We start from the raw sequence: 57,026 nt of genomic DNA, 5'->3' as shown, positions 1-57,026 counted from the left end.
AACAGCGCACTCAAGGTATCATCGCCAAGTTGCAGGATGCGGTACAGGCCGGAGAACTCCCCGCCAACACCGATGCAGAGAGCCTTGGCGATTATTTTGCGGCGTTCCTGCATGGTTTGTCCGTTCAGGCTCGGGATGGCGTGAGCCGTGCCCGGCTGGAAAAGGCGGTGAAACTCGCCCTTACTATGCTCGATCGTTCCCCGGAGTAATTACCTTACCCACACTTTTAATGTGACAAGGTTAAAAAATATTCAACAACCTGGTTGAGTATTGACGCTGACGTTCTATATTTAACCATATGGTTAAATTATCTTCCTCACCGCTGGACGCCATTTTCCACGCGCTGGCCGACCCGACAAGGCGCGCCATCCTGCGTACATTGGCAGAAGGCGAACACAGCATCGGTGAACTGGCTGCGCCGTTCGAGATGTCGTTTGCCGGAGCTTCCAAGCATATCAAAGCGCTGGAGCAAGCCGGGCTGGTGCAACGCACCGTGCAGGGAAGAAACCATATCTGCCGGCTCGCTCCCGAGCCAATGGTGCAGGCCATGCAGTGGCTGCAAACCTACGAACATTTCTGGAATGAGCGGCTGGACGCGCTAGAACAAGCGCTGTTGCAAGCCGACTCGCATCCTCCGACGGAGTGAACCCATGAACGACTACGGTATGATTATTGAAACCGGTACGCTGCGGATCCAGCGGCTGCTGCCCGGCCCGCTCAAACGCGTCTGGGCCTACCTGATCGAATCGGATAAACGCGCCAGCTGGCTGGCCGCCGGTGAGATGCCCATGCAGGTCGGGGCCAAGATCGAACTATTGTTTTGCAACGCCGATTTGGCCGGGGAGGATGAAAAACCACCGGCAAAATACAAATCCTGTGCTGGTAAAATCGCTCAGATGGGTCATATCACCTGCATTCTGCCACCGCGCCTGGTGAGCTTTACCTGGGCAGAAACAGGGGAAGCCCGCCCTTCTGAAGTCACTATTGAACTGACCGAGCAAGAGGATAAGGTGCTGTTGACCCTTACCCATCGCCGCCTGGCCAACCGCGATACCCTGCTCAGCGTCGCCAGCGGCTGGCATACCCATCTGGATCTGCTGGCCGATCGCCTGCTGGAGCGGACACCAAGCCCGTTCTGGGCCTCAATGAGCCGGTTGGAAGACGAGTACCGGGCCAAACTGTAAGCCAGCGGGATGAGGATTGCGGTTCTCATCCCCTTTACCGCTCAAAGCTGGAAGATGAGAATTTAAAACTCCCACTTGGTGACTGGAGTATAATGCGTTGCACCAATCTGATGCCCTTGAAACATGGAGTTACGATGCGTCAACGTATTATTGTTTGCCCGTTAATTGAAAACGATAACGCCTATCTGCTATGCAAAATGGCGGCCCATAAAGGGGTGTTCCCCGGTCAATGGGCGTTATCCGGCGGCGGTACCGAGCCAGGAGAAACCATCGAGCAGGCGTTGCGTCGCGAAGTAAGTGAAGAACTGGGTAGCGATCTGGTGCTGGACCGCATTCAACCCTGGACGTTTCGCGATGACGTGCGGGTGAAGACCTACGAAGACGGCAGTAAAGAGCAAATCTATATGATTTACCTGATTTTTGACTGCCACGCGGCCAACCGCACCATCACGCTTAATGACGAGTTTGAAGAATATGCCTGGGTGCGAAAGGAAGAACTGGCCAGCTACGATCTGAACGAAGCAACCCGATTCACGCTACGCCAACGTGGGTTGCTGGAGTAGTGATGCCCCTCACCCTAACCCTCTCCCAAAGGGAGAGGGAACCGATCGAGTTCGTTGATTATCTTGAGTAAAACCTTGCCTTTCTTGTTTTATTCCCTACTTTCCGAAGCAGCCCAACCTCATCAAAAAAGCCGGGCTGCTCCCTCGTCCAAAGGGAGAGGGAACCGATCGAGTTCGTTGATTGTCTTGCGTAACACCTTGCCTTTCTTGTTTTATTCCCTACTTTCCGAAGCAGCCCAACCTCATCAAAAAAGCCGGGCAGCTCCCTCGTCCAAAGGGAGAGGGAACCGATCGAGTTCGTTGATTATCTTGCGTAAACCTTACCTTTCTTGTTTTTATTCCCTACTTTCCGAAGCAGCACAACCTCATCAAAAAAGCCGGGCTGCTCCCTCGCCCTACGGGAGAGGGTTGGGGTGAGGGGCAATCGAGGACGGATTAACCTGCAATTACCCCGGTTCTTCAAATCCCCCCTAACCCGATAAACAACCCGGCAATGGTGGCGCTCATCAGGTTGGACAGCGTCGCCGCCAACAGAGCCCGGAACCCTAACTGAGCAATTTCCGAGGCCCTTTCCGGCACCACCGCACTGAAAGCCCCCACTACCACGGCAATCGAACCAAAATTGGCAAAACCGCACAGTGCGAACGAAATCACCGCGATGGTTTTCGGATCAAGTAGCATCGCGCTTTCTTTCAGGTAAGGAGAGAAGCTGAGATAGGCGACAAATTCGTTAATTGCCAACTTCTGGCCAATCAACCCCCCTGCCAGATCGGCATGTTCCCAGCTCACGCCCATGATGTAGGCTAACGGAGCAAACAGATAGCCCAGCAGGCTTTGCAGACTGACGCTTTCAACGCCAAACAGGCCGCCAACGCCACCGATGATGCCGTTGATCAACGCGATCAGCGCAACGAAAGCCATCACTACCGTGGCAACACCCACCGCAATTTTCAGCCCCAACATCGCGCCGTTGGCCGCCGCTTCGATAATGCTGGCAGGCCGTTTATCACTGAATGACATTTCACTGAACTCAACGCGGGAAGGCTCCGTCGCCGGGCTGAGCAAACGGGCAAACAGGATCCCTCCGGGGATAGCCATCAGCGAGGCCGCCAGCAGATATTCGATGGGGACGCCCAAACCGGCATAACCGACCAGCATCGAACCGGCAATGGAAGCCATACCGCTACAGATCACCGTGAACAGTTCATTGCGGTTCATGTGTTTAACAAACGGCTTCAACACCGCAGGCAACTCATTCTGCCCCAGGAAAATGGTAGTCACTGCGGCGAAGGACTCCACCTTGCTGATATTCATAAGCCGCTGGAAGACATAGCCAAGAATATTGATCACCCACTTCATTACCCCAAGGTAATATAAAATAGAAATCAATGAGGTGATAAAGATGATGGCGGGTAGCACGTGAAAAGCGAACACAAAACCTGCACCATCGAAAAGCTCATTCATTTTCGGCCCTACCAGGCCGCCAAAAATAAATGCGCTCCCCGCATCGCTGTACGAAATCACGCGATTGACACCGCTGGCAATGGCGTTAATTAACCATTTACCTGCGGGAACATACAGCATAATAGCGCCAAGCAACACCTGGAGTAACAATGCCGCACCGACCGTGCGCAAGCTTATTTTTCTTTTATTGACGGAAAACACAAAGCCGATTAATAACAGGATCGACATACCTGCCAAACTGCGCAACAACTCCATAAGGCCCCCTTCTATTTTGTTTATTTCCTTCTTTACTCGGCAAACGGCAATAGCCTGCCGCCTGCCGAGGCAGAAGTGATTTATCAAGGACAAACGTAGAGTGCTAATTTAAGCGTTAAGCGCAATTTCGCTGATAATGACCCGCGATCTTGGCTGCCAATTCGGCATTATTAAACACCAGCTGAATATTGGCCTGCAGGCTGTCGCCGCCGGTCAATTCAGCGACTCTGGCTAGCAGGAATGGCGTACTATCCTTGCCGGAAACACCCTGCTCCACGGACTCTTGAACAGCCTGCTCAATGGCCTGGTTGATCTTCTCTTCAGGCATGGCGTACTGCTCTGGGATTGGGTTGGCAATCACCATCCCGCCCTGCAAGCCAGCCGCCCACTTGGCGGCCATTGCCCGCGCGATTTCCTGCGGCGTATCCAGGCGTACGCTAACGGAATAAGGGCTGGTACGGCTGAAAAATGCGGGCAGGCTATCGGTGCCGTACCCCACCAAAGGCACGCCGTGGGTTTCCAGATATTCGGTGGTTAAACCGAGATCCAGGATCGATTTGGCACCGGCGCAAATCACCGCCACGTTGGTTTGTGCCAATTCCTGTAAATCGGCTGAAATATCAAACGTCTGCTGCGCGCCACGGTGCACGCCGCCAATCCCGCCAGTGGCGAATACGCTGATCCCGGCCAGTTCGGCAATGATCATGGTAGAAGCCACGGTGGTTGCGCCGTTTTTGCCACTGGCAATCACAAACGGCAAGTCGCGGCGGCTCACTTTGGCGACCCGGTGCCCTTCGCGGCCCAACGTTTCTATCTCATCATGGAATAGCCCCGCCTTCATCCGCCCATTGATCACCGCAATGGTCGCTGGCACCGCCCCGTTGGCACGGATCTTTTCCTCTACCTGCAAGGCAGTTTCAACGTTTTGCGGGTAAGGCATGCCGTGGGAAATGATCGTCGATTCCAACGCCACCACCGGCCGGTTTTCGGCCAGGGCAAGCGCCACTTCAGGAGCGATATCCAGGTATTGATGGGTGATTAGGCTATTTTGCATGATTGTAATTCCAAAAGTTTTTGAACGCTGCCTTGCGACAGGTTCGGGTTATTGGTGAACTCAGAGGCCAGGGTCATTGCCGAACAGCCCTGGGCAAAACGAATACTGTGATCGAGTGGGAAATCCTCCAGCCAGCAACTCACCAGCCCCGCCATCATGGCATCCCCGGCTCCGGTGACGTTGACTACCTGAGTCGGCAGCGGCGCCGACCAACCGTGCTGACCGTCCACCTCGCTGAAATAAACGCCGTGGCTACCCATACTCAGGGCCAAACGCTGGACACCTTGATGGTGGAACCATTGGGCCACCGCCGGTGCGTCGCTCGCCTGGGATATTTTCATCCCGCTGAGGATTTCCGCCTCAATCCGATTCGGCTTCAACGTATGGATATGCGAGAGCCAGTTTTTGATTTTCGGCGCTTTAAAAGCGGAAACCGTATCGACAAATACCGGCACATTACCGGCATTGGTAAATAGCCAGGCCAGCGCGTCTTCGGTCAGGTTGCAGTCCAGCACCAATACACCACAGTGCTGAATTAAATCCTTGGAATGGGATAACAGCGCCGGGGTCAATTTTTCCAGGATGCGCATGTCGTTGATAGCGACCAGCATTTCACCATTGCCATCCAGCAACGAAACGTAGGTCGAGGTGTTTTCACCATGCAATCGGTGGCAATTATCCACGTTAACACCCGCCAGCTTTGCCTGTTCCAGCAGCGTTGTGCCGTAGAAATCGTCGCCAACCACCGAAACCAGGTGGCATTCGGCCCCTAATAACGCAATGTTCTGTGATATATTTCGCCCAACCCCGCCTGGGGTACACTTTATTTTCCCTGGATTGGAGTCTTCATAAACCAACTGCGTATTGGCATAACCACAAACGTCCATATTTACCGAGCCAACGGTGACTACATAGCGGTGTTCGGAGAGAATATAGCCTTTACCTTTAATATAACCTTTATTCATCAAATTCATAATGTGGCCTGCCACACCAGAACGGCTAATACCTAGAATATCGGCGATTTCGTGTTGTTGAATCAACGGGTCCCGCCGAAGGAGTTGCAGTATCTGTTTTTCCCGGTTGGTCATAATTAACACTTGTTTGTTTTTGAACAGGTGTTTTTTTTTAAATCGGAACCCGACAACAGTAAAGCGGTAACTATCGGAGTTGAGATTATGATCGTAATTTGTCGCAGCGCCGTTTTCAGCGATTAATTTGTGACGTTAATCATATTAACCCAGAATTAAAACGTTTTTTCTTATGGTTTTTCGGCGGGGGCAAAATTTTGTGCTGAAGATAAACTCATTAAAACAAGAGGATGGATTTTGGGATTATTTAAACCAACACGTGTTGGTAACCCTGTTAATTACAAGGATTAATCTCACTACGGTTGATTTCGATTACACAGAAAAACGATCGGCCTCACACAATTCTCTTTCATGGCATCGATTATAACCATCCGAGAGCAGTCACCTGCCCTCGGAGAGCGTTAAACGTAGTTACTTATCCTTCAGCCCGCGGTTGATGAGCATCGGTTCAATACTCGGCTCCTGCCCACGCCATTTAACGTACATCTTTTCCAGATCCTGACTGTTGCCCTGTGACAACACCTGCTCGCGGAAACGCTGGCCATTCTCTGCCGTTAATCCGCCGTTATCGCTGAACCATTGGAAGGCATCATCTGCCAGCATCTCCGTCCACAGATAGGCGTAATAACCGGCGGCATAGCCGTTGCCCCAGATATGCTGGAAATAGCTGGAGCGGTAGCGTGGTGGCACATAGCTGAGATCGATCTTGTCCTGGCTTAGCGATGCGGCCTCGAACTTGTCCACGTCCTGCTGCGGTTGATCGGCGCCCAACATGTGCCAATGCATATCCAGCAGCGCGGCGGCCAACAGCTCGGTCATGGCGTAGCCCTTGTTGAACTTGTCGGCTTTGTTGATTTTATCGACCAACGCCTGCGGCATCGCTTCACCCGTTTGGTAATGCTTGGCAAAGTAGGCAAATACTTGCGGATCGCTGGCCCAGTGCTCGTTAAACTGCGACGGGAACTCGACAAAATCGCGGGCAGTGTTGGTGCCAGACAGGCTTGGGTATTGCTGATCGGCAAACATGCCATGCAGCGCATGGCCAAACTCGTGGAACATGGTGATCACGTCATCATAGGACAGTAACGCCGGTTGGCCCGCTGCGGGTTTGGTGAAGTTGGAGACGTTGTAAATCACCGGCTTGGTACCGTTAAGTTTGGACTGCTCAACGAAGTTGCTCATCCAGGCGCCACCGCCCTTGTTGTCACGCTTAAAGAAATCGGTGTAGAACAGCGCCAGAGACTGACCGTCTTTATCAAATACCTCGTATACCCGCACGTCCGGATGATAAACCGGGATATCTTTGCGCTCTTTAAAGCTGATGCCGTACAGCAAATTGGCGGCGTAGAATACGCCGTTATGCAGCACGTTGTTCATCTCAAAGTAAGGCTTGATCTGTGATTCATCCAGATCGTACTTCTCTTTACGCACCTGCTCGGCATAAAACTGCCAATCCCAGGCGGCCAGCTTAAAGCCGCCGTTTTGCCGATCGATCACTGCCTGAATGTCTTTGGCCTCACGCTCTGCCCGGGCCGTGGCGGCAGGCACGATATTACGCATAAACGTCAACGCCGCATCCGGGGTTTTCGCCATCTGATTTTGCAACTTCCAGGCGGCATAGTTCGGGAAGCCCAGCAGTTTGGCCTGCTCGGCCCGCACTTTAGCTAACCGCGCCAGGGTTTGGCGGGTATCGTTGGCGTCATTTTTCTCTGCGCGGTTGATCGAAGCGTCGAACAACTTTTGGCGGGTATCGCGATCTTGCAGGTTTTGCAAATCAGGCTGTTGCGTGGTGTTCTGCAACACCAATAGCCATTGCTTATCCAGCTTACGTTCACTGGCCGCCTGCGCTGCTGCTGCCAACTCGCCCTCTGAAAGCCCGGCCAGCAGGGTTTTATCACCGATCGCCAACGCACCGTTTTTGCTGGCAGCCAGTAATTTATTTGTGAACTGGGTGCTCAGCGTCGCCGCTTCCTGGTTCAATGCTTTCAGTTGGGTTTTATCCGCGTCAGAAAGATTGGCCCCGGCCAGCACATAGTTCTTGTAGGTCACCTCTACCAGCCGCAGAGACTCGGGGTCCAAGTTGAGGCTATCACGCCGATCGTAAATCGCCTTGATGCGCGCAAACAGTTTGCTGTTCAGCATGATGGCATCGTCTAACGCCGCCAGCTTCGGTGAGGTTTCTTCATCCAGCTTTTGCAGCGCGTCGCTGGTGTTGGCGGAGGTCATCGCCCCAAACACGCTCATGGTGCGCGTCAGCAGTGCACCGCTTTTTTCCAGCGCCACAAAGGTATTGTCAAACGTAGGCTCAGCCGGGTTATTGGCGATCTTTTCGACTTCTGCCAGTTTCTGCTGGATACCGGCGGCGATGGCCGGGGCATAATCGCTTTCGCTGATGACATCAAAGCGAGGAGCTTGGAAGGGTAACTGACTGGTGGCAAAGAACGGGTTTTCTCCCTGCTTATCCTGCTTAACTTCTCCGGCCACTTTCGCCTCCTTAGTCTGGGTGTTCGTTTCTGCCAGCGCGGGCGTGCTTAGCGCAACGCCAATCGCCAGTACCAGGGTTGATAAACGCATCAAATCGAAACTCCTCCATGTCTTAATCTAGGGACGCTGTGTCCACTTGGATAGAAGCTGCAAATTCAGCAACATAGCCTAGCTTAGGCTCAGATGGTCGTTTGAGCAAAAATAACTGAAAATTGCTAAACAGGCTCTGCGGGGGGAGAACAAAGAAAAAACGCGGCCAGAGGGCCGCGTTATCGTAAGCTGACTTATTTCGCTGTCATCAGAACTGATAAACCAGACCGACAGCAACCACGTCGTCGGTATTAATTCCGGCCGATTTGGTGAAGTCGTTTTCATCCAACAGGTTGATTTTATAATCCACATAGGTGGACATGTTTTTGTTGAGGTAATAGGTTGCACCCAGGTCAACAAACTTGACCAGGTTTTCACTACCGTAAGTATTGCCGTTGGCAGCTTGCCCGAGGTTCTTGCCGTTGGTTTGGTTATAGCCCACAAATGGGCGGAGGCCGAAATCAAACAGATAATGTGCATAAGCCTCAAAACTTTGCGCTTTATTGGCGTAGCCATAAGCCTCACTGTCTGAACTGCCGAAGCGCGCTGCATTATAGGACTGGGTAAACATAACGGCCACATAGGTATTGCTGTCGTCATATTTCAGGCCGCCTGAATAACCTTCTGCATGGTCACCACGCCCCATGATACCGCTATATGCGCCACCGCCATTTTGCTCGCTGGTACGTTTGGAATTAAAGAAGGCACCCGCGGCACTAATGCCGTAGCCGATATCATAGTTCACCGACATACCATAACCATCACCGTTCTGACCCAGAACGTCGCGACCATTATTAGTTTCTTCCGCACTGCCGTTTTTACCCTGGTATTGCACAGCAAAATGCAGGCCATCAATCAGGCCAAAGAAGTCATTGTTACGATAGGTTGCCAGACCGTTTGAGCGTTGGAACATGAACTGGTCGGCCCCATAGGTGGAACCGTCAAATTCTGGCTGCATGTCGGTATAAGCCGCCACGTCATACAGGACACCATTGTTACGGCCATAGTCGAAGGAGCCATAATCAACGACCTTCAGCCCTGCAAAACCATAACGGGTGAAGGCATTGTTTTCGCTTTCCGGGGTGTTGACGTTGACCTGGTATTCCCACGTGCCATAGCCAGTGAGCTGATCGTTAATCTGCGTTTCACCACGCAGGCCCATACGTATGTAAGACTGGTCTCCATCAACGCTATTGTTATCAGAGAAATAGTGCAGGCCATCGACTAAACCGTACAAATCCAGTTTATTACCGTCTTTGTTGTAGATTTCAGCGGCGCCTGCGTTGCCAACCATCAGCAAAGCAGGCACCATCAGAGAGAGTACTCGAAGTTTCATCGTGATTATCCTCTATTATTATGTCGTGCTATAGCCACTGCTGTTACGAGCATGATTAGCTCGTGGGTCTATTACCGTTTTGATGGCGGTAATAATATTAATTTATACCGCCATGACTTGAATGCAAGGTCGGGTGATTATTTTTTGACCATGAGTGAGTGTCTAAGGCAGGGCCAAACTGGCGCAATAGATAAAAGAGGGTTATGTCAGGATAAAAAACATAATTGATGCAACAGGTTGGAATTTTGACAATTCACTACCCATGCACCAATTAATAAAGCTAAACGCTCACGTTGACTTTATATGAGTTTATGCTACTCACTCTATGAGTGTAATAAAACGATTTCAAAACATTGCCAATCATTTCTTTAATAAAGAGATAAAATGGAATATCTGAGTTCCGTACCTATCTCAACTACAAAACAAGCGTCATAAATCTGCTGTTTGGATCAGGCTGATACTCTGCGAACGGTTCGCAATCCACAAAACCATGCTTGCGGTAAAGCTGATGACAGGCGGCAAATCCCGGTTGTGTCCCCGTTTCCAGGCTGAGCCGCGAAATACCTCGCGCGCGAGCGACTTGCAGGATGTGCAGCAAGAATTGATTCGCCACGCCACGACGTAAAAACGCCTCCGCCGTGCGCATTGATTTCAGCTCGCCATGCTTTGCATCCAACATTTTCAACGCGCCAATCCCGGCTAATTGATCCCCTTCCCACGCAGACCAAAATGTCACGGCAGGGTCACGAAGTTTTTGAACGTTCAACGCATGGCTGCTCTCTGGAGGAGATTGTTCCAGCATGCCAGAAATATGATAAGCCACTAATGTTTGCACGGCATGGTGGGTAAGATCGTCAATTTTGATGGTGAACATACTCGTTTCCAAAGGTTGGTTTTAATTGTTTGCACTATTAAAGCGAGCGACCGATTATTCGTCCAATATCGATTTCTTATGGCGAAAGCAACGCCGCCAGGCTAGATGACTAACGTAAGTGTCAGGCAGATAGTTAATTCGGTAAGGCACACCGGGGCCGCATTTTTTCACTTTCCGGCGGTGGTTCAGGCCATCACTTGATTTCCGTCAACAAGACCTTATCGCCACTCTGTTGTTATTGGGAAACCGAGGCTTTAAATCATAAGGGACTTATGAACGCTATCGCTTGCAAGGCAGTACTGTTTGACCTGGACGGCACCCTGGTGGATTCAGGAGCCTGTATAGAGACATTGTGGGCTGAATGGGCCAACCGGCATCATCTGGATGTGGATTATGTCCTGGCCAATATTCACGGGCGCACCATCGAGGAAACGCTGCGGATCGTCTCCCCTTACTTTGACAATCCACAGTGCGTTGATGAAGTCAAAACGCTCGCCATCGAGGCTCTCAGCCAGGTTGGTGCCATTACCGGTGCCGTTGAGCTGGTACGCCAGTTGCCGCCGCAATGTTGGGCAATTGTCACCTCCGGCGCCAAGAAAGTGTCGATGCAAAGCATGATCAGCGCAGGCATCCCACGGCCGCACATGATGATCACTTCGGAAGATATCGTGCACGGCAAACCCCATCCAGAACCCTATCTGATGGCGGCAGCCGGATTTGGCCTGCCAGTGCAGAAATGCGTGATTTTTGAGGATGCGATTTCTGGCGTGAACTCCGCCCTTGCCGCCGGTGGGCAAGTCATCGTCATTGGTAACGGCGTGCCGATTTCCTCCCCGCAAATCAAGGCCACTGTGGCCGACCTGAGTAGTTTTAAAGCCGAGTTTATCGACGGCATCATCCATTTATCCTGGTAATTACCACACGCTCGCGGACACACGATGCATCTAGATGGGCACACTTGCTGTGCCCGCTAATAATCACACCATTAACTTCTTTTTAACCTCCCTACGATGCGTTATGCTCAAAAATCCGACGTGGTGATTTTTGAAACGGGATTTCTGTTATGCATGCGTATTTACCGTGCTCCAGCCGGAGCCGTCCATGAGTTGGTTCTCCCGCGCTAGCGCGCTCCCCCTGCTGGTTGCCGGGGCATTCTTTATGGAGAACCTGGACGGCACGGTGATCGTTACCGCGATGCCGCAAATGGCGGCGGCCTTTGGTGTACAGCCGGTAGATATGAACATCGGGGTTTCGGCCTATATTCTTACCCTGACAGTGTTTATCCCCGCCAGCGGCTGGATCGCCAACCGCTTTGGTGCCCGCAATATTTTCACCGCCGCCATCGTTATTTTTACCCTGGCCTCGGTGCTATGCGCCCTCAGTACCACCTTGCCGCAGTTTACCGCGGCTCGTATCCTGCAAGGCTTTGGCGGTGCGTTGATGGTGCCGGTTGGCCGCCTGGTGGTGTTACGTAATACCGCCAAACCCGATTTGATCAACGCCATTGCCACTATCACCTGGCCGGGGTTGGCCGCCCCGGTCCTGGGGCCTCCGGTTGGCGGTTTCATCACCACCTACGCTTCCTGGCACTGGATTTTTATCCTCAACGTGCCGCTTGGCCTGTTGGCCCTGTTCTTCGCCTGGCGTTTGATCCCTCATGAACCCGCGCAGAAAGGCGTTCCCTTTGATGGGCTGGGTTTTGCACTCACCGGAGTCGCCTGCTTTGGGCTGATGTTTGGGCTGGATCTGATCAACAGTCCGCAACTTTCCTGGCTGGTGCCTCTGTTATGTCTGGCTGCTAGCCTGGCGCTGGGAAGCCTGGCGATACGTCATGCCAAACGCCACGCCTATCCCTTAATGGATCTCTGGGCGATGCGGATAAAAAGTTACGCTGTCACTATTAAGGGCGGCACTGTGTTTCGCATCGCCATCGGTGCCGTGCCGTTCCTGCTGCCCTTGCTGTTCCAAATCGGCTTTGGGCTGAATGCCTTCGATGCGGGGTTGCTGGTACTGGCAGTGTTTGCCGGTAATCTGGTGATGAAGCCATTCACCTCACCCATCCTCTACCGGTTCAGCTTTCGTACCACGCTGGTGGTCAACGGTTTACTCAATGCCGCCACCATTTTTGCCTGCGCGCTGCTAACCCCGCAGACCCCCACCTGGCTGATCCTGGCGCTGCTGTTTGTCAGTGGTTTGACACGTTCGATGCAGTTCACCGCACTGAATACGCTGGCGTTTTCCGAGGTGCCGCAACCGCGCATGAGCGGTGCCAACACGCTGTTCAATATGGCCCAGCAAATGGGTAGCGGCCTGGGGATCGCCATCGGCGCACTGGCGCTGCGGTTGGCGGAGATGCTGATGCCACAGCAACAGGGCGTGGTGCCGCTAGCCGACTTCCAACTAGCCTTTATCGTGATTGGCGTGATCGCCCTGGTGGCGGTGCTAGATAGCTTTACGCTGGGCGCAGAGGCGGGCAATGAAATCCGCCAGAGGAAAAGCACCTCTACGTCTGAAAAATCTATGGCAACCAAAGTAAGGAGTTAAACGATGCAATACCGTCAACTCAGAGGCCAACCTTAACGAGCAATCACTGCAGGGCCAGAGAATCCGGGGAAGATCCCTAGGCCGCAATAGAAGACGTCCTTCCCTGGCAGGAAGTTATCCCTGACGCTCTTTCGCCAGTTGCTGGAACTGCTGCCCGTAATCCGGAAAGCCTGCAGCTAAATGTTCAGGCCAGACGAGTCTGAGAGCAGTGTTTTCATCGTTCAATGATCCTCACCTGGCGAACTTTATAGACGAATTCAGGTTCATTTATATACTGCATGGCTTTATCCCAAAGTGGATTAGTCCGGTCATAAAGGTTCTTTGCTAGCGCCTTAATTTCTTCTGGCGCGTTGTCGCGGAAGTAGCCTTTCTTGCCCTTGTTCTTGTCATAACTGACGCCAGTAATCTCGAACTTTATGGGCTTCACGCGTTTTGATTTCTGTTGCTCTATGTCCTTGTGCGCAGTTTCCCATGTTATGGCGCGAGCCATCAGGTGCTCATCAAACTTGCCATCGGTGGTATATAAAGATTTAGGCGGGTATCGCGGGTGAATTTTTCTCTTGTAGAGGTTGCCCGTAACAAATCTAAAATGCAGATTGTCAAATGACATTTCATAACGCTGGCAGTTGGATATTTCTATCCAATGCCCTTTTGACTGCGACAAATTTTGCTTCACAAAGAGGACTGCAAAGGCTTCCTCAGTGCGAGCATATTTGCGATATCTTTTAAGAAGTGAGTTATCCATGAGTGAGAAACCTTGAAACCCTGTCCTTGTGCCTAACGCAGCAGATAGGCACCGCCAATGAAGCCGCTGGTAGCCGTCCATCATGACGCCAGCCGCACCGCATATGTTCATCTGAGTATATCCAAACATCCCTTTCATCAAATGGCTGATCCTGTGACAAAATTCTAACTCCCTGAATCATCAGTGGGTAATCGCTACAGCAACCATTTCACAGGTAAGTGATTTTTACTCAGATCCAGATCAAAAAAGTGTCTACGAAACCCGGGTCTATTCACTTCGCTCCCACTGGGCCTAATGTGAGCCGAAAATAGCGCTGATTGCGAGCCCATGTGATTTCAACAGCGAGCTATTACACATAGCGTCCGCTTATCGCTCAAAGCTGCCTGTTAAAGTGGTCAAGCTCTGCCACAGCTGAGGTGTACAAAAAATCACCTTAACGTACAATGATTTTCGATATCCAAACTCCCCCCTCTATCAGCTACACGAGTGGGACGGCATCACCCCGGTAGAGGAAACGCTGCGGGCGCTGGAGGATCTGGTGAGCAGCGGCAAGGTGCGCTACACCGGTTTGTCCAACTTTTCCGGTTGGCACCTGATGAAACACCTGGGCAGCGCCGAACGACTGGGATTAGTGCGCCCGGTCAGCCAACAGATCCATTACAGCCTGCAGGCGCGCGAAGCGGAATATGAACTGCTGCCTGTTGCTCAGGATCAAGGGCTTGGGGTATTGGTCTGGAGCCCATTGGCCGGTGGCCTGCTCTCGGGCAAATACCGCCGTAATCAACCCACACCGGAAGGCACGCGCCATCTGGCCAACTGGGGTGAGCCGCCGGTGCGTGATCAAGATGCGCTGTTTGATATTGTCGAAGTGCTGGTGGATATCGCCCACTCCCGTGGTATCTCTGCGGCACAAATCGCGCTGGCCTGGCTGTTGGCCCGCCCAACGATAACCTCGGTGGTCATAGGAGCCCGGAACGCGGAACAGCTCAAAGATAACCTGCACGCCGCCAACCTGATCCTCAACGAAGAAGAACTGCAGCGCTTGGAGGAAGTGAGCCGTCCGCCGCTGATTTATCCGTATTGGCACCAGGCTTCAACCGCGCCAGATCGTCTCTCTGCGGCCGACCTTTTGCTCCTCGCACCTCACCTGGTAAAAAAATAAGTCGCATCTGCCGCTAATCAACGTAATATCGATGATCCGCCCCGTTTTAACGGGAGCGGATTTTTGCCGTTTTAGGCCTGAAAAGCGAGGTAATAATAATGATGCACAGTGACCTTACTCAGTGCCGTGTGAATACCGATCGGTTGTTGATTGCCCCCTTTACCGCAGCAGACGCCGACGATGTTTACCAGGCGATCACTCCTACGCTAACGCGTTTTATGACCTTTGAACCAGAAGAGTCCCCCGAGGCATTTGCCAACGTCTGGGAAGGCTGGCTGCCGTTGATCCGTGAAGGTGAAGAAGTCATCTTTGTGGCACGGTTACGTGACAGCAAGCAGTTCGTTGGCATGGGTGGCGTGCATAATCTGCACCAGCAAAAACCAGAACTCGGGATCTGGGTGAAAGAGAACCTGCACGGTAACGGCTACGGCCGCGAAATCGTCCATGCCATGGCAAAATGGGCCAGCGAACGCTACCACCCACCGTATTTCATTTACCCGGTCGCCGAGCAGAACACGCCAAGCCGCCGCATTGCCGAATCGCTGGGTGGCACCGTGCAAGGCCGCCGCGAAAATATCAAATACGACTGTGTGGTTTACCACGTGCCGGCCATCACCGGTTAAAATTGCAGGGTTAACGCAACCGCGTTAGAGTGGATGCAGGCTAAAAACAGTTAAGGAACAGCAGCATGATTATTTTTGTCACGGGCGCTACCTCCGGTTTTGGTGAAGCAATTGCCCGCAAATTTGTCGGTGAAGGCCATCAGGTGATTGCCACTGGCCGCCGTGTGGAGCGCCTGGAGGCGCTGCAGGCAGAATTAGGTGAAGCACTGCATATCGTGCGTTTGGATGTCCGCAACCGTGCGGCGATCCAGCAGGCCATCGAAGAGTTACCCGCAGCGCTGCGCAACGTCGACGTGCTGGTGAATAACGCCGGTCTGGCGTTAGGCCTGGAGCCTGCGCACAAGGCTAATGCGGACGATTGGGAAACCATGATCGATACCAACACCAAAGGGTTGGTCAACATGACCCGCGCGCTGCTGCCAGCCATGGTGGAACGTAACATTGGCCATGTGATCAATATCGGCTCCACCGCCGCCAACTGGCCGTATGCCGGTGGTAACGTTTACGGCGCTACCAAGGCCTTCGTTAAACAGTTCAGCCTGGGTCTGCGCGCCGATCTGCACGGCACTCATATCCGCGTTACCGATATTGAGCCAGGCATGGTTGGTGGCACCGAGTTCTCCAACGTGCGTTTCAAAGGGGATGACGGCAAGGTAGATAAAACCTATCAAGGGGTAGATGCCCTGACGCCGGATGATGTTGCCGAAGCGGTATTCTGGGTGGCAACGCTGCCTTCCCGCGTCAATATCAATACTTTGGAAATGATGCCGGTCAGCCAATCCTTTGCCGGGTTGAGCATTCATCGCGGTTAATGCTCTTACTCTGTGGCAGGGCATCCCCCTGCCATTCAAGCGGGCGCAGCATGCGGCGCCCCTACGTAGTGCGCCAGCCGGAAACGATAATCAGCATCCCCAGCAGTGCCACCCCGGCCCCCAACCAATCCATAGTCGACAACTTCACACCATCTACCACCCGTAGCCAAAGCAGCGCCGTTGCCACATAGACGCCGCCATAGGCAGCATAGACTCGCCCACTGGCCGACGGATGCAGCGTCAACAACCAGACAAACAGCATCAGGCTGAGGGCCGCAGGCAGCAACAGCCAGGCGCTGGCGTTTTTCTTTAGCCACAGATAAGGCAAGAAACAGCCAATGATTTCGGCCAGCGCGGTGGCAAAAAACAATAAAGTGGTTTTTAACATTACCGCTATTCTCTCAGTAAATTAAACGAACAAGGCGATGCGCTGGTGCAATATAACAGCACGGTGATATATTTAACCCATGCTACAGCCAGTGTTGCTGGTGGATGCAACACTCACTTATAAGGATGAAACGATGAAATTACTTTCCCTTCCGCGCCTGATGTTACCGGTTGCCATGTTATTGCTGGCCGGTGCCTGGCAAGCTCCTGCCTTCGCTGCCTCTTGCACCCAGGGCAGCACCTGCGTCACGGTTGACGGCAGCGGCGGCGCAGCCATGAGCAACGAACAGGCTCGCCAAAGCAAAGAGCAGTGGAACGAAACCAAATCGCTGCGCAGTAAGGTCAATACCCGTGTCGAGAAGGAGTTTGACAAGGTTGACCGTGCTATTGATGACGAAGATCGTTGTGATAACAGCTACAACGTCAATGCCTATTGGGAATCGTCAACCCGTAAGTGTCTGGATCGCACCACTGGCCGTCCAGTCACGCAGTAATAGCGAGTAAGGGTAAACTATTCAACCTGATGCTGCTATCCTGACAAAGAACATTCGTCTCAAATAAGGATCCAATGATGAAAAAAGCGCTTGTAGTAGGTGTACTGCTGTTAGCCACCGCGCCGCTGGCCGCTTTTGCCTCATGTGAGAGCATAAAGGCGGATATTGCCCAGAAAATTGTCAATAACGGCGTACCGGAATCCGGCTTCAAGCTGGAGATCGTGCCTAACGATCAGGCGAACCTTGCCGGTGGACAGGTGGTCGGCCATTGTGGTCAAGACACGCAGAAAATCGTGTATACCCGCCTGATTAACGGCGACGACAGCGGCGACGCGGCGCAAACTGGCACCAGCCAGGATACCCAAGCCCCGCAGTAACCGGCTCCAGGGCGCAGTTCGTTACTGCGCCCCCTCTTCTTTAAGCCTGTTTAATCTCTTCACCTTCGCCCTGTGGTCGATGACGCGCCGGGATCAGCATAGCCGCACCCAAGGCAAACAGCGATATCAACGCCGAGACCAGGAATACCCAATGCATTGAGGCGGCGACATGCCCAATGAGATCCGCCAGCGCCTCTGGCCGCATGGTGTTGCGAACCTCTGGCTCCATCAACTGCTGCACCGGATCAACCGTTTCTGGCAGACGCAAATGCAGGTTGATATTCAACGTGGCCCCCAGAATGGCGGTGCCGATCGCCGATCCGACCATCCTGGTGAATACCGTGCAGGCGGTTGCGATACCGCGAATACTGTAATGTGCCGCATTCTGTACCGAGACCAGGAAGGTGGTATTGCACAACCCCATACCGACCCCGATGATAAACGCCGCAACCCGCCCCCACAGTAACCCACCCGAAGGCTGTAACAGCAGCAGGATAAAGCCACCGGCCGCCAACAGCAGCGCGCCAAGCAGTGCTGTGGTCCGATAAGAAGTCAGCAACATCAAACGTCCGCTCAGCATACTGGCCAGCGGCCAGCCAATCGACATCAAGGCTAACGTGGTTCCGGCTTCCAGCGGAGTTCCGCCCTTCACGCCTTGGATAAAGGTTGGCAGGAAGGCGCTGATGCCCATCATGGCAGCACCGATCACCACGCCGCCAATATTGCCGGCCACAATTACGCGATTTTGCCACAGGGCCAGTGGGAACAACGGTTCAGGAGCACGGCGCTCCTGACGAATTAGCAGGTTAAGCGCCACTAACGCCAACGCCAGCAACGGTATGACCCACCATCCCAGCATTTCCGCCTGCAAGAGTGAAAGCAGCAATGCAGCGACAAAGATCGTCAGCCAAGCCGTTCCCGCCAGATCCAGCGCATGTTTGCGCCCCTGTTTGAGGTCTGGCAAGTAGCGCCCCAGGAAATACATCGCCAGCAGGCCAATGGGCAGGTTGACCCAGAATACCAAAGCCCAAGACGTGTGCTGCACGATAAACGCGCCTAGTAGCGGGCCAAGAATGGCCGAAACACCCCAGACGCTAGAAAGATACCCCATCACTTTTGGCCGCTCGGTGGCGCTGTAAATATCACCGATCACGGTGGTGGCGATCGGCATGATCGCCCCGGCGCCCAGCCCTTGCAGCAGGCGGAAGGCAATCAGCCAATACATATTCGATGAGAAACCGCACAGGACCGACCCCAACAGGAACAGCGTGGCGCCAAAGAAAAAGATCGGTTTCCGGCCGTATAAATCCGCCAAACGCCCGTAGATCGGGATGGTAATGGCCTGTGCCAGCAAATAGACCGAAAACACCCAGCCCAGCAACGAAAAACCACCCAGATCGCCAATAATCGTCGGCATCGCGGTGGCGACAATGGTCGCTTCAATGGCAGACATGAACATTGCCAGCATGCAGGCAATCAGGATCAACGGCCGATGGGCTACTTGGGCTGTGCTCGAAGAAGTGTTAGTGGTCATCAGTTTAAAATGTGTCCCTATGTCTTTTATTTTCCCCGGATTATAACAGCCAAGGCATATTCTGTAGTTTGTCTGGGGATGTTGTGCACCAAAATCCCGCAACAACGCACCAATCGAACTAATTGTGACGGCGTCACCTATAAATCGTCACCTAATTGAATAATAAGGTATTTCTTAGAAACAGCCTGAGAGCCACGCCACGCCTGCTTCATCGTTAAAACCTATCCGAACGATAGCGTACACCAATGATGGTGATTGATTTTAATCAAGTTGCCAACCGCCCCAGCCCATGACAATCCGATTGCCCCTTTTATTACCTCTTTATATGTAGGGTTTTTTGGCAGTCAACTCATTGGAGCGAGAACATGATTAAAAAAATTATTCTGGGATGTGCCGTTACCGCCGTCGTCGGCTATTTGGGGACCGTCGGCTATGTCTACCATTACGATCAACAGCGTAACCCCGTCGTTGCCAGCAATCAAATCGATACCCTGTTAACCCGCAATGGTTGCGACTATTGCCACTCCAACTCGGCTCAGCTTCCCTTCTATGCCGAGTTGCCGATCGCCAAACAAATTATGGCGCAGGATATCCTCAGTGGAAATCAGCATTTTAACCTCGATGCTACCCGCACTGCTCTGCAACAAAAAACCGCGGTACCTGAAGTCGATCTGGCCAAGCTGGAAGCCGTGCTGCAAAACCAGGAGATGCCACCGCCACTGTATAAGATGGTCCACTGGGCCGGAAACGTCAGCGACGGCGATCGTAATGAACTACTGAGCTGGGTCCGTCAACAACGCGAACAGTTCTACACTTTGCCAGATACGCCAGCCGAACTACGTGGTGCCGCCTTACAGCCGGTGCCATCCTCGCTACCTACCGATCCTCAAAAAGTGGCGCTGGGCTTCCGGTTGTTCCACGATCCGCGCCTATCGAAAGATAACAGCATCTCATGTGCCCACTGCCATAAGCTGGGCGAAGGTGGCGTGGACGGTCGCGTCTCATCGTTGGGGGTTGGCGATCAGGTTGGGCCAATCAACGCACCGACGGTGTTTAATGCGGCCTTCAATATGGCGCAGTTCTGGGATGGTCGAGCGGCAGATTTACAGGCCCAGGCTGGTGGCCCGCCGATGAACCCGATCGAGATGGCCTCCGAATCCTGGGATGAAATCATCGCTAAACTGGATCAGGACGCCTTGCTGAAGGCCGATTTCCGGCGCGTCTATGCTAACGGCGTCACCGGCGATAACATTACCGACGCCATTGCCGAGTTCGAAAAGACGCTGATCACGCCAGATAGCCCGTTTGACCGTTACCTGAAAGGCGATAGCGACGCCCTGACGGCGCAGCAAAAACACGGCTATCAACTGTTCCAGCAAAACAAATGTGGCACCTGCCATACCGGGGTCAACCTTGGGGGCCAGTCCTATGAGGTCATGGGGCTGAAAGCAGATTACTTTACCGCTCGCGGTAACCCCACCGAAGCCGACCTTGGACGTTACAATGTCACTAAAAATGATAGCGATCGTCATCGCTTCAAAACCCCGACGTTACGAAACATCGCCCAAACCGCCCCTTACTTCCACGACGGCAGCGTGACTTCGCTGCATCAGGCGGTCAAGGATATGCTGACCTATCAGGTCGGCGTTACCCTACCAGAAAGCGATATCAAGGATCTGGTCGCGCTGCTGGAAGGCATGAGCGGTAAATATCAGCCTGCCACGCCCCCGGGCGGTTGATACGGTAGCCACAACACCAGGGTTCTGATAAAGATTCTCTGGTTTTCAGGTGGGTAGACAAGCACAATGCCCACCTGAACCTCTTATTCTTCATCATCTGCCGACACTTGACTGCTCCCCGCCCTAAAGGGCGAGGACTCCCACTTCACAGAGCCGAACCTAAGCCGCGTGCTGCGATTCAGGATTTACAGGCTCTCCGTGGGCTAACACTGCCAGCCCGGCAGCTTTGATATTACGCGCCGCGTTGATATCTCGATCATGCTCAGCTCCGCACTCAGGGCAGTGCCAGTGACGAACATCAAGTGGCATTTTTTCCATGGTGAAGCCGCAACAGCTACAGCGTTTTGAGGACGGGAAAAACTGATCTATGGTAACGACAGAACGTCCAGACCCTTTCGCCTTGTACTGTAGCTGCCGCACAAATTCACCCCATCCGGCATCGGATATCGCTTTCGACAGTTTGGGATTACGGAGCATGTTTTTCACTTTCAGGGATTCAACGCAAACAACTTGGTTCTCGTTTATCAGTTTGCGGGACAACTTATGCAGGCTGTCCATTCGGCAATCAGCAATTTTAGCGTGGAGCTTTGCGACTTTTAATCTTGCTTTAGCACGGTTCCTTGAACCTTTTTGCTTCTTGCTCAATCGGCGCTGTAACAACGCTAAACGTTTCGCGTACTTCGCCGTGTGGCGGGGATTGCCGGTTTTAAATCCGCTATCTGTGACGAACAAATCTTTTAAACCCATATCAATGCCCGTCATTTTTGCGGTAACAGGCAGTGATTTTGGTTCAAATTCGCACAAACAGGACACAAAATATCGACCTGATGCGTCTTTGGAAATGGTGACGGTTGAAGGTGTCGAGGGGAGTTCACGACTCCAGCGAACATGGAGTGGCGTTGTGCTTTTAGCCATGTACAGCGTGCCGTTGCGGTATTTAAAGGCACTCGCCGTAAATTCAGCAGATTGTTTGTGGTGTTTGCTTTTGAATGTCGGGTACCTGGCACGCCCCGCAAAGAAGTTAGAAAAGGCGGTCTGTTGGTGGCGAAGAGTCTGCTGTAACGGGACGCAGGAAACATCATTCAGCCAGGTAAATTCAGGCTCTTTTTTTAGGGCGGTTAGTCGGGCATTGGCCTGAATGTAGCCGATCTTCTCCTGTCGTTCGCGGTACGCATCAGTTCGCCAGCGAAGAACTGAATTGTAGACAAAACGCACACAGCCGAAGGTGTGAGCTAAAAACTCAATCTGATCCTGTGTTGGATAAAACCGATATTTGTAGGCGCGTTTCATATGTACAAAATTACAGGAGTTATAGTGAAAAGACAAAAAGAAGTTAGCTTGAAAACCGCCTCCTTTCCTCCCCGGCCTAAAGACCGAGGTTTCCCGGAGGCAATCTGATGAATCAATTGGTCCCTCTGCACCACTATCGCGCCCTGCTGCGCCATCTGTTTATTGCCATCCTGCTCGGCATTTGTGCTGCGCTGGCCGTGTGGTTATTTCACCGTGCCATGTTCGGGCTTGAATGGTTGTTGCTGGATCACGATGAAGGCAGTTTGGTGGCCGCTGCCGCTGCACTGCCCGGATGGCGGAGAGCGTTGACGCCAGCATTGGGGGGATTGGCCGCTGGCTTTTTGTTGTGGATCTACCAGCGTTACCAACATCAAAAACCCATCGCTCCAACAGATTATATGGAAGCGATTGAAGCCGGTGACGGTCGATTGGCCGTTAACGCCAGCCTGATAAAATGCCTGGCCTCGCTGTTGGTGGTTTCCAGCGGTAGCACCATTGGCCGCGAGGGGGCGATGATCCTGCTGGGGGCGTTGGTGGGTTCAGTATTTGCCCAGCGCTTTACCCCGGCGAAAGAATGGAAATTGTGGGTGGCTTGCGCTGCCGCAGCCGGGATGGCTAGCGCCTACCATGCCCCGTTGGCGGGTAGCCTGTTTATCGCGGAAATCCTGTTTGGTTCGCTGATGCTGGCCTCGCTTGGCCCAGTAGTGATCGCCGCCGTAAGCGCGCTGCTGATGACCAATCTGCTGAACGGTGGCCAGGCTCCGCTCTACATCGTGGAGCCTCTTGCTGCTCCCTGGCCGGTGCAGTATCTGTTAATGGCTTTGGTGGGCATACTGGCAGGAGTTTGTGGCCCGCTGTTTCTGTGGGCAATGGCGGCCAGCGGCCGGGCATTTCGCTCGCTCAACCTCATACCGCCATTACAGCTGGCGCTTGGCGGGCTGATCGTCGGGTTGCTTTCCTTGTTATATCCCGAAGTCTGGGGAAATGGCTATAGCGTGGTGCAGTCTCTACTCTCGGCACCACCGGGGATGCTACTGGTCAGTGCGATCCTGATTTGCAAACTGTTAGCCCTGTTGGCCAGTAGTGGATCAGGCGCACCTGGTGGCGTGTTCACGCCGACGTTATTCGTGGGGGCCGCATTGGGCTCGGTAGTGGGCCAGATGTTTGGTCTGTGGCCAGAGCTGGGTACTGCAGTGCCCATTCTGCTGGCACTGACCGGTATGGCGACATTGCTGGCTGCCACCACTCATGCGCCCATTATGGCGGCATTAATGGTGTTTGAGATGACCGGGGAATATACCCTGCTGCCAGGCATTCTGTTGGCTTGCGTTATCGCCACTACCATTGCTCGCGGGCTACGCCCACAGTCGGTTTATCACAATGCGTAATGATCAACCAGCTGCGAAACGTCCAGATACTGTGCCAGCTCACGTTGTTCCGCACGCGGCAGATATGGGATCTCACCCAGCAATGGAGCTGGAATACGCTGCTGCATCGCATCGATAGTTTCTGCATAGTGGGCTAAACCGGGGTTGATTCGATTAGCCACCCAGCCCAGCAATGGTAAGCCATCGTTAATAATTGCCTGTGCGGTCAATAGCGCATGGCTGACACAGCCCAGTTTGATCCCGACCACCAGGATAACCGGCAGCTGTTCCTGTACCACCCACTCGGCATAAGGACGAAGATCGTTCATCAATACCCGCCAGCCGCCGCTACCCTCTACCACTACCGTGTCGGCTTTGGCGGCGAGATGATGCAAACCACGGCTCATCAGTCCGTAATCAATATCCTGAGTTGCATGGGCATGAAACACCTCATCCAGACAGGTGATCGGATTGATTTCGTCATAGGACAGCGGCAGTGAGGAAGAGGCCTGTAAAACTAAAGCGTCTCGATTGCGGATGCCTTCACTGGTTTCCTGGCAGCGCGCCGCAATGGGCTTATAACCCGCCACTGAGCGACCTTGCGCGGCGAAAGCCTGCAATAAACCGCGGGAAACCACTGTCTTACCTACGTCGGTATCCGTGCCTGTAACAAATAAACGCTTTAACATGAATAGATTGCCTTGAAATGCCTCGTTAACCTAAAAAATCGCCGTAAATCACGACGAGAGTCGTCCTACGGGAAAAGTCTAGGGGATGCAACTCAACGGGGGCTTGAGGTAGCTCAATCTTTTGGCGGTAAATAATAAGAAACACTGATAAGGGGTATCAAGGTCAATGGAACGAAAGCGTACCCAGTTTTTTGTGTCGCCAAATGCCTCGTATCGGCATGACTCAGGGTTCTAACTACCGTTGTTTTAATGGTCGTTGAACCTGACCCCTATTTTCTTTTTGTCCACCATAGCGGGAAGGTTTTCTGGATGAATAACTTTCCCGATGGGGGTATAGCGGTAGGAAGACTCAAATGATGCATAGAACAACACTAACGTTTGCGTACCGTACAACATGAGATCGCCTGCATGAATGGTCCCTGGCCGTACAGGGCTTGAAGGCAACTTATGAGGAAGGTCGGCAAATATCTCATTAGCATTCAACTCTTCCATGCCAAGTTGCAATGGTAAAGTATTAACAAATGCTTTAGCCGCTGGATTGTCGTGAAGTATGACCTCAAATTGTTGGTCATCAATGTTCATTTTAACCGTCATCGGGCTCTCCTTTAGGGACGGGTTAATGTTCATGTCGGCATGACCTGCAAAGGAACAAACCAGCAGGAGACCCGGTATTAAAGTGCTCTGATATTTCATACGGTAACCCAGAAAAGAGTAGCCACACCCGTCAGGGTGCGGCTTTGGACATTATTTGAGGTTAGCCTTAAAGAACGACGTCAGCTTGGCAAAAGGGATCATGTCGCTACGGTCATACAGATCGACATGGCCTGCCCCTGGTACGATGTACAACTCCTTTGGCTGTCCAGCACGTTTGTAAGCATCTTCACTAAATTCTTTCGAATGCGCCCGATCGCCGGTGATGAACAGCATCGCGCGTGGCGAGATCGTTTCAATATCGTTGAACGGATAGAAATTCATGAACTTCCCAATGCTGCTCAACATCGGTTTAGTTGTCAGCTCTTCTTTCTCACCCTGTGGCGTAAAACTACCTCGCGGCGTGCGATAGAAATCGAAGAATTCTCGTTGAATTGCAGGCGTTGAATCATCAAGCTGGTTAACGGTGCCTGGGATATAAGCAATGTCTCCGCCATTAAACTCAACAGCTCGTTGTTCTATTGCAGATTTAATGAATGCTTTACGCTGTTCAGGCGTAACGGAATGATGAAGACCTTGGCGGAAAGCAGCCCCCATGTCATACATACTAACCGTGGCCACGGCCTTCATTCTCGGGTCAATTTTGGCAGCACTGATAACGAAACTCCCGCTACCGCAAATACCCAGTACGCCAATTTTCTCCGGATTAACGTAAGGTTGAGTATTCAGATAATCGACTGCGGCACTGAAATCATCCGCATAAATTTCCGGAGAAATAAGATGGCCGGGTTTTCCTTCACTCTCTCCCCAGAAGGAAAGATCAATTGCCAGTGTCACAAACCCTTGTTCTGCCAGTTTCTGGGCATACAGATTTGAGCTTTGTTCTTTTACCGCCCCCATCGGATGGCCAATGACAATCGCCGGGTTTTGCGCATTCTGATCCATCCCTTTCGGTATAAACAGATTGCCGACTACATTCATCTGATACTGGTTTTTAAAGGTCACCTTTTGCTGGGTGACCTTATCGCTTTTGTAAAAATTATCAGCTCCGTTAGACATATCGGCGCCAACTGCCGCAAATGAACTGATTAACAGCCCTAACAGCATGGTAAATTTTCTCATCAGAGAATTCCTCATTGGGTTTGGTGGATATCTTTACGTGACGTCAATAACGCCAGGGCGGCTGCTATCACTAACAAAATGCCGCTGATGGTGAAGGTGCTTTGATAACCGCTATGGTCAAATGCTAACCCGCCGATTGTGGAGCCCAATGCGATGGACAGTTGTACTATGGCAACCATCAGGCCACCGCCAGCCTCCGCATCCTCCGGCAATGTTCTGGCGATCCACGTCCACCAACCGGTGGGTGCAGCTGTGGCGATTAAGCCCCATAAACCAAGCAGTGTTGCAACGATCCAGATACTGTGACCAAAAGCGATCAGTGCTCCGGCAATAGCAGCCATAAGCAAAGGGATGGCAATGAGTGTGGGGTAAAAACCTGATGCCAGAAATGCGCTAATCACCAGGGTTCCCATAAAGCCAGCAACTCCGATTGTCAGTAAAATAAGCGACAACGTGGTGATATCTACCTGCGTTACCCTCTCAAGGAACGGACGTAGATAAGTAAACAAAGCAAATTGGCCCATAAAGAACAATCCGCAGGCCGCAAGCCCCATAGCCACAAGCGGGTTAGCCAAAAGACGAAAAACACCGGTACGCTTATCGCTTTTATCAGCCGTCATTGCAGGCAGGCTGAACCACTGCCAGATAAAAACAATCACTCCAACCGGAACAAGGCAAAAGAATGCGCCTCGCCAACCGATGACCGAGCCCAGATAACTACCCAGTGGTGCGGCTATAACGGTTGCCAACGCGTTACCCCCGTTAAAAATGGCCAGCGCACTTGGAACCTGGTGTTGCGGAACCAGGCGAAGAGCAGTAGCGGCTGATAAGGACCAGAACCCACCAATAGCAATACCAATCAGGGCACGGCCAACCATGTAAATCAGATAACTGGGCGCTAGCGCGATAATGGCCCCGGAAAACGCCATCAACGCGGTCATGCTCAACAGTAATGTCTTGCGATTGAGACCTCCGGCCAGTGTAAAAATGGAGAGACTCGTCAGTACCGCAAACACGCCGGAAATAGCGATCCCCTGCCCAACCAGCCCTTCACTGACGCCTAGATCTCCCGATATGGGCGTCAGCAGGCTGACAGGCATAAATTCCGAAGCAATGAGCGCAAAGACGCACAACGTCATGGCGAAAACTCCGCTCCAGTACGCGCGTTCTTTGTGAAGTGATAGATCGTTCGACAATATGGGCATAAATTGCTGCTCCCGAATAATCCCCGGCAGTTTTCAGGTAAACCGCGGCCGAACGCTATTCGCAGGAATAACGTCAGGAAAGTAAAAATGAAAAGAGCAACAGCGTTTATCTACCATCGCTTAATAATCTGTTGCTGGAAATTTTACACTCAGGGCGCATCATTACTAGCTAATGAATGCTTAATAGGTTTATAACTGTAGCTTATTAATGAGACGGGCCATACCTGATGAAACGCAACCTGAACGACCTGCTCTATTTTGTCACGGTCGCACGTGAAAGCAGCTTTACCCGTGCCGCAGCTCAGTTGGGCGTAACGCAGCCTGCACTCAGCCAGGCGATTTCCGCACTTGAAGAACGTATGCAAATTCGCCTGCTGACGCGTACCACCCGTAGCGTATCGCCAACTTCCGCCGGGGAGCGTTTGCTACTGGCTATAGGTAATCGCATCGATGAGATTGAAGCTGAACTGGATATGCTGACCGAGCTGCGCGATAAGCCTGCAGGTACAGTCCGCATCACCTGCGGGCCAAATGTTTTACACAGTACCCTGCTGCCAAAGCTGACCCCGCTGTTGCATGAGTACCCGGATATTAATATCGAGTTCGACGCGAATCATGGTTTTCGCGATATCGTGGCAGATCGTTTTGATGCGGGCGTTCGACTGGGTGACACCATTGATAAAGACATGATAGCGGTACCCATCGGGCCCAATTTACGTATGGCCGCAGTGGCATCTCCGGGTTATTTTTCACGTTATCCTGTACCCAACACCCCCCATGAGTTGACGCAACACAGGTGCATAAATCAACGTATGGTCAGGTCTGGGGGCTTGTATATCTGGGATTTTGATCAGGATGAGGGGAATCTTAATGTTCGCGTCAGCGGACAGCTCATTTTCAATACCTCTGAACATATTGTTGCTGCGGCGCTTGCAGGACACGGGATTGCTTTTTTGCCAGAAGAAGAATTTGGAACACATATTAAAGAAGGTAATCTGGTGCGTGTGCTGGAGCAATGGTGCAAACCCTTCCCCGGCTACTACCTGTATTATCCCAGTCGTAAACAGCCTTCTCCAGCATTCTCACTGGTCCTTGAAGCTCTTAGGATCGGTCGAAAACGCAAACCCGCCAACGAGAGACTGGAAGTGTAGTTTTGGGATCCAATTCCCGTGCAGTTAACGCCACAGCGTGAAAGAAGACAGCTAAATCAACCTTGTAGCAATTTCACCAACAAAGAACCGTTATACATGGCTTCTTTCACCAGTGCGGCTCCCGGCATGGTGCCTTGGTTGAAGAACTGGGTGGATTCAACCTGAACATGCTCGCTGTAAGCAGGCAAGGATTGCTGACGAATGCAGGAAGCAATCGCCGGATGCAGGATTTCTGCGGCACGGTTCAACGGTGAACCTACCAGGATTTTTTCCGGGTTGAATAGGTTGACCATGATCGCCACGATGCGCCCGACGCTGTGCCCGACGCCAAGAATAATATCTTTGGCTAACTGATCGCCAGCCAAAGCCGCATCGCACAGCGATTCCACTGTCAATGGCGCGCCATGCAGCATGGAGGACATCGAACCTCCCAGACGTTGCTGGGCAATTTCCAACATGTTTTCAATGCTGGCGACCGTTTCCAGGCAACCATGGTTGCCGCAATAGCAGCGTTTACCATATGGATCGACCTGTGTGTGACCTATCTCCACCACGCTGCTGCTGCCCGCATGCAGTACGCGTCCATTGGTGATCACCCCTGCGCCGACGTTATGATCGATGACGACCTGAATGACGTTATGGCTGCCACGGGATGCGCCATACAGCGCCTCTGCCATCGTCCAGGCACAGATATCATGCTGAACATAAACCGGCAAGCCCGTCAGTGTCTCTAGCGCGGGTCCCAACGCCATTTCGTTGACGTCATAAAACGGCATGCGGTGAACAATACCCGCGGCGGTATCAATCATGCCGGGCAGCGTGATGGCGATGGCGGTTAAACGTTCCAGTTTGCTTTGGTGGCGGATAAAGAACTGCTCTACTTCACTAACGATGCGCTGTAATAACGGCTCGGGATGTTCGGCTTTTAACGGCAGCAGTTCTTCAACCACCATCTTGCTACTGAGATCGCGCAGCGCCAGGGTAATGGTGCCTCGGCTGATGCGTGCAGAGAGGTAATGCCAGGCTTCGGTGTCCAGCACCAGGCCAACGGCCGGTCGGCCACGGCTGCCCACTTCCTGATATTCGGTTTCTTTAACCAGATGCGCTTCGAGCAGTTCACGCACTATCTTGGTGATACTGGCAGGCGCCAGCTGTGCCCGCTTGGATAATTCGATGCGCGAAATCGGTCCCAGCCGATCTATCAGCCGGTAAACTGCCCCTGCATTGGTTTGCTTGATCTGATCAATATGCCCAGGCTGCCCATCCGCAATCACACACCCGCTCCTGCTATTTTTCGCGCTTCTAAATAAAGATTAGGGGCTATGGTGGGGCTTTTGGAATACAGCGTCAACTATTTGATTCGTTATGTGATTAACAGCACAAATTCACCGAGCTTTCCGCTAAAAACGCCTCTTATTTACACAGCTTTGGGCTCGAGCATCAGCGCCATTAACGCCTTGGCCGCTGCCGATAACGGCCTGCTGCGATGATGTACCAACCAGACCTCGGTCATCGCCTCCGGCTCGGCTAAAGGGAGATAGGTCACCCCATCGATCTTCACTCGGCCAAAGGACATCGGCAAAATGGAAATCCCTAACCCAGCAGCGACCAGACCGATAATGGTCATCGCTTCCCCCACTTCTTGCGTGATGTAAGGCGCGATCCCGGCATTGGCCAGCAATGCCAGAATTTCGTCGTACAGCGCGGTGCCCACTTCACGGGAAAAGAACACAAAGGGTTCCTGGGCCAAATCGCTGAAACGCAGCGTGCCTGGTGCCTTTAGGGTTAGCGGATGGCCATTCGGCACCACGGCAAGTAAGGGCTCGCGTAATAACAACTGATGCTGCAGCGCGTCCGGCAAGCGGGTATTGCGCATCACCCCAAGATCAAGGTCACCGTTGAGCAGCGGCTCAAGCTGTTGCTTGGTGTTCACCTCGCGCATTTTGATATGCACATCCGGTGATAACTGGCGAAAAGCTCGCAAACTACGGGAAACTACGCTGATAAACGGAGCCGAAGAGGTAAAGCCAATCGTCAGTTCACCCAGTTCGCCACGCTCCAGGCGCGCCGCCTTCTCTGCTGCCCGGTTGACCTGGGCAAGCACCTGATAGGCTTCTTTCAAGAACATCTCACCCGCCTGGGTCAGGCTGACGTTACGGTTATTGCGCGCAAGCAAACGCGCACCCACCATATCCTCGAGTGCCTGGATTTGTTGGCTAAGGGGCGGCTGGGAAATCCGTAGCCGTTCTGCAGCCCGGCCAAAATGCAACTCTTCGGCGACGGCGACAAAGTAACGCAAATGTCTGAGCTCGATATTCATACTTTAAACATCTTAATTAGGATGATTAATATATTAGACAAAAAACTGACAGCTCCCTATGATTTTGTGATTCAAGACGTATTTTTCATCTCCCGAACCCGGTAAGGAACCGCTGTGACAACCGCTTCGCGTTCTGCGGCCAGTATGCCAAAAACGCTGCCAGCCCCTGACAGTGCCCCAACAACCAAACGCACCACGCTGAATAAACTCCCCTACATCGAACGCGGTACACCGCAGTTTATGCGCGTGACCTTGGCGCTGTTCTCTGCCGGGCTGGCTACCTTTGCGCTGCTGTACTGTGTGCAACCGATCTTACCGGTGCTTTCGCAAGATTTTGGCATCTCCCCAGCGGAGAGCAGCCTTTCCCTCTCCTTCTCCACTGGGATGTTGGCCATCGGCCTGATGTTTACCGGCCCGCTGTCAGATGCTATCGGCCGTAAGTCGGTGATGGTGGTGGCCCTGCTGTTGGCGGCGATCTGTACGCTGATTTGTGCCTTCATGACCAGTTGGCACGGAATCTTGGTGATGCGGGCGTTGATTGGGCTTTCGCTGAGCGGGGTTGCGGCAGTCGGTATGACCTATCTGAGCGAAGAGATCCACCCGAGCTTCGTGGCCTTTTCTATGGGCCTTTATATCAGCGGCAACTCGATCGGTGGGATGAGTGGGCGTCTGGTGACCGGGGTGCTCACCGATTTCTTCTCCTGGCGGATCTCACTGGCGGTGATTGGGGTGTTCGCCCTGGCGGCGGCCTGCATGTTCTGGCGCATTCTGCCCGCCTCCAAGCACTTCCGCGCCAGTTCATTGCGGCCAAGAACGTTGCTGATTAACTTTAAGCTGCATTGGCACGATAAGGGGCTGCCGCTGCTGTTTGCCGAAGGTTTCCTGCTGATGGGCAGCTTTGTGACAATGTTCAACTACATTGGCTACCGCCTGCTGAGCGATCCTTATCATCTCAGCCAGGCAATTGTGGGCCTGTTGTCGGTGGTGTATCTCACCGGTTCTTACAGTTCCCCCAAAGCGGGTGCCCTGACCTCCAAATTTGGCCGCGGCCCGGTGCTGCTGGCGTCCATTATCATTATGCTGATCGGGATACTGATCACCGCCCTGGCCCCTGTCACTGTGATCTTTATTGGCATGATGCTGTTCACCGCCGGTTTCTTTGCCGCCCACTCGGTTGCCAGCAGTTGGATTGGCCGCCGCGCACGCCGGGCCAAAGGCCAGGCTTCTTCGCTCTATCTGTTTTGTTATTACGTGGGTTCCAGCGTTGCCGGTACGCTGGGCGGCGTGTTCTGGCATAACTTTGGCTGGGGCGGCGTAGTTGCTTTTATCAGCGTGATGCTGTTGCTGGCCCTGCTGGTTGGCCACTACCTGAAGAAATTGCCGGAAGCCGCGCGTATTTAATATCCTGCTCAGGGAAAACCAAGGGGCGCACATGTGAACTGAACCCCAAATGTTGGACAAACATCTGACATTTGGAGGTGCAGTTCTGATGAAGTATTCACTTCAGTTCAAACTTGACGCGGTCCGGCACTATCTTGCCGGACTCGGCAGTCAAAAACAGACCGCCAAGACATTTTCTATTGCCCATGTTCAACTACGCAGATGGATCGCCGCTTATCAGCACCATGGGGAACAAGGGCTGCGGGTAGGACGCAAGCCACATTACACGCCTGACTTCAGGCTCTCTGTCGTTGAATTCGCGCTTTCAAATCCACTCTCTTCAGCGACAGTCGCCGCCAAATTCGATATTCCCTGTTACCTTACTGTGGAGCGTTGGATTAAACTCTATCGGGAGAATGGGGCTGAAGCCCTCAACCTGAATAAGCGAAGTCGCCGAATGCGTCAGCATCCCAAAACCCCCCATGCCGATAAATCGCCTGATGAGTTGACACCCGAAGAGATGCGGGAGGAAATCGAGTTTTTACGCGCACAGAATGCTTACATAAAAAAGTTGAGAGCCTTGATGCAACAGAAAGAAGCCCAGACTCGTCGAAAAGGGCAAAAATAATCAGTGCATTGAGGTCAGAACACCGTTTGGATGCTTTGCTGTGGGCCGGAAAACTGCCGCGCAGTACGTATTACTATTGTTGTAAAAGCCATCAAGCACCGGATAAGTATGGTGAAACCAAGCAGCAAATAATGGCTGTTTTTAACGAGCATAAAGGCCGTTACGGCTATCGCCGGGTGACCAGTGTTCTTCGAAAAATGGGGGCTGTGCTAAATCATAAAACCGTGCAAAAACTGATGGTTGAACTGCAATTGAAATCGCCCGTTCGCCGTAAAAAGTACCGTTCGTACAAGGGACATGTCGGTAAAGTGGCCCCGAATACCTTGCAGCGCGATTTTACCGCGCAAGGGCCTAACCAAAAGTGGGTGACCGATATCACGGAGTTCCGTGTCGCGGATGAAAAGCTGTATTTATCGTCGGTACTCGACTTGTTTAACGGTGAAATCATCGCCTATGAGATGTCCCGTAAACCGGTGTTCAGCCTGGTAAAAACGATGCTGAATAAGGCGCTCAGTACGCTAAAAACGGAAGAAAAGCCGTTGCTGCACAGTGACCAAGGCTGGCACTATCAGATGGCGGCTTATCAGCATCAGTTGCAGGAAAATGGGATAGAACAGAGCATGTCTCGCAAGGGTAACTGCCTGGATAATGCGGTAATGGAAAACTTCTTTGGCCATCTGAAAGCTGAACTGTATTATTTACAACGCTTTGAGAGTGTGGAACACCTGTCTGAAGAGATAGGCATGTACATAGATTACTACAATAACCGACGTATCAAGCAGAAGCTCAAAGGCCTGAGCCCTGTGGAGTACAGAACGCAGGCCTTGATGGTTGCTTAATTTTAAACCGTCCAACTTCTTGGGGTCAGTTCAATGCAGCGCCCCTTCTGCGCTTATTATGACTGAGAAACACTACTGTCATGATTTTGCTTAATGGGTATTACCCGTGCTTTTTCCAACATTCATTTTATGGGGCTGTCGCCAGGCGCCGGGCAGCCTCTACGACAGAAGCTCTCCGTCTGGCATGCTCTTCAGTGCTGTCTGGCCCCGTTAACATACGCGCGACCTGTGGTACTGCAGACCACCATCCAGCAAGAGCCAATATCAGAAAAGCCAAGTGATCGGCGTCAAGGGCCCGGGTAACAACTCCCTGGTGCTGCCCATCGGTCACGGCCTGAACCTTATAACCATAATATTCACGTCGCAGTTCTTCGTCCGGCACCTCTCCGTCGTAAGTTAGTCCTTCCCAGCGCATAAGCCTGCTAAGCTCAGGGTTTTCGAGGTGATAGTCATAAGCACGCCCCGCGTAATCTCCAATATCTTCAACAGCAAAGGATTGTACAGGCACAGCCAGTGCCACCTTGGCTAGTTCATTGCGTAACACGGCTGCGAATAACGCCGGCTTGTCGCCAAAGTAATTGTAAACACGTTCTTTATTGACTCCTGCCTGCCTGGCGATCCGTTCGTGGGTAGTGCCATTCGGGCCAAACTGGGCAAATTCAACCATCGCTGCTTGCAGAATTTTACGTTTCGTCCCTTCAGTATCCCAGGCCATTTTTTACTCTCTTAACTATCGGTTGTGGTTGTCGCGTAATCATACTATAGTAATTTCCAACCAAAACGTTGGAGTTGTAATTTTACCTGTTAACTGGAGTATGAAATATGAAGAACACCATTCTTATCTGTGGGTATGGCCCGGGCATCTCTCACGCGGTTGCCCGCCGTTTTGGCAAGGCTGGTCATCCTGTTGCCCTGATTGCACGCAATGTTCAACGTCTTGCTAAAGCGGAAGCAGAGCTGACGGCCGAAGGTATCAAGGTTAAGGCTTTCTCGGCCGATTTGAGCGACGTTAAGGCGATACAGCATGTCGTCAAGAATGTACGTGAGATACTTGGGCCCATAGGTATCCTGCACTGGAACGTCTTTCTCGATATCGAAGGCGACCTGCTCTCCACCTCTCCTACGGAGCTGAGCAAGAGTTTCGATCTCCGGGTTGCTGGTTATATCGCTGCCGTACAGGAGAGCCAGGAAGACCTCGCAGTATCGAAAGGGACTGTACTGGTGACCAGCGGCGTCATGGCACTGGATCACCCGCAAATCAATGCATTCGCCGTCAATTATGCTGCGCTGGCCATCAGTGTTGCCGCGCAACGTAAAGCCACCCATATCCTGGCGCATACCCTCGCACCACGTGACATTCATGTCGGTGAGGTGGTCGTCAATGGTTTCGTTGAGGGAACGCCAGGCGGGATTGGAAAAAGTGATACCGTCGCACCGGCAGATATCGCTGAACAATTCTGGGAATTACACGCGGCACGTCAGGTGCACTCCGTTATGGTTGGAGGAGCCGTTCCGGTCTCGGAAACAGGATTCTATGGCTGATTACAACAACACTATAGATCTGGCGGCTGACCCCGCCAGCAAACATACCCACCAAAACCCAGCTCATAGCGCGAGTGGACGTGAAGTTACGTTACTGGTCGTGGTGGCGTTGTTGGTGCTGACCCAGCTTTATCTGGCAATCCCTCTACTCACACCTGTCGCTCAATCGTTCGGTTCGGCAACACCAGGCTCAGTCACGTTCGCGCTAGCCAGTTGTTTCAGCCTGGCCTATGCTGGAGGATTCCTGATCTGGGGGCCGTTATCCGATCAATATGGTCGTCGGCTAATCATGCTGGTCGGGCTGAGTGCGCTGTCGGTTGCCACACTCGCCTGCGTTTTTGCGCCTTCCTTGCCCTGGTTGGCGGGGCTACGGATGTTGCAGGGGCTCGCTGCATCCAGTTTCGCCCCTGTGGCACTGGCCTATCTTGCCGAAGCGGTATTGCCACGCCATCGGGCAATTGCCATCGGGGCCATGTCTACGTCTTTTCTCGTGGCGGGTATCCTAGGGCAAGTGTTCGCTGCCTGGGTGGCGCTACAATGGGGTTGGATCTGGGTATTTATAGCCACGGGAACTGGCCTGATGGCCGTGCTCCCATTCATTGTGCTACTGATCCAGGAACCCGTCCGCACCGCCGTTGATGGCCACCTGGGCCATCGTTTCATCGCACTAGGCAACATTGCCATGCGGCCCGCCATTGTGCTGCTTTCATGCGCGCATATCACACTTCTCCTGTCTTTTGTTGCGATGTATACACTGTTGGGGCCGCATTTGGCAGGGTTGAACCTGGATCCTGACCTGGTCATTGCACTTCGCCTGTCTGGATTGCCAGGTATGTTCATGGCCTTGCTGGTTGGACCGCTTGCAAACAGATTCGGGATGCCGGGAGTCGCAAGTGTGGGTTACCTGGTTGCAGCTGTCGGCCTCACCCTGGAGGCGATTTTGTCGCAGACGATAATAGGTATTGGCATCGGGAGCCTACTCTTCGTTACCGGTGTCGCTTTGGCTGTCCCGGCAATGATTAGTCGATTTGGCGATCTGGCCGCACCTGACCGCGCAGCTGGCATGGCACTGAATGGCTTTGTCTTGTTCATCGGCGCCAGTATTGGCCCGCTTATCGCGTCATGGGTACCCGGTTTCGTCCCGCTCCTTGCGGGGCTCACGGTGGCGCTTTTACTGGCCAGTATCTGCGTGATGAAAAGCGCATCACTTACCTCATTCCAGAGGAAATCATGAACGCTAAACGTTCTTCGCTCACTTCAGTCCTCGCGGTCTGGTGGAACCTCTACCGCTTTGTCCTCGTGTTCCACATAGGTATTGGGCTTACTGCTGGTTTTTCCTCGTTCGCCTTGCAGGCAGCTACTGGCGCAGTTGATCATGACTCAGCCAGCATCCCTGATACTCATCACCTCACCAGTCAGCGTTCAGTGACTCTGGATAGTAAGCCCGTCGTGCTTAGCCGCTACGAGAGGCGTGACGGACGGAATGCCTTCCTGGAGGGGGAACACTTTAGTACTGTGTTTGCCTCCGATGGAACACTCAAAGGTTTTGCTAACATCTCGCTAGAGCTGGCAGGAAAACCTTTACCATCCCGAGAACGCTCTGAGCAGATTGCAACAGAATTCCTGCGCAGGGCTGCGCCCGATTTGCTGGTCAACATGAAGGTGGCCTCTGTCGCTCCCCACAGTGAACCGGTGCGTATTACACACGCTGGCCGTAGTGAGACAGTTCAGGTCACCGGTATAAAATTCAAGGCACGTAATCTTGCTGATGGGAGTTGGTTCTGGGTCATAGTCGGCAGCGATGAGAAACCCATGTTGTTCGAGCGAGATTTGCAATGGGCAACGCTACTTGCTCGCCGTAAATCGGAACAATGGCTGCATGACCGGTGGGTAAAGGCACAGCTTGCCCAACAGAACGATAAAACAGACCGTTGGAACCTACCATGGACTCATTAACACAAATTGTTCTTGGCAGCAGCGTTGCTGCACTTGTCGTCCCTCCACGCCATCGGCGCATGGCGATACTGGCTGGAGGTATACTCGGGACTTTGCCCGATCTGGACGTGGTTTGGTTTAAACTGTTCAGCCGCGATGTTGTTACAGAAGTGACCTGGCACCGGGGGCCATCACATTCACTTTTGCTGTTAACGGTGTTGGGATTATTGCTCTGGTTAGTGCTTAAATCCCGCAGCAGCCTAGTGCAAAGATCCCCGCTGCGGTGGCTATTGGCGATCTGGCTTGCCTTGATAACGCATCCTCTACTGGACGCTTTTACCGTCTACGGTACCCAGTTGTTCTGGCCCATGAAGACCCCGCCAGTGATGTGGGCGACAATCTTCATCATTGATCCGTTGTATACCGTACCCTTGCTGGCAGGGGTTATTGCTGCCTGGCGGCTAACCTACCAACCCTCGCAGCAAACAAATGAGCTAGGCCGAGACAAGGCGGCACGCAACTGGCTGGTCGCGGGTTTGCTGGTGAGCTCGGTTTACCTGGCGTGGAGTGTCGGCGCCAAAGCACTGATCGACAGAGCGGCATCACAAAGCCTGGCGGTCCTCAACTTACAGAACGCACCTCGTTTTTCAACCCCCCTGCCGTTCAACACCCTGGCATGGCGAGTGATCGTGATGGAGCCAAAAGGTTACTGGATCGGTGACCGGTCCCTTGTTGCAGATCGAGAAGCAATGCCATTTACTTTTTACCCAAGCGACAACGTTATACTGGAGCAGTTGATATCCGAGCCAAAGTTGGAACGTCTGCGGTGGTTCACACATGGATTTTTCGCTGCCCATACGCAACAACGAAACGATGGTGAGCTTCGTCTGATCCTTGCCGATCTACGCATGGGATTAGAACCCGACTATCTTTTCCGTTATGACATTGCTGGCAAAGATGAACATGGCGTTTGGTCCGTCACCCCCGAAATTACCCAATTATCCACATCTGCTAATTTCTCCAACACGCTAAGCTGGGTGTGGCGGCGCATTTTTGACAGTAAAGCAATACCGTGATTAGGGCGCATCGATGGAGCACGGTTCATGCTGGATTAGTTTCGAGCTCCTCACCTCCGCATGCAGACAGAATTAAGCGGGGGTTATTTTCCGCTCCTAAGCGGCCCCTACACTTAGGCTGAAGTTGCCACCTTGGTTACTCTGCCCTACAATGTATGTTGTAACTAAAATGCGAGGTAATGATGGATAAGTACAGTCTGATCGGCAGAATGAATGCGCGTTTTAGCGAGCTGGAACAGGCATTGGCGCAACTCCACCAGCAAATCCAGCCGTTGCGGTTGCTGGCAGCAAGGGTGTTCAGCCTGCCAGAAATCGAGAAAGGTAAGGAGCATAGCGCCATCGAACAGATCAGCGTGGAGCAGCATGTGGGCCAGGCTGCCCGTGACCTTGCCCTGGAACACTACCAACGGCTGTTTATCCACCACAACCGCCAGCATATCAGCAGCAAGGCGGCGGTAAGATTGCCCGGTGTCATTTGCCTTGAGACCGAACGAGCCGAGTATCTGGCGCTACAACAGCAGATCGCTCTGATCAACCGGCTGAAGGCGGAGCTGGAACAGATCATTACCGTAGAGTCTGGCCTGGCCCCCGAGCAACGTTTTGAGTTTGTGCACACCCACCTGCACGGTTTGATCACTCTCAGCGCCTATCGCTCCATCACCCTGCTCACCAACCCGGACTCGGTACGTTTTGGCTGGGCCAACAAGCACATCATCAAGAAGGTGAAGCGCGACGATATCCTGGCGCAATTAGAGAAAAGCCAGAAAGCCGGGCGCGCCGTCCCGCCCTACAACCGCGAACAGTGGGCCGAGTTGGTGGGCCGTGAAATTGACGACGTCAGCCGCCTGCCGCAGAACGCCACGCTGAAAATCAAACGGCCGGTAAAGGTGCAGCCAATCGCACGCGTATGGTATCAACCGCAGCAAAAACAGGTACAGCACCCCTGCCCGCTGCCGCTGATTGCCCTGTGCCAACCAGAAATGGGCGCACAGGTACCGAAGATCGGTGAACTGCTCAATTACGACGTGACGGCGGTAAAACACAAATATAAGCCGGAGGCTAAGCCACTGCGCCTACTGGTGAAACGCCTGCATCTGTATACCGACATTGAGGGATGATTATCGGTTTACAGGGTATTTGATCGGGATAGGGGCTGACCTCACGATCAGCCTCCTCCCACACCACCGTACATACGGGTCCGTATACGGCGGTTCGGTTATGTTTATCGCCGCCTGCTTACAGTTCTGGCAGGCCCAGTTTGATGAACAGCTGGTTGGGAAGGGCTATGCTCAGCGCCGGGCTATTACTTATCCGCCACTGTTTATGGCTGCTTCCCACCGTCCGCGCCGCCAGGTCTTTCCTTACATCCCGCCGCCGCAGCTCTTTATAACGCTTGCTGCCTGTTTTCCACTGTTTCCAGAGTACACTTCGCAGCCTGCGTCTTATCCATCCGTTCAGCTCTCGCATTATCGACGGCCACTCGTTCATCCCGTAGTAACTTTTCCATCCCATCAGATACCGCTTTAATGGCTGGATTAGCTGCTCAAGACTTCTCCCTGTGTTGCGCCCCGTCAGTTCCCTTACCCGCACTTTGAACCGTTTCACTGCGTCCGGCGACACCACGCACCTGACCTTTCTGCCCCTTCTGAAGCTGTAACCCAGGAACTTACGCGTTTCCGGCTGCGCTACCGCGCTCTTCTTCGCGTTCACCTTCAGTTTCAGTTTTCGGCTCAGCCAATGTGTCAGCCCCTCCATCACACGGCGGCCTGCCCGTTCGCTTTTCACGTAGATATTGCAGTCATCTGCGTAACGCACGAACTTCAGGCCACGTTTCTCCAGTTCCTTATCGAAGTCGTCCAGTAGCACATTCGATAACAACGGCGACAGTGGGCCGCCCTGCGGCGTCCCTTCTGTCACCGGCCTTACCAGACCGGCCTCCATCACACCTGCGTTCAGGAACCGGCGGATAAGTGACAGCGCCCGTTTATCCGTTACCCGTTTCGCTATCCGGCTCATCAGCACGTCGTGATTTACCCGATCAAAGAACTTCTCCAGATCGAGATCGACTACCCAGTGATACCCAGAACCGATATAGTCCTGAGCCTGTTTCACTGCCTGATGGGCCGAGCGTCCGGGCCGGAACCCATAGCTGTTATCGCTGAACGACGCATCCCACTGCCGTTGCAGTTCCTGCATCACCGCCTGCTGGATAAAGCGATCGACTACCGTCGGGATACCCAACAGGCGTTCGCCGCCCCCGGGTTTCGGGATGCTCACTCTTCTCACAGGGGATGGGCAGTAACTGCCGGACAGCAGTTGCGCTTTCAGTTCCGGCCAGTGGCGTTTCAGGTAGTCCGGCAGATCGCTTACGCTCATGCCGTCACTTCCCGCCGCACCTTTATTGGCTTTCACTCTTTTCAGGGCTTGCTTGAGATTGACGGGTTCACAGATGGCTTCCATCAGCCATTCTGCTGACGACGGACTTTCTCTGGTCGTCGGTGCCTGTACGGTTTCAGCCCCCTGAGAGCCGACGTTCGGGGCTTCACCCCGTCTTTCTGCTTCAGGGCCGCGATGCGTTTTCTGCTGCATGACCGTTCAGAACCTCCGCTGATACTTGTCACTCATTACCGTTCGGGCCTTCGGACAGTCCTGTCCTACTATGCCCTCTGCTGACTCCTGTCCGCCGATCAGCGCACCTTACGGTGCGCTCAGTTCTGAATGCAGAACGCCGGACAGGCCTCCCGGGGTAAGCTCAGCCGCTTTCACCACACACCTGCCAGATCTACCCCCCCGACTCTTGATGGTTATGGCCTTTGCAATCAAACGCTTGCTCCGCCAGCCGGGTAGGCCTCATATCTGATTTCTGTTCGTCAGGTCATGGTTTTGCTCCACGCTTCCTTCAGACCCCGCCTCACGACGACGCCCTTGCGCTTCACTAGTCCTTCGCCACCATCAGGCTGGACAGGGGACTTTCACCCCCGAGCTGCTGAGCATGCCCGGCACACGTTGAACGGGCACAGCATGTGTGCCCTGCATGGCGAATCGAGCAGTGAAAGAATTACTCGTCGTTAAGCTTGTAAACTCGCAGATGATGGCCATCAGGATCGGCCGCAACAAAGGTGTAGCCGAAGTCGAGATCGACCGGAGATTGCACGATAGTTAACCCTTTATCCCGCCACTGTTGATAGAGTGCATCGACCTGTTGTGGTTGTTCACACATAAAGCAGATCTCTGTGCCGCCACCGGTCGTCGCTGGCGCAGGCTCTACGGTATGTTTTGACCACATGCCCAGTTTGAAACCGTTATTGAAGATAAATAAGGCAAAGGTGGGAGACTGCTCGACAGGTTCAGTGCCCAACAGTTGGCGATAAAATTCGGCGCTTTTTTCTGGGCTGTCGACATAAATCATGGTCATGCTTGGGGTAGTCATCACGTTATCCTCTGAATGGGAACCGGCTGGCTCCTGATAACGTCACTCTAGTGCACCCTACTGTCAGTTTATGGCAGCAGGATCATTGGGCAATACCCTCACTTTCACGCCACAGCTTCATCAATGCCCGGCGGCCGCGCGGGTAACGGTGCTCCAACAGCGTTAACCGGCCAATACGGTCAAGGCGGAAATGGCGTATCGAGCCACGCAATTCACACCAAGCCATCAGGATCTGTACCTGTTCAAAGTAGCCCATGGCAAACGGCCACAAGATACGCTCACTGCCATTACCGGCATAATCCCGATAGTCCACCTTGATTTTACGCTCCAAACGGATGGCTTCACGGATCGTCACCAGGGTATCATCCGCCACATAGGCAGTAGGCACCGGGCCGATCAGCAGCGTATTGGCATCCAGCTCTTCACGCAGTTCCGCAGGCAACACGGCGGCAATTTTTGCCAACGCATTGGTCGCCGCCCCGGCAAGCTGGCTGTCACCCCGGCGTTCCACCCAGCGCATACCCAGAACCAGCGCCTCGATTTCAGTTTGCGAGAACATCAGCGGCGGCAGCATAAATCCCGGCCGTAATACATAACCGATCCCCACTTCGCCAACAATATCCGCCCCCTGTTGCTGCAAGGTGGCAATATCACGGTATAAAGTGCGCATGCTGATCCCCAGCTCTTCGGCTAGGGAATGCCCGGCGACCGGGTAACGATGGCGGCGCAGGATCTGCATCAGATCGAGCAGGCGTTGAGTGCGGGACATGGGTTACTCTCGTTGCAGCAGTTGTTGAATAAAGTCGGCAAAGGCACGGGCCTTGGCCGAGATGAAGTGCCCACTGGGAAACACCGCCCACAGCGCCAACGGTGGTAACTGCCATTGCGGCAAGACGGCAACCACCTTGCCCTCACGTAATTCACTACGAAACAGCCCTTCACAGGCTACCGTCGCACCAAAGCCTGCCACCACCATTTCACGTAAGCATTCGGTAGCACTCACGCGCACCCGGCCCTGCAATCGGACCTGTTGCTGTTGTTGTTCATGGGTGAACAGCCACTCCTCAGCGCCACCAGCACGGTGATGGATCACCATATCATGCTGTAGCAACTCCCGTGGCATTTGGGGCATCCCTGCCCTAGCAAAATACGACGGTGCCCCGATGACTCGTTGTGTTGCTGAACCCAATTTGCGGGCGGTAAAGCCAGAGTCAGCTAGATCACCAATCCGCAAAGCGATATCGATCCCCTCAGCGATCAGCCCTAACTCACCTTCATCAAGCAGCAGATCCATTGCCAACTCCGGGTTGTCGTGTAGAAACCGGGTCAAGTCCGGCAATTCAATCATACGGGAAAATACCGCAGACGAAGCGACCCGCAGCCGACCGGTCAACGCCTCGGCCACGCCTGACACAGCTGATTCGGTTTCCGCGACCTCATTTAGGATGTGTTTGGCTCGTAGATAGAGCTGTTGCCCAGCTTCCGTCGGCCGTAAACCGTGAGTGGAGCGAAGCAGCAAGCGCGTATTCAGCTGTTGTTCCAACCGGACAATCGCCTTGGATACCGCCGGTTGACCAACGTTAAGCCGCCGAGCCGCAACGGAAAACGATCCCGCCTCAAACACGCTGATATAGGTAGCATAGTCGCCTAGCTTGTCCATCCTGCCATTCCCCGTTGGAATAACCATTAGTGATCACCGCACTCTACCCCCATACAACGACAATAGGCAAACTGGTTGCTGTCCATTCGCTATCTTAAGGAACAACATGAAACTTCAGGATCAGCTCGACGCGTTCAAGGCCGCTTTTGAAGCAGGCCAACTGCCCTTCAAGCTTGCGCCCTCGGATCATGAACTCTTGCGTCAGGGTATCGACGAACTTATCAGTGCAGAAATGGCCAACAACGCCTTGTCGGTCGGAGATCGTGCCCCTGAGTTTACGTTGCCGGATACCCAGGGTAACCCAGTCTCTTCCCGGCAATTGCTGGCGCAAGGACCGCTGGTCATCAGTTTTTATCGGGGAGGATGGTGCCCATACTGCAATATGGATCTCCAGGCTCTGCAGGCCGTTCTGCCTGAGTTGCGTGACCGTGCCAACCTGGTGGCCATCTCGCCACAGTTGCCGGTTAACGGCCAGCAAATGCAGCAAGCGCATGGTTTAACGTTTCCTTTGCTGACGGATAGCGGCAATAGTCTGGCAGCACAGTTTGGTTTACGTTTCGCGTTGGCGGATGATCTTGTCGAGCTGTACACCAACAGCTTGGGTATCGACCTGACCAAGCTTAACGACGAAAGTGGTTGGACATTGCCGATGCCTGCCCGCTTCGTTATCGCGCCTGGCGGTGACATCATTTATGCAGAAGTTAACCCGGATTATACCCAACGTGCGGATCCGTGGGCGTTGGTTTCATTGCTGAAAGGTTGAGCCGCGCTGCCAGGCGCTATCACCGCGCCTGGCCTTTGGCCTTATTTCCTCATGCTGCCGACCATCTCCTCTGGCCGTACCCATTCGTCAAACTGCTATAAGAAGGGATTATACACCGACTTCATGAAAAATTTGGTCATTCAGCTGCCGTCATCACATGCCACTAATTACCTAACCAGCCTGGCGACATCAATCTAATAATGCAAAACAGAACCAGCTGAAACCAAGGAGCATTTATGAGCATTGATTTGAACTTTGAAAATCTTGAGCAGCGAGCAATTCAATATAATGCCCGCGCGTCAGTAAGCGATTTTTCTGGTTGCATGACGCAATACGCCGCGCTGGCGGAACGCGCCAAGTCCTCAACGGCTGGTATTTACGATCTGCAATATGGGATGGGCATAGCGGAGCGTCTGGATATCTTTCCGGCAGCCAGGCAACCCGCCCCGCTGTTTGTCTTTATTCACGGCGGCTACTGGCATTCGCAAACCAAAGAGGATGCATGCTCGATGGCGCATTCTTTTACCCAGCACAATGTGACATTGGCTACCTTGGAATACACACTGCTGCCCGAGGCAACGCTGGCAGAAACTGTCCGCGAGGTGCGCAGCGCCATTTCCTGGCTCTATCACCATAGCGCGCAGTTTGGCATCGACCCCGAGCGGATTTTCATCGGTGGCAGCTCTGCGGGTGGCCATCTATCAGGCATGTTGATTGCCGACGATTGGCAGACATCGTATCGGGTGCCACCCCAGGTCATCAAGGGAGCGCTAGCATTAAGCGGGCTGTTTGATATACGTCCACTGTGTGATATTTATATCAACGACTGGATGCGCCAGACGCCTGAGCAGGCCAAATTACTGAGTCCCATGTTTCTGCTGCCCGAAAAACGCCATGCTCCACAGATTTTACTCAGCGTCGGAGCCAAAGAAACCACTGGGTTTAAGCATCAAACTCAAGCCTATTACGCCGCCTGTAAAGAAAAAGGATTAGACGTCCAGATAATTGAGGACCAGGAAAATAATCATTTCACGCTGGTTAATGAGTTGGCAGATACACAGAGCAACATGTTTAAACATGTGATGGCGATGATCCACCCGCAGGGCCAATGAACATCCTGTAGTCAAGTCACCTAGGTATCGGCACCTTGCCAATATTCATCCTGCGCAACCCGATCTCAGGCGCAGCTTGGCACGCCTGAGATTTTCTTGGCCTTATTTCCTCATGCTGCCGACCATCTCCTCTGGCCGTACCCATTCGTCAAACTGCTGCTCGGTCAGATAGCCCAACTTCAGCGCAGAGGCTTTCAGGGTTAATCCTTCCTTGTGGGCCTTTTTGGCGATTTCCGCCGCCTTGTCATAACCGATATGGGTATTCAAGGCGGTAACCAACATCAGCGACTCGTTAAGCAACTGGCCGATGCGTTCGCGGTTCGGTTCAATCCCCACCGCGCAGTGCTCATTGAAGCCGCTCATGCCGTCTGCCAGCAAACGAATAGATTGCAGATAGTTGTGAATAACCAGCGGACGGAATACGTTCAGCTCAAAGTTACCGGACGCGCCGCCAATGTTCACCGCCACGTCGTTGCCCATCACCTGTGCACAGAGCATGGTCATGGCTTCACACTGCGTTGGGTTGACCTTCCCCGGCATGATTGAGCTGCCTGGTTCGTTTTCAGGGATAGAAATTTCACCGATGCCGCAACGTGGGCCAGAGGCCAGCCAGCGCACATCGTTGGCGATCTTCATCAACGAGGCGGCCAAGCCCTTCAAAGCACCGTGGCCATGCACCAGCGCATCGCAGGTTGCCAGGGCTTCGAACTTGTTCGGCGCGGTGACAAAAGGCTGACCGGTCAGTTCTGCCAAAGCCTTCGCCACCCGCACCGCGTATTCGGGATGAGTATTCAGCCCAGTCCCTACAGCCGTGCCACCCAAGGCCAACTCACTGAGATGCGGGATGCTGGCTTCGATATGTTTGAGGTTATATTCCAACATCGCCGCCCAGCCGGAAATTTCCTGGCCCAGCGTCAGTGGCGTAGCATCTTGAAGATGGGTGCGACCGATTTTAACGATATCGTGGAAAGCTTCCGCCTTGGCATGCAGCGTGCGGTGCAGCGCCTTCAGCTCTGGGATCAGATGCTCGCGCACCGCGATAACCGCCGCCACATGCATTGCGGTAGGGAAAACGTCGTTGGAGCTCTGGCTTTTGTTGACGTCGTCGTTGGGGTGGACCCGCCGCGCTTCACCACGTTCGCCTCCCAGCAACTCGCTGGCACGGTTGGCCAGCACTTCGTTCATGTTCATGTTGGTCTGGGTGCCGGAACCGGTTTGCCAGATCGACAATGGGAATTCATTGGGGTGCTTATCCGCCAGCACTTCATCGGCAGCCTGGATAATCGCCTTGCCCCGCTCTGCAGGCAGCAATCCCAGATCCATATTGACGCTGGCTGCCGCCCGCTTGGTCATCGCCAACGCATGGATCAGCGCCGGAGGCATTTTTTCTGATGAGATACGGAAATGTTCCAACGAACGCTGAGTCTGCGCGCCCCATAGCTGATCGGCGGGTACTTCGATGGGGCCCATTGAGTCTTTTTCAATCCGAACGCCTGCCATCACGGTCTCCTTAGCACAATTCCTAAAAATGAAAGGGTATGCCAACGAATGACAACCCGTTGGCGAGCCACCTCAGTATAGCCAGATAATAACTATTCGCATTAACGCCCAGACTAAAGAGCATTTTTAGCCATCTTGGCTTGCATGCGCCTGCGCCACATTGTTTACTTAGCGCAATTTTCTTGAGAAAGCAGGGATACGATCATGCAAAAAATGACTAATGCCATCCAAAACTACGCCTGGGGCAGCGTTGATGCGTTAACCAAGCTGTATGGCATTGCCAACCCGACGGGCAAACCAATGGCCGAACTGTGGATGGGTGCCCACCCTAAAAGCAGCTCACAGGTCACGGATCAGGCGGGGAACCTGCGTTCTCTGCGTGAGGTGATTGATACCGACCAGCCTAAACAGCTGGGTGCCGAAGTGGCACAACGCTTTGGTGAACTGCCGTTCCTGTTTAAGGTGCTGTGTGCCGACCAGCCGCTCTCCATCCAGGTCCACCCAAGCAAGAGTGCCGCAGAGGTGGGCTTTGCCAAAGAAAATGCCGCCGGTATTCCGTTTGACGCCGCTGAGCGCAACTATAAGGATCCGAATCACAAGCCGGAGCTGGTGTTTGCCCTGACGCCGTTCCTGGCGATGAATGGCTTCCGCGAACTCGACGATATCGTTGCGCTGTTACAACCCCTTTCCGGCGCACATCACGATATCGCCGCCTTCCTGCAGCAGCCGGATACCGCCCACCTGGCGACACTGTTTGCCAGCCTGCTTGGGATGAGCGGTGAGCAAAAAACGCTGGCGCTTGGCGTGCTGAAAGCCGCCTTGAACAACCAGCAGGGTGAGCCTTGGGACACCATCCGCTTTATCGCGCGTTTCTATGCCGACGACAGCGGCCTGTTCTCTCCACTGCTGTTGAACGTGGTCAAACTGGCACCGGGTGAAGCCATGTTCCTGTATGCCGAGACCCCACATGCCTATCTGAACGGCGTCGCGCTGGAAGTGATGGCAAACTCTGATAACGTGCTGCGCGCGGGTCTGACGCCAAAATTCATCGATATTCCTGAACTGTTGGCCAACCTGCAGTTCCGCCCACAACCGGCATCTGGCCTGCTGACTCAGCCAGAGCAACGTGGCAAAGAACTGTTCTTCCCGATCCCCGTTGAGGACTTTGCCTTCTCGCTACACGATCTCGATGCCACACCGCAGCCACTGGCGCAAAACAGCGCGGCAATTGTGTTCTGCGTTGAAGGTGAAGCAACGCTGGAGAAACAGGGCCAACAGGTCATCTTGCAGCCAGGTGAATCGTGCTTTATTGCTGCCTTTGAATCCCCGGTTACCGTCACCGGGAGCGGCCGTATCGCCCGCGTTTATAATCAGTTGTCCTAATTGACGGTAAAATATAGGTAAATAAGTTGCTAAGATGATTAGTTTACCTACACAATAAAACGCCTACGGGCGTTTTTTTGCAGACCCAATTGGTCGCCCTGCCCTCTACCGGCTTAACAAAGGAAGAACAGAACTATGAAAAAATCGTTAGTCGCTGTCAGCGTCATTGTGGTGCTCGGCGCAGCATGGACTGGGGCCTCTTGGTACACCGGCAAGCTTATCGAGCAACGGATGGGGGAAATGGTAGACACAGCCAATAGCCAGTTGAAAACCCTACTGCCTAAGGCTGGGGTCAAGATGAGCTATGAAAACTACCAACGCGGGATTTTCAGCAGCCAAGCCCGTTTTGTGCTGCGTGCAGATGGTAGCATCACCACCGACGATGCCCTGCTGAAGTCCGGCGAAGAAGTGGCCTTCATTGAAACCGTCGATCACGGCCCATTCCCGCTGGCCCAGTTGAAAAAATTCAACCTGATCCCAAGCATGGCTTCGGTACATACCGAGCTGGAAAACACGCCAAAAGTCAAAACCCTGTTTGAAATCACCAAAGGCAAGTCGCTGTTCAGCGCCGATTCACGCATTGCTTACAGCGGCGATGTCGCCAGCTCCATCGATGTGATCCCGGTGGAATACCAGAAAGACAAGTCCTCACTGAAATTCAGCGGTGCAAAAATTGACGCGGATATCGGCAAGGATATGCAAACCGCTGTCCTGGACGCCAGCAGTGATAGCCTGGTGATCAGTGGCCCGAATCAGTCCGGCCAGAACGAACAGATGACGATGCAAGGGCTGACGCTCAAAAGCAACACCCATCTGGGCCAATACAGTCTGAGCCTGGGTGAGCAAGCGCTGGGCATGAAGCAACTGACCATGGCTATCGACGGTAAAGACGCCATGACGATGGAAGGCTTCAACCTGGCCAGCCAGTTCGGCGAGAAAGGCAACAGCCTCGCAGGTCAGCTGGACTACACCATGGCAGCGTTGAAAATTCAGGGCACCGATTTTGGCGCGGGTAAGCTGCTGCTGAAAATCGACAACCTGGACGGTAAAGGGCTGAAAGAGTTTGCCGATCGTTACAACCAGCAGGCCATGGCCTTGCTGCAACAGGCAGAAACGCTGTCACCAGAAGCCTACCAGCAGCAAACGGCTGAGATGCTGGTGCAAAACCTGCCGCTGTTGCTGAAAGGCAACCCAACTATCAGCATCGCACCGCTGAGCTGGAAAAATGCCAAGGGTGAAAGCGCCTTTACCCTTAACCTCGATCTGCTGGATCCTTCAAAGGCTGGCGCTGCGGCCGAATCACCGGACCAACAGCTTGCCCGTTCGGTCAAGAAAATCGACGCTCAGTTGACTATTCCGGTCGCTATGGCGCAGGAAACCATGGCTCAAGCGGCACAGCTGCAAGGTGCCAGTGCACAACAAGCACAGCAGCAGGCCGAGCAGCAGGTGAAAAGCCTGGCGGCAATGGGCGAGATGTTCAAGATCACCACGCTGAAAGATAACGTGATTAGCAGCAGCTTCAAGTATGCCGATAACCAGATTGAGCTGAACGGCAGCAAAATGTCGCTGCCGGAGTTCGTGGGTATGTTCGGGATGCTGGGCGGCGCTTCCGCACCAGAAGAAGATAGTGCTCCAGAGCCCGATCAGCAGGATGCCGCTCCGGCACCTGAGCAGCCAACTCTGCAAGGGCAATAAAAACCTTCTAGGGCCAGGCGATATCTGGCCCTTTATTTTTAACCATAAACCGCATCGCGGATCTGCACGGGATATAAACCGCTCATACCCTCAATTGCGGTGTTGGTCAGCGCTACCACGCTCAACTGCGCGACCGGATCGTAAAACCAGCTGTGCCCATATACGCCGCCCCACTGCATAGTGCCATTATTCTGCGGCGTTGCTGCCAATGCGGCATCCACCAGCACCGCGCCACCAAAACCAAAGCCCCAACCCGGCCCCTGAATTTCTGCCTGCGCTCCTATATGGGGTTGTCGCATCAATGCGGCGGTTTCTGGCTGCAAAACTCCGTCGCTACCATTACGCAACGTCTCCACCAGGCGCAGCACATCGTCAGCGTCGCCAACCATTCCCGCGCCAGCCGAAGGATAGGCATGGCGGTCAAGCGCTCGCGAAGGCGCAAACTCCACGTCAAAACCAAACTCCTCAGGAAGCCTTAGCAGAAAGCCGTCATACATCGCTGCCGGTTGCGGTTCAGTATTGTAATAGGCCGTAGCCAGCTTATCGGCGTTCAACGCATAAAAACCGGTATTCCCCAGCCCTAGCGGTTGACCAGCCCAGCGCTCGAATAGCTGTGGCAAAGGCATACCAGCCACCTGCTCTACCACCGCACCCAATACGTCAATGGCCAGTGAATAGCTGAATTCGCTCCCCGGCTCTGTCTGCAATGGTGCCTGCGACAACCGACGCAGATTTTGCTCCAGCGTTAACGAGGACATCTCCAGGCCGTCGTGGATCCCTAACCGCTGATAGATCCCGCCCTCTGGTTGCTTGAAACGGTAGTCCAGCCCGGCGGTGTGGGTTAACAGGTGGCGAATCGCGATCGCTGGCCGACGTCCATCGGGCAACGCCGGAGTAAACCACGGTAGCCAACGGCTCACGGCATCATCCAGACTCAGCAATTGCTGTTCTATCATGCGCATCGCTACCAGCGTGATGTAGGGTTTAGAGACCGAAGATAGCCGGAATTGGCTGTTACGCTGCATGGGTTGCCGCTGCTCGCGATCGGCATAGCCGCTGGCACCGGCGTAAATCACTGCCCCCTGTTGAGCCACCAGCACCACGCTACCTACGATCCGCCCTTCGGCGATCGCCTGCTGATTAACTGCCTCTATCCGTTGTGTCAATGCCTGAGCCATAACTGTGATCCTCTTAAGGTAATCAGGCCAGTCTACGGTTTCGATCATTAAATAAAATAGGCTAAAATTTAATGAATCATTAAGTTGGAATTATTAATAGATGAGCTCACTGCTGCAATTACTGCCGTTTTTCGACGCCGTTGCCAAATTGGGCAGCTTTACCCAGGCGGCCAATCATCTGGGCGTTACACCGCCTGCGGTTTCACAAAATATCCGCGCGCTAGAGGCCCTTTTGGGAGTACGCCTGTTCAACCGCACCAGCCGTTCAGTCAGGCTAAGCGATGAAGGGCAGGCATTTTATGAAAAAATCGCCCCCGCAATGGGCCAGATTGAGATCGCGGCAGAAAATGCCAGCAGCCAACGTGGTGAGCCAAGCGGCTTACTACGTATTACCTTGCCGCAGTTGGCCGCGTCGATGCTGGTCATGCCCTATCTGCCGGAGTTCCATGCGCGCTATCCTGAGCTTAAGCTGGAGATGTTTACCGACGACCGTTTTGCCGATCTGGTGCTGGATAATTTTGATGCGGGCATCCGCATGCAGCGCATGTTGCAAAAAGACATGGTGGCCGTCCCTATCGACAATGGCCAACAACATGTGATCGTGGCTTCTCCGGGCTATCTGGCACAACACGGTCAGCCCGAAACGCCGCAGGAGTTACAGCAGCATGACTGCATGCGCTACCGCTTTCCCGGCAGTGGCAAACTGGAACCCTGGTATTTCAGCAACGGTACTGAGCATTTGACGCTGGAGGTCAACGAGCGGCTGATCTTCAATGAAAACCAGCTGCTTAAAGACGCGGCGATAGCGGGATTAGGGCTCACCCAACGCTTTCGGGCTGCCGTACACCAAGAGTTGCAGAGCGGGCAACTGCGAGAGGTTCTGCAGGATTTTAGCAACGTCGCGCCGGGGTTCTTTATCTACTTTCCGGCGGGCCGCCATATGCCGCTCAAGCTGCGCGCCTTTATCGATTTTATGCGGGAAAAACGCGAGCAGCAGATCAAGCCGATCCGCGCTTGAGCTTCTGGGTATTGAAGGCCTGGGAGGGATCTTTCACTTTTTGCTTTCAGCGTGGCATCAGAATGCGATTCACTCATGGCATTGCTGATTAAGTATCCAGGCAGAAATTGCACTTAGGGAACCCGGCGAGTATGCCTGTTGTCCGGCCAGCAGAAATCCCCCTTGCTTCCACCAAGGCCACTGAGAGGATAGCTGGTAGTCAAACCATTCGCTCCGTAAAAGCCCATGGGTAGCATCAGCGACCAGTCTGATGCAGCGAGGTGTTTTGGCCGGTAGTTCTTCGCTCCAGACAGCAATCGTTTCGTGAGGATCGACATTCCGATCGTCCGCCCCCATCAGGATCATTACCGGCGTTTGCATCGCTGAAATAGCTTTCCTTGCATCGGCCTGTGAGTTTCGACGCTCAAAGTCCTCCCGGGTACAACGAGAAAGACAGGGAGATGCGGCTGCTTCCTGCGTAAACTGCCTGTCAAAAGCGGTGGCTTCTCGTGCTTGCGCCTTCACGATATTCTCAGCTGACAGGCCCTCAGATTTTAGACGTTGCCCCGTATAATAAATCCCCTGAGCTCGCCAATTTATCGCCGCCCCCACCAGAATAACAAAGTCGGTTTTTACCTGTTGGCTGGCCTTTGGCACGACCCAACCCGCCTGAGAAAAGCCAAGAAAGCCTATATCGCTGTGGTTAAACTCCGGTTCCTGTTTCAGTTTTCTCAGAGCAGATGCCGCTTCATCTGCACGATCTGACAGGGTTTGTGCCAGCCAGTTACCACTGCTTGCCCCAACGCCGGGTTTATCCCATGAATAAACTGCGATCCCTTGGGCAACCAGGAACTTCACCAACGGAATATAGCCGCCTTCAGACCAGCGGTCTTGAGCTCCATCGCCATGAACCAGCACGACAAGCGGTGGGGATATCTTCCCAGGAGGGAGGATTAATGTGCCTTCCAGAATGTCCTGATGATGCTCAAAGCTGATAGTTCGTTGGTGCGCATCATCGGAAAGTTCAAATTCAGATAACCGAATCAGCGAAAAAACGACCAAGAAGCTCACCATGCAGAAACCAAATATCCCATATCTGTTCATAGCTGCTCCCAAATTAAATCTCATATCGTGTCGGTTATATCAAAAATTGCGCTTTAATTTAATCAAGCATCAGTGCAAGGCTGTTTAGAGACACCTGAGAATTTATAATATTGGGGCAACGGCAAGATTGGAGATATAGCTGCGGATCAGGCCGATCCGCGCTTGATCAGCTCTGGGGACAGGATCACATTCTGCGGTGCTAATGAATCATCGCCAATACGTTGTAACAACCGCAGAGCAGCACTGCGTCCAACTTCTCGAGCCGAGCTGGAGATAAAGGTCAGCGGGGGTTCGGTCAGTTCGGCCTCCGGCACATCGCCAAAACCGATCAGCGCCACCTGTTGACCATAAAAACTGTCCATCCCTTCCGAGCCAATACTACGGCCACTGCGCACAATACCAAAATAGGCACCCAACGCCACCGAAGCCTTATGGCACACCAACGCACTGATATTGGGATACTGACGCAACAGGTTTTCGGCAGCTTCAGCCGCTGCACGTTGATGGCAATCGCATTCGACGATCCACTCTGAGCGGAATGGCAGGCCGTATTGCACCAGGGTGGCACAGAATCCCCCCAGGCGTTCGGCGCGGGTGAGTGAATCGCTTTGTCCACCAAGGTAGGCGATCTGGCTATGCCCCCGTTTGATCAGAAATTCGGTGGCCATTTTCGCGGCCTGCATATTATCGGGCCGCACCACGTCTACACCTTCCAGCCCATTGGAGCGCGCGGCACACACCAGCGGCACCCCTTGAGCTTCGGCTTTCTCTTTCAGCCCTTTCGCGGTACGTACCCCACCCGCCAGCACCATGCCGTCAACGCCGTGCTCTAGAAGCATATCAAAACAGCGCATCAGCCCTTTGCCTTCGCGCCCGCTTTGGGTCAGAAACAGCACTTTGCCATTGGCTTCCAGTACCTCACTCACCCCGGCGGTCATCTCGGCATAAAACGGTTCGCAGATATCACGCAGGATCAGCCCTACCACCCCCGATTCGCCACCGCGCAGCGTCGCGGCCTGACGGTTGCGAACATAGCCAAGCTGCTCGATCGCCTGATTCACACGGGTCATGGTGGTGGGAGAAATACGCCCTTTACCGCTCAGCACCAGGGAAACGGTGGTCACGGATACGCCTGCCAACTGCGCGACGTCAGTGATAGTGATCTTTTTGATGGTAATAACCTCTGCAATGCCCTATCAGGGCGAGTTTCACCCTGATAGCAAATGGTATACCGAATCTCTCAATGCAGTAAAACGATTTACCCACATAAGTATTGTCACCGCAAAGCACCGTTCATAATTGTGATTAGGGACGCATTTTTACTAGGTAAAACGTTTTATCTTATTTTTACCTAATCGGGTACACACAACATTGCATGCTTTTTCGCCAGGAGTCGTCGGTTATGCCAGCGTCTAAAAAACAAAAAATTACGCTTTGGGAGTTTTTCCAAAGCCTGGGCAAGACATTTATGCTGCCCGTCGCACTGCTTTCATTCTGCGGCATCATGCTGGGGATCGGTAGCTCACTAAGCAGCCGTGACGTGATCACCTTGCTGCCTTTCATTGGTCATCCGGCTTTCCAACTGCTGTTCACCTGGATGAGCAAGATCGGCTCCTTTGCTTTCAGCTTCCTGCCGGTGATGTTCGCCATTGCCATTCCTTTGGGCATGGCGCGTGAGAACAAAGGCGTGGCCGCCTTCTCTGGTTTTGTCGGCTTTGCCGTGCTGAACCTGGCGACCAACTTCTACCTGACCACGTCAGGCGTGCTGCCTACCGTCGATCCGCTGGTGCTGAAAGCCAATAACATCCAGAACATCCTGGGCATTCAGTCTATCGATACCGGTATCCTCGGTGCGGTGATCGTCGGGATCATCGTTTATCTGCTGCACGAGCGTTTCAACACCATCCGCCTGCCGGATGCGCTGGCGTTCTTCGGCGGTACCCGCTTTGTCCCAATCGTCACCACCGTGGTACTGGGCCTGTGCGGCCTGATTATCCCGCTGATCTGGCCTTGGTTCGCTGCCGGTATTAACGGGTTGGGCCGTATGATTAACGGCGCTGGCATGTTTGGGCCGATGATTTTCGGCTCCGGCGAACGTCTGTTGCTGCCGTTCGGGCTGCACCATATTCTGGTGGCACTGATCCGCTTTACCGAAGCGGGCGGTACGCTGGACGTTTGTGGCCGTGAAGTCAGCGGTGCATTGACCATCTTCCAGGCGCAGCTCTCTTGCCCAACCACCCACGGCTTTGCCGAAAGCGCTACCCGCTTCCTGTCCCAGGGTAAAATGCCTGCCTTCCTTGGCGGCCTGCCGGGTGCAGCGTTAGCCATGTACCACTGTGCCAAACCGGAGAACCGCCACAAAATCAAAGGGCTGCTGATTTCCGGTGTCGTGGCTTGTGTCGTCGGCGGTACCACCGAACCAATCGAATTCCTGTTCCTGTTTGTGGCTCCGTTCCTGTACCTGATCCACGCTATCCTGACCGGTCTGGGCTTCACCGTGATGGCCTTACTGGGCGTCACTATCGGTAACACCGACGGCAACATTATCGACTTCGTGGTGTTTGGTATCCTGCACGGCACCGCAACCAAGTGGTACCTGGTGCCGTTGGTGGCCGCCATCTGGTTCGTTGCCTACTATGCGATCTTCCGCTTCGCCATCCAGCGCTGGAACATTAAAACGCCGGGCCGTGAGACGGAAACCACCGCTACGCAGAGCACTCCTGTCGGTGCCGTGGGTAAATCCGGCTATAACGTGCCAGCTATCCTGGCAGCGTTAGGCGGTAAAGAGAATATCGTTTCGCTGGATAACTGCATTACCCGCCTGCGTATGTCGGTTAACGATATGAGCAAGGTGGATGATGCGGTGCTGAAAGCCAACCGGGCTATCGGCGTGGTGCACCTTAATGACCATAATCTGCAAGTGGTCATTGGCCCGCAGGTGCAATCGGTGAAAGATGAGTTAGAATCACTGATGGCCAACGCATAACCTTCCCCCCGGGCGCAGCCTGCTGCGCCCTTGTTCGGAGTTTCACATGTTTGATTTTTCTACCCCGGTAGATCGTCACGGTACCTGGTGCACCCAGTGGGACTACATCGCCGACCGGTTTGGTACCGCAGATCTGCTGCCTTTCACCATCTCCGATATGGATTTCGCCACTGCCCCCTGCATTCTTGAAGCCCTGCAACAGCGCCTGCAACACGGCGTGTTGGGCTATAGCCGCTGGCAGCATGAAGACTTTCTTGGTGCGGTACGGCATTGGTATCAACAGCGCTTCAATGCCCCCATAGATACGACCAAGGCGGTCTATGGCCCTTCGGTGATTTACATGGTGGCGCAGCTGGTGCGTATCTGGTCGGCTCCGGGGGAATATGTGGTCACCCATACGCCAGCCTATGATGCGTTCTATAAGGTGATCCTGGGTAATCAACGCCAGGTGTTGCCTTGCCCGCTGCACAAAGTGGATAACGATTGGCAATGCGATATGGCGCATCTGGAAGCCTTGCTAGCGCGGCCGCAAACCAAGATCCTACTGTTGTGCAGCCCGCAGAATCCCACCGGCAAGGTGTGGACACAGCAGGAGCTGGAGCAGATGGCAGAGCTGTGCGAACGCCATGACGTCAAGGTGATCAGCGATGAGATCCATATGGATATGGTTTGGGGGGAACATCGTCACACTCCATGGAGTCAGGTAGCTACCACCCCGTGGGCGTTGCTGACTTCCGGCTCTAAAACCTTCAACATTCCGGCGCTCACCGGGGCCTATGGCATTATCAGCGATGATAGTGCGCGGGATAGCTATGTTCAGGCGCTAAAAAGCCGCGATGGATTATCCTCTCCGGCGGTGCTGGCGGTTGCAGCCCATATTGCCGCCTATCGCCACGGCGAGCCTTGGCTAGACGCCCTGCGCGACTACCTGCAAGATAACCTGACCTACGTGGCAGAACGGCTAAACCAGGCGTTGCCACAGCTAAACTGGCAGCCACCGCAGGCCACCTATCTGGCGTGGATCGATATACGCCCATTGGGCATTGACGACCGCGAATTGCAGCAGGTGCTGATCGAACGTGAGAAAGTCGCCATCATGCCAGGCTTTACCTATGGCGAAGAGGGCCGTGGTTTCCTGCGCTTGAACGTCGGCTGCCCACGCAGCAAGGTTGAGGCCGGGATGGATAAGCTGATCGCCGCGTTGCAATTTGTCC

52 protein-coding genes and 1 pseudogene (2 of these 53 running past the window's edge) are annotated in these 57,026 nt (G+C 53.5%); 28 read left to right on the top strand and 25 right to left on the bottom strand.

Annotated elements, in window-relative coordinates:
* From WN53_RS20710 to nudI, 4 genes are all read left to right on the top strand, one after another.
* Positions 1-209: the 3' portion of a TetR/AcrR family transcriptional regulator gene (locus tag WN53_RS20710; protein WP_046808222.1), read on the top strand. Its footprint begins 388 nt before the window's first position; 209 of the gene's 597 nt are visible here — the last part of the coding sequence; its start codon lies off the left edge, out of view; it ends in the stop codon at positions 207-209.
* A gap of 89 nt (positions 210-298) precedes the next feature.
* Entirely contained in the window at positions 299-646 is a 348-nt protein-coding gene (locus tag WN53_RS20705) for an ArsR/SmtB family transcription factor (RefSeq protein WP_046808221.1), read from the top strand.
* 4 nt (positions 647-650) lie between these two features.
* Complete coding sequence (locus WN53_RS20700; protein WP_024531294.1) at positions 651-1,184, top strand: SRPBCC family protein; 534 nt, start codon at positions 651-653, stop codon at positions 1,182-1,184.
* 134 nt (positions 1,185-1,318) lie between these two features.
* On the top strand, positions 1,319-1,747 hold the full coding sequence (nudI, locus tag WN53_RS20695; RefSeq protein ID WP_024486752.1) for a nucleoside triphosphatase NudI: 429 nt from the start codon (positions 1,319-1,321) through the stop codon (positions 1,745-1,747).
* A gap of 459 nt (positions 1,748-2,206) precedes the next feature.
* Here the strand turns inward: nudI and WN53_RS20690 are convergent, their stop codons facing one another.
* The 6 genes from WN53_RS20690 to WN53_RS20665 form a co-directional block, all read right to left on the bottom strand.
* Positions 2,207-3,466: a NupC/NupG family nucleoside CNT transporter gene (locus WN53_RS20690; RefSeq protein WP_024486753.1), complete on the bottom strand. Its 1,260-nt coding sequence runs from the start codon at positions 3,464-3,466 to the stop codon at positions 2,207-2,209.
* 115 nt (positions 3,467-3,581) lie between these two features.
* Positions 3,582-4,520, bottom strand: coding sequence for a pseudouridine-5'-phosphate glycosidase (locus tag WN53_RS20685; RefSeq protein ID WP_024486754.1), 939 nt, complete (start codon positions 4,518-4,520; stop codon positions 3,582-3,584).
* Positions 4,505-5,608 carry a PfkB family carbohydrate kinase gene (locus WN53_RS20680; protein ID WP_024486755.1) on the bottom strand — a complete coding sequence of 368 codons (1,104 nt, stop codon included), beginning with the start codon at positions 5,606-5,608 and terminating at the stop codon, positions 4,505-4,507. The genes WN53_RS20685 and WN53_RS20680 overlap by 16 nt, the downstream gene beginning before the upstream one ends.
* Positions 5,609-6,019: 411 nt before the next feature.
* Positions 6,020-8,182, bottom strand: a complete 2,163-nt coding sequence (gene dcp, locus WN53_RS20675; RefSeq protein WP_046808220.1) for a peptidyl-dipeptidase Dcp — start codon at positions 8,180-8,182, stop codon at positions 6,020-6,022.
* Positions 8,183-8,390: 208 nt separating this feature from the next.
* On the bottom strand, positions 8,391-9,518 hold the full coding sequence (ompC, locus tag WN53_RS20670; RefSeq protein ID WP_024486933.1) for a porin OmpC: 1,128 nt from the start codon (positions 9,516-9,518) through the stop codon (positions 8,391-8,393).
* 415 nt (positions 9,519-9,933) lie between these two features.
* The gene (locus tag WN53_RS20665; protein ID WP_024486934.1) at positions 9,934-10,392 is read right to left on the bottom strand and encodes a GNAT family N-acetyltransferase; all 459 of its coding nucleotides are present in this window, start codon (positions 10,390-10,392) and stop codon (positions 9,934-9,936) included.
* Between the two features lie 272 nt (positions 10,393-10,664).
* Between WN53_RS20665 and WN53_RS20660 the strand changes: the two genes are divergently transcribed.
* The gene (locus WN53_RS20660) at positions 10,665-11,306 is read left to right on the top strand and encodes an HAD-IA family hydrolase (protein WP_024486935.1); all 642 of its coding nucleotides are present in this window, start codon (positions 10,665-10,667) and stop codon (positions 11,304-11,306) included.
* A gap of 187 nt (positions 11,307-11,493) precedes the next feature.
* Positions 11,494-12,936: an MFS transporter gene (locus tag WN53_RS20655; RefSeq protein WP_046808219.1), complete on the top strand. Its 1,443-nt coding sequence runs from the start codon at positions 11,494-11,496 to the stop codon at positions 12,934-12,936.
* Between the two features lie 214 nt (positions 12,937-13,150).
* Here the strand turns inward: WN53_RS20655 and WN53_RS20650 are convergent, their stop codons facing one another.
* Positions 13,151-13,819, bottom strand: coding sequence for a hypothetical protein (locus WN53_RS20650; protein ID WP_200865480.1), 669 nt, complete (start codon positions 13,817-13,819; stop codon positions 13,151-13,153).
* 331 nt (positions 13,820-14,150) lie between these two features.
* Between WN53_RS20650 and WN53_RS20645 the strand changes: the two are divergent.
* From WN53_RS20645 to ydfG, 3 genes and pseudogenes are all read left to right on the top strand, one after another.
* Positions 14,151-14,843, top strand: a pseudogene (locus WN53_RS20645) (aldo/keto reductase); the annotation flags it as partial.
* A gap of 98 nt (positions 14,844-14,941) precedes the next feature.
* Complete coding sequence (locus WN53_RS20640) at positions 14,942-15,466, top strand: GNAT family N-acetyltransferase (protein ID WP_024486634.1); 525 nt, start codon at positions 14,942-14,944, stop codon at positions 15,464-15,466.
* Between the two features lie 65 nt (positions 15,467-15,531).
* On the top strand, positions 15,532-16,278 hold the full coding sequence (ydfG, locus tag WN53_RS20635; RefSeq protein ID WP_024486635.1) for a bifunctional NADP-dependent 3-hydroxy acid dehydrogenase/3-hydroxypropionate dehydrogenase YdfG: 747 nt from the start codon (positions 15,532-15,534) through the stop codon (positions 16,276-16,278).
* Positions 16,279-16,339: 61 nt separating this feature from the next.
* Here the strand turns inward: ydfG and WN53_RS20630 are convergent, their stop codons facing one another.
* Positions 16,340-16,666, bottom strand: a complete 327-nt coding sequence (locus tag WN53_RS20630; protein ID WP_024486636.1) for a YnfA family protein — start codon at positions 16,664-16,666, stop codon at positions 16,340-16,342.
* Positions 16,667-16,799: 133 nt separating this feature from the next.
* Between WN53_RS20630 and WN53_RS20625 the strand changes: the two genes are divergently transcribed.
* Positions 16,800-17,159 carry a DUF1283 family protein gene (locus WN53_RS20625; RefSeq protein ID WP_024486637.1) on the top strand — a complete coding sequence of 120 codons (360 nt, stop codon included), beginning with the start codon at positions 16,800-16,802 and terminating at the stop codon, positions 17,157-17,159.
* A gap of 77 nt (positions 17,160-17,236) precedes the next feature.
* The gene (locus WN53_RS20620; protein WP_021804475.1) at positions 17,237-17,536 is read left to right on the top strand and encodes a DUF1161 domain-containing protein; all 300 of its coding nucleotides are present in this window, start codon (positions 17,237-17,239) and stop codon (positions 17,534-17,536) included.
* Between the two features lie 40 nt (positions 17,537-17,576).
* Here the strand turns inward: WN53_RS20620 and WN53_RS20615 are convergent, their stop codons facing one another.
* A complete protein-coding gene (locus WN53_RS20615) occupies positions 17,577-19,070 on the bottom strand; it encodes an MDR family MFS transporter (RefSeq protein ID WP_024486638.1) in 1,494 nt (497 codons plus the stop codon).
* A 368-nt stretch (positions 19,071-19,438) separates the two neighbouring features.
* Here WN53_RS20615 and WN53_RS20610 point away from each other — a divergent pair, with 368 nt between their 5' ends.
* The gene (locus WN53_RS20610; RefSeq protein WP_390901740.1) at positions 19,439-20,809 is read left to right on the top strand and encodes a cytochrome-c peroxidase; all 1,371 of its coding nucleotides are present in this window, start codon (positions 19,439-19,441) and stop codon (positions 20,807-20,809) included.
* Positions 20,810-20,968: 159 nt separating this feature from the next.
* On the opposite strand, the gene WN53_RS20605 is transcribed toward WN53_RS20610, so the two are convergent.
* On the bottom strand, positions 20,969-22,099 hold the full coding sequence (locus tag WN53_RS20605; protein ID WP_046808494.1) for an RNA-guided endonuclease InsQ/TnpB family protein: 1,131 nt from the start codon (positions 22,097-22,099) through the stop codon (positions 20,969-20,971).
* Positions 22,100-22,206: 107 nt separating this feature from the next.
* Here WN53_RS20605 and clcB point away from each other — a divergent pair, with 107 nt between their 5' ends.
* On the top strand, positions 22,207-23,487 hold the full coding sequence (gene clcB / locus WN53_RS20600; protein WP_024487028.1) for a voltage-gated ClC-type chloride channel ClcB: 1,281 nt from the start codon (positions 22,207-22,209) through the stop codon (positions 23,485-23,487).
* Here the strand turns inward: clcB and bioD are convergent.
* The 4 genes from bioD to WN53_RS20580 form a co-directional block, all read right to left on the bottom strand.
* Positions 23,475-24,155, bottom strand: coding sequence for a dethiobiotin synthase (bioD, locus tag WN53_RS20595; protein ID WP_024487027.1), 681 nt, complete (start codon positions 24,153-24,155; stop codon positions 23,475-23,477). The genes clcB and bioD overlap by 13 nt on opposite strands.
* Before the next feature lie 246 nt (positions 24,156-24,401).
* A complete protein-coding gene (locus WN53_RS20590) occupies positions 24,402-24,749 on the bottom strand; it encodes a cyclophilin-like fold protein (RefSeq protein ID WP_024487026.1) in 348 nt (115 codons plus the stop codon).
* Between the two features lie 150 nt (positions 24,750-24,899).
* A complete protein-coding gene (locus WN53_RS20585) occupies positions 24,900-25,928 on the bottom strand; it encodes an alpha/beta hydrolase (RefSeq protein WP_024486675.1) in 1,029 nt (342 codons plus the stop codon).
* 11 nt (positions 25,929-25,939) lie between these two features.
* A complete protein-coding gene (locus WN53_RS20580; RefSeq protein ID WP_390901738.1) occupies positions 25,940-27,067 on the bottom strand; it encodes an MFS transporter in 1,128 nt (375 codons plus the stop codon).
* Between the two features lie 293 nt (positions 27,068-27,360).
* Between WN53_RS20580 and WN53_RS20575 the strand changes: the two genes are divergently transcribed.
* Positions 27,361-28,284, top strand: coding sequence for a LysR family transcriptional regulator (locus WN53_RS20575; RefSeq protein WP_024486677.1), 924 nt, complete (start codon positions 27,361-27,363; stop codon positions 28,282-28,284).
* Positions 28,285-28,340: 56 nt separating this feature from the next.
* Here the strand turns inward: WN53_RS20575 and mlc are convergent, their stop codons facing one another.
* A complete protein-coding gene (gene mlc / locus WN53_RS20570) occupies positions 28,341-29,558 on the bottom strand; it encodes a sugar metabolism global transcriptional regulator Mlc (protein WP_024486678.1) in 1,218 nt (405 codons plus the stop codon).
* Positions 29,559-29,701: 143 nt separating this feature from the next.
* Positions 29,702-30,604, bottom strand: a complete 903-nt coding sequence (locus WN53_RS20565; RefSeq protein ID WP_024486679.1) for a LysR family transcriptional regulator — start codon at positions 30,602-30,604, stop codon at positions 29,702-29,704.
* Positions 30,605-30,748: 144 nt separating this feature from the next.
* Between WN53_RS20565 and WN53_RS20560 the strand changes: the two genes are divergently transcribed.
* Both WN53_RS20560 and WN53_RS28270 read left to right on the top strand, forming a co-directional pair.
* A complete protein-coding gene (locus WN53_RS20560; protein WP_174469090.1) occupies positions 30,749-32,005 on the top strand; it encodes an MFS transporter in 1,257 nt (418 codons plus the stop codon).
* An 85-nt stretch (positions 32,006-32,090) separates the two neighbouring features.
* Positions 32,091-33,451, top strand: a protein-coding gene (locus WN53_RS28270; RefSeq protein ID WP_099049969.1) for an IS3 family transposase whose coding sequence is annotated in 2 segments (ribosomal slippage) — positions 32,091-32,586 and positions 32,586-33,451 — 1,362 coding nt in all. Because the reading frame shifts where the segments join, the coding sequence is not laid out codon by codon here.
* Between the two features lie 127 nt (positions 33,452-33,578).
* On the opposite strand, the gene WN53_RS20545 is transcribed toward WN53_RS28270, so the two are convergent.
* On the bottom strand, positions 33,579-34,166 hold the full coding sequence (locus WN53_RS20545) for a TetR family transcriptional regulator (RefSeq protein ID WP_024486800.1): 588 nt from the start codon (positions 34,164-34,166) through the stop codon (positions 33,579-33,581).
* A gap of 107 nt (positions 34,167-34,273) precedes the next feature.
* On the opposite strand from WN53_RS20545, the gene WN53_RS20540 reads away from it, so the two are divergent.
* The 5 genes from WN53_RS20540 (at position 34,274) to tus (ending at position 39,122) form a co-directional block, all read left to right on the top strand.
* Positions 34,274-34,993 (top strand): SDR family NAD(P)-dependent oxidoreductase, encoded by a 720-nt coding sequence (locus WN53_RS20540; protein ID WP_024486801.1) that lies wholly within the window; start codon positions 34,274-34,276, stop codon positions 34,991-34,993.
* Positions 34,986-36,227: an MFS transporter gene (locus WN53_RS20535; protein ID WP_024486802.1), complete on the top strand. Its 1,242-nt coding sequence runs from the start codon at positions 34,986-34,988 to the stop codon at positions 36,225-36,227. Before WN53_RS20540 ends, WN53_RS20535 begins: the two co-directional genes overlap by 8 nt.
* Positions 36,224-36,949 carry a hypothetical protein gene (locus tag WN53_RS28855; protein ID WP_024486803.1) on the top strand — a complete coding sequence of 242 codons (726 nt, stop codon included), beginning with the start codon at positions 36,224-36,226 and terminating at the stop codon, positions 36,947-36,949. The genes WN53_RS20535 and WN53_RS28855 overlap by 4 nt, the downstream gene beginning before the upstream one ends.
* Positions 36,937-38,004 (top strand): metal-dependent hydrolase, encoded by a 1,068-nt coding sequence (locus tag WN53_RS20525; RefSeq protein WP_024486804.1) that lies wholly within the window; start codon positions 36,937-36,939, stop codon positions 38,002-38,004. The genes WN53_RS28855 and WN53_RS20525 overlap by 13 nt, the downstream gene beginning before the upstream one ends.
* Positions 38,005-38,186: 182 nt before the next feature.
* A complete protein-coding gene (gene tus / locus WN53_RS20520) occupies positions 38,187-39,122 on the top strand; it encodes a DNA replication terminus site-binding protein (RefSeq protein WP_046808490.1) in 936 nt (311 codons plus the stop codon).
* Between the two features lie 118 nt (positions 39,123-39,240).
* Here the strand turns inward: tus and ltrA are convergent, their stop codons facing one another.
* The 4 genes from ltrA to WN53_RS20500 form a co-directional block, all read right to left on the bottom strand.
* The gene (gene ltrA / locus WN53_RS20515; RefSeq protein WP_024487021.1) at positions 39,241-40,593 is read right to left on the bottom strand and encodes a group II intron reverse transcriptase/maturase; all 1,353 of its coding nucleotides are present in this window, start codon (positions 40,591-40,593) and stop codon (positions 39,241-39,243) included.
* A gap of 469 nt (positions 40,594-41,062) precedes the next feature.
* A complete protein-coding gene (locus tag WN53_RS20510) occupies positions 41,063-41,434 on the bottom strand; it encodes a VOC family protein (RefSeq protein ID WP_024487080.1) in 372 nt (123 codons plus the stop codon).
* 82 nt (positions 41,435-41,516) lie between these two features.
* Positions 41,517-42,203 carry a helix-turn-helix transcriptional regulator gene (locus tag WN53_RS20505; protein WP_024487081.1) on the bottom strand — a complete coding sequence of 229 codons (687 nt, stop codon included), beginning with the start codon at positions 42,201-42,203 and terminating at the stop codon, positions 41,517-41,519.
* A 3-nt stretch (positions 42,204-42,206) separates the two neighbouring features.
* Positions 42,207-43,094 carry a LysR family transcriptional regulator gene (locus WN53_RS20500; protein WP_024487082.1) on the bottom strand — a complete coding sequence of 296 codons (888 nt, stop codon included), beginning with the start codon at positions 43,092-43,094 and terminating at the stop codon, positions 42,207-42,209.
* A gap of 106 nt (positions 43,095-43,200) precedes the next feature.
* Here WN53_RS20500 and WN53_RS20495 point away from each other — a divergent pair, with 106 nt between their 5' ends.
* A complete protein-coding gene (locus WN53_RS20495; protein WP_046808216.1) occupies positions 43,201-43,857 on the top strand; it encodes a peroxiredoxin-like family protein in 657 nt (218 codons plus the stop codon).
* A gap of 236 nt (positions 43,858-44,093) precedes the next feature.
* A complete protein-coding gene (locus tag WN53_RS20490) occupies positions 44,094-44,969 on the top strand; it encodes an alpha/beta hydrolase (protein WP_024487060.1) in 876 nt (291 codons plus the stop codon).
* A gap of 102 nt (positions 44,970-45,071) precedes the next feature.
* On the opposite strand, the gene fumC is transcribed toward WN53_RS20490, so the two are convergent.
* Positions 45,072-46,469, bottom strand: coding sequence for a class II fumarate hydratase (gene fumC / locus WN53_RS20485; RefSeq protein WP_046808215.1), 1,398 nt, complete (start codon positions 46,467-46,469; stop codon positions 45,072-45,074).
* Positions 46,470-46,673: 204 nt separating this feature from the next.
* Between fumC and manA the strand changes: the two genes are divergently transcribed.
* Together manA and WN53_RS20475 are read left to right on the top strand one after the other, a co-directional pair.
* Positions 46,674-47,852 carry a mannose-6-phosphate isomerase gene (gene manA, locus WN53_RS20480; RefSeq protein WP_024486918.1) on the top strand — a complete coding sequence of 393 codons (1,179 nt, stop codon included), beginning with the start codon at positions 46,674-46,676 and terminating at the stop codon, positions 47,850-47,852.
* Positions 47,853-47,987: 135 nt separating this feature from the next.
* Positions 47,988-49,547 carry a YdgA family protein gene (locus WN53_RS20475; RefSeq protein WP_024486919.1) on the top strand — a complete coding sequence of 520 codons (1,560 nt, stop codon included), beginning with the start codon at positions 47,988-47,990 and terminating at the stop codon, positions 49,545-49,547.
* A 38-nt stretch (positions 49,548-49,585) separates the two neighbouring features.
* Here WN53_RS20475 and WN53_RS20470 read toward each other — a convergent pair whose 3' ends face one another.
* The gene (locus WN53_RS20470; RefSeq protein WP_390901759.1) at positions 49,586-50,725 is read right to left on the bottom strand and encodes a serine hydrolase domain-containing protein; all 1,140 of its coding nucleotides are present in this window, start codon (positions 50,723-50,725) and stop codon (positions 49,586-49,588) included.
* Between the two features lie 100 nt (positions 50,726-50,825).
* Here WN53_RS20470 and WN53_RS20465 point away from each other — a divergent pair, with 100 nt between their 5' ends.
* Positions 50,826-51,743 (top strand): LysR family transcriptional regulator, encoded by a 918-nt coding sequence (locus WN53_RS20465; RefSeq protein ID WP_046808214.1) that lies wholly within the window; start codon positions 50,826-50,828, stop codon positions 51,741-51,743.
* A gap of 69 nt (positions 51,744-51,812) precedes the next feature.
* Here WN53_RS20465 and WN53_RS20460 read toward each other — a convergent pair whose 3' ends face one another.
* Complete coding sequence (locus WN53_RS20460) at positions 51,813-52,826, bottom strand: alpha/beta hydrolase family protein (protein ID WP_024487046.1); 1,014 nt, start codon at positions 52,824-52,826, stop codon at positions 51,813-51,815.
* A gap of 146 nt (positions 52,827-52,972) precedes the next feature.
* Complete coding sequence (locus tag WN53_RS20455; protein ID WP_046808213.1) at positions 52,973-54,004, bottom strand: Mal regulon transcriptional regulator MalI; 1,032 nt, start codon at positions 54,002-54,004, stop codon at positions 52,973-52,975.
* Between the two features lie 224 nt (positions 54,005-54,228).
* Here WN53_RS20455 and malX point away from each other — a divergent pair, with 224 nt between their 5' ends.
* On the top strand, positions 54,229-55,812 hold the full coding sequence (gene malX, locus WN53_RS20450; RefSeq protein WP_037413791.1) for a maltose/glucose-specific PTS transporter subunit IIBC: 1,584 nt from the start codon (positions 54,229-54,231) through the stop codon (positions 55,810-55,812).
* A gap of 46 nt (positions 55,813-55,858) precedes the next feature.
* Positions 55,859-57,026: the 5' portion of a MalY/PatB family protein gene (locus WN53_RS20445; RefSeq protein ID WP_021178043.1), read on the top strand. Its footprint extends 14 nt past the window's final position; the window shows 1,168 of its 1,182 coding nt (coding positions 1-1,168); it begins with the start codon at positions 55,859-55,861; its stop codon lies beyond the right edge, outside the window.

This window comes from Serratia fonticola (assembly GCF_001006005.1).
Classification (GTDB): domain Bacteria; phylum Pseudomonadota; class Gammaproteobacteria; order Enterobacterales; family Enterobacteriaceae; genus Chania; species Chania fonticola.
The sequence above is the reverse complement of the archived record's forward strand: the minus strand, read 5'-3'. Positions and strand labels throughout refer to the sequence as shown.

What these genes read in the sequence shown, in the direction of transcription:
- WN53_RS20705 (WP_046808221.1), top strand. Translation starts at nt 299, where the DNA reads ATGGTTAAATTATCTTCCTCACCGCTGGACGCCATTTTCCACGCGCTG.
- WN53_RS20700 (WP_024531294.1), top strand. Translation starts at nt 651, where the DNA reads ATGAACGACTACGGTATGATTATTGAAACCGGTACGCTGCGGATCCAG.
- nudI (WP_024486752.1), top strand. Translation starts at nt 1,319, where the DNA reads ATGCGTCAACGTATTATTGTTTGCCCGTTAATTGAAAACGATAACGCC.
- WN53_RS20690 (WP_024486753.1), bottom strand. Translation starts at nt 3,466, where the DNA reads ATGGAGTTGTTGCGCAGTTTGGCAGGTATGTCGATCCTGTTATTAATC.
- WN53_RS20685 (WP_024486754.1), bottom strand. Translation starts at nt 4,520, where the DNA reads ATGCAAAATAGCCTAATCACCCATCAATACCTGGATATCGCTCCTGAA.
- WN53_RS20680 (WP_024486755.1), bottom strand. Translation starts at nt 5,608, where the DNA reads ATGACCAACCGGGAAAAACAGATACTGCAACTCCTTCGGCGGGACCCG.
- dcp (WP_046808220.1), bottom strand. Translation starts at nt 8,182, where the DNA reads ATGCGTTTATCAACCCTGGTACTGGCGATTGGCGTTGCGCTAAGCACG.
- ompC (WP_024486933.1), bottom strand. Translation starts at nt 9,518, where the DNA reads ATGAAACTTCGAGTACTCTCTCTGATGGTGCCTGCTTTGCTGATGGTT.
- WN53_RS20665 (WP_024486934.1), bottom strand. Translation starts at nt 10,392, where the DNA reads ATGTTCACCATCAAAATTGACGATCTTACCCACCATGCCGTGCAAACA.
- WN53_RS20660 (WP_024486935.1), top strand. Translation starts at nt 10,665, where the DNA reads ATGAACGCTATCGCTTGCAAGGCAGTACTGTTTGACCTGGACGGCACC.
- WN53_RS20655 (WP_046808219.1), top strand. Translation starts at nt 11,494, where the DNA reads ATGAGTTGGTTCTCCCGCGCTAGCGCGCTCCCCCTGCTGGTTGCCGGG.
- WN53_RS20650 (WP_200865480.1), bottom strand. Translation starts at nt 13,819, where the DNA reads ATGAAAGGGATGTTTGGATATACTCAGATGAACATATGCGGTGCGGCT.
- WN53_RS20640 (WP_024486634.1), top strand. Translation starts at nt 14,942, where the DNA reads ATGATGCACAGTGACCTTACTCAGTGCCGTGTGAATACCGATCGGTTG.
- ydfG (WP_024486635.1), top strand. Translation starts at nt 15,532, where the DNA reads ATGATTATTTTTGTCACGGGCGCTACCTCCGGTTTTGGTGAAGCAATT.
- WN53_RS20630 (WP_024486636.1), bottom strand. Translation starts at nt 16,666, where the DNA reads ATGTTAAAAACCACTTTATTGTTTTTTGCCACCGCGCTGGCCGAAATC.
- WN53_RS20625 (WP_024486637.1), top strand. Translation starts at nt 16,800, where the DNA reads ATGAAATTACTTTCCCTTCCGCGCCTGATGTTACCGGTTGCCATGTTA.
- WN53_RS20620 (WP_021804475.1), top strand. Translation starts at nt 17,237, where the DNA reads ATGAAAAAAGCGCTTGTAGTAGGTGTACTGCTGTTAGCCACCGCGCCG.
- WN53_RS20615 (WP_024486638.1), bottom strand. Translation starts at nt 19,070, where the DNA reads ATGACCACTAACACTTCTTCGAGCACAGCCCAAGTAGCCCATCGGCCG.
- WN53_RS20605 (WP_046808494.1), bottom strand. Translation starts at nt 22,099, where the DNA reads ATGAAACGCGCCTACAAATATCGGTTTTATCCAACACAGGATCAGATT.
- clcB (WP_024487028.1), top strand. Translation starts at nt 22,207, where the DNA reads ATGAATCAATTGGTCCCTCTGCACCACTATCGCGCCCTGCTGCGCCAT.
- bioD (WP_024487027.1), bottom strand. Translation starts at nt 24,155, where the DNA reads ATGTTAAAGCGTTTATTTGTTACAGGCACGGATACCGACGTAGGTAAG.
- WN53_RS20590 (WP_024487026.1), bottom strand. Translation starts at nt 24,749, where the DNA reads ATGACGGTTAAAATGAACATTGATGACCAACAATTTGAGGTCATACTT.
- WN53_RS20585 (WP_024486675.1), bottom strand. Translation starts at nt 25,928, where the DNA reads ATGAGAAAATTTACCATGCTGTTAGGGCTGTTAATCAGTTCATTTGCG.
- WN53_RS20580 (WP_390901738.1), bottom strand. Translation starts at nt 27,067, where the DNA reads ATGACGTTGTGCGTCTTTGCGCTCATTGCTTCGGAATTTATGCCTGTC.
- WN53_RS20575 (WP_024486677.1), top strand. Translation starts at nt 27,361, where the DNA reads ATGAAACGCAACCTGAACGACCTGCTCTATTTTGTCACGGTCGCACGT.
- WN53_RS20565 (WP_024486679.1), bottom strand. Translation starts at nt 30,604, where the DNA reads ATGAATATCGAGCTCAGACATTTGCGTTACTTTGTCGCCGTCGCCGAA.
- WN53_RS20560 (WP_174469090.1), top strand. Translation starts at nt 30,749, where the DNA reads ATGCCAAAAACGCTGCCAGCCCCTGACAGTGCCCCAACAACCAAACGC.
- WN53_RS20545 (WP_024486800.1), bottom strand. Translation starts at nt 34,166, where the DNA reads ATGGCCTGGGATACTGAAGGGACGAAACGTAAAATTCTGCAAGCAGCG.
- WN53_RS20540 (WP_024486801.1), top strand. Translation starts at nt 34,274, where the DNA reads ATGAAGAACACCATTCTTATCTGTGGGTATGGCCCGGGCATCTCTCAC.
- WN53_RS20535 (WP_024486802.1), top strand. Translation starts at nt 34,986, where the DNA reads ATGGCTGATTACAACAACACTATAGATCTGGCGGCTGACCCCGCCAGC.
- WN53_RS28855 (WP_024486803.1), top strand. Translation starts at nt 36,224, where the DNA reads ATGAACGCTAAACGTTCTTCGCTCACTTCAGTCCTCGCGGTCTGGTGG.
- WN53_RS20525 (WP_024486804.1), top strand. Translation starts at nt 36,937, where the DNA reads ATGGACTCATTAACACAAATTGTTCTTGGCAGCAGCGTTGCTGCACTT.
- tus (WP_046808490.1), top strand. Translation starts at nt 38,187, where the DNA reads ATGGATAAGTACAGTCTGATCGGCAGAATGAATGCGCGTTTTAGCGAG.
- ltrA (WP_024487021.1), bottom strand. Translation starts at nt 40,593, where the DNA reads ATGCAGCAGAAAACGCATCGCGGCCCTGAAGCAGAAAGACGGGGTGAA.
- WN53_RS20510 (WP_024487080.1), bottom strand. Translation starts at nt 41,434, where the DNA reads ATGACTACCCCAAGCATGACCATGATTTATGTCGACAGCCCAGAAAAA.
- WN53_RS20505 (WP_024487081.1), bottom strand. Translation starts at nt 42,203, where the DNA reads ATGTCCCGCACTCAACGCCTGCTCGATCTGATGCAGATCCTGCGCCGC.
- WN53_RS20500 (WP_024487082.1), bottom strand. Translation starts at nt 43,094, where the DNA reads ATGGACAAGCTAGGCGACTATGCTACCTATATCAGCGTGTTTGAGGCG.
- WN53_RS20495 (WP_046808216.1), top strand. Translation starts at nt 43,201, where the DNA reads ATGAAACTTCAGGATCAGCTCGACGCGTTCAAGGCCGCTTTTGAAGCA.
- WN53_RS20490 (WP_024487060.1), top strand. Translation starts at nt 44,094, where the DNA reads ATGAGCATTGATTTGAACTTTGAAAATCTTGAGCAGCGAGCAATTCAA.
- fumC (WP_046808215.1), bottom strand. Translation starts at nt 46,469, where the DNA reads ATGGCAGGCGTTCGGATTGAAAAAGACTCAATGGGCCCCATCGAAGTA.
- manA (WP_024486918.1), top strand. Translation starts at nt 46,674, where the DNA reads ATGCAAAAAATGACTAATGCCATCCAAAACTACGCCTGGGGCAGCGTT.
- WN53_RS20475 (WP_024486919.1), top strand. Translation starts at nt 47,988, where the DNA reads ATGAAAAAATCGTTAGTCGCTGTCAGCGTCATTGTGGTGCTCGGCGCA.
- WN53_RS20470 (WP_390901759.1), bottom strand. Translation starts at nt 50,725, where the DNA reads ATGGCTCAGGCATTGACACAACGGATAGAGGCAGTTAATCAGCAGGCG.
- WN53_RS20465 (WP_046808214.1), top strand. Translation starts at nt 50,826, where the DNA reads ATGAGCTCACTGCTGCAATTACTGCCGTTTTTCGACGCCGTTGCCAAA.
- WN53_RS20460 (WP_024487046.1), bottom strand. Translation starts at nt 52,826, where the DNA reads ATGAACAGATATGGGATATTTGGTTTCTGCATGGTGAGCTTCTTGGTC.
- malX (WP_037413791.1), top strand. Translation starts at nt 54,229, where the DNA reads ATGCCAGCGTCTAAAAAACAAAAAATTACGCTTTGGGAGTTTTTCCAA.